The organism is Tepidimonas sediminis (assembly GCF_007556605.1).
In the GTDB taxonomy this organism is placed as follows: domain Bacteria; phylum Pseudomonadota; class Gammaproteobacteria; order Burkholderiales; family Burkholderiaceae_C; genus Tepidimonas; species Tepidimonas sediminis.
In genome coordinates this window covers 54,409-108,504 of sequence record NZ_VJND01000008.1, presented here as the reverse complement: position 1 = coordinate 108,504, position 54,096 = coordinate 54,409, and the positions used below count along the sequence as shown (strand labels likewise).

General features: G+C 72.6%; 53 protein-coding genes, 2 tRNA genes and 1 pseudogene (1 of these 56 only partly in view). 23 read left to right on the top strand and 33 right to left on the bottom strand.

Annotated features, from left to right (window positions below; translation table 11 throughout):
* Together trmD and rplS are read left to right on the top strand one after the other, a co-directional pair.
* Nucleotides 1-574, top strand: the 3' portion of a protein-coding gene (gene trmD / locus Tsedi_RS07770) for a tRNA (guanosine(37)-N1)-methyltransferase TrmD (protein ID WP_143895316.1). Its footprint begins 236 nt before the window's first position; only the last 574 of its 810 coding nucleotides appear in the window; the start codon falls outside the window, past its left edge; the stop codon is at nt 572-574.
* Between the two features lie 123 nt (nt 575-697).
* Complete coding sequence (gene rplS / locus Tsedi_RS07765) at nt 698-1,054, top strand: 50S ribosomal protein L19 (RefSeq protein ID WP_143895314.1); 357 nt, start codon at nt 698-700, stop codon at nt 1,052-1,054.
* Between the two features lie 118 nt (nt 1,055-1,172).
* Here rplS and Tsedi_RS07760 read toward each other — a convergent pair whose 3' ends face one another.
* Nucleotides 1,173-2,957 carry a SulP family inorganic anion transporter gene (locus Tsedi_RS07760; protein WP_143895311.1) on the bottom strand — a complete coding sequence of 595 codons (1,785 nt, stop codon included), beginning with the start codon at nt 2,955-2,957 and terminating at the stop codon, nt 1,173-1,175.
* Nucleotides 2,878-6,024, bottom strand: a complete 3,147-nt coding sequence (locus Tsedi_RS07755) for a sensor domain-containing protein (protein ID WP_246099227.1) — start codon at nt 6,022-6,024, stop codon at nt 2,878-2,880. Before Tsedi_RS07755 ends, Tsedi_RS07760 begins: the two co-directional genes overlap by 80 nt.
* Nucleotides 6,025-6,138: 114 nt before the next feature.
* Between Tsedi_RS07755 and Tsedi_RS07750 the strand changes: the two genes are divergently transcribed.
* Entirely contained in the window at nt 6,139-7,473 is a 1,335-nt protein-coding gene (locus tag Tsedi_RS07750) for a DUF3422 family protein (RefSeq protein ID WP_143895307.1), read from the top strand.
* A gap of 33 nt (nt 7,474-7,506) precedes the next feature.
* Here the strand turns inward: Tsedi_RS07750 and Tsedi_RS07745 are convergent, their stop codons facing one another.
* The 4 genes from Tsedi_RS07745 to ftsY form a co-directional block, all read right to left on the bottom strand.
* Nucleotides 7,507-8,133, bottom strand: a complete 627-nt coding sequence (locus tag Tsedi_RS07745; RefSeq protein WP_246099220.1) for a c-type cytochrome — start codon at nt 8,131-8,133, stop codon at nt 7,507-7,509.
* A gap of 143 nt (nt 8,134-8,276) precedes the next feature.
* Nucleotides 8,277-9,563, bottom strand: coding sequence for an NAD(P)/FAD-dependent oxidoreductase (locus Tsedi_RS07740; RefSeq protein WP_143895385.1), 1,287 nt, complete (start codon nt 9,561-9,563; stop codon nt 8,277-8,279).
* A 25-nt stretch (nt 9,564-9,588) separates the two neighbouring features.
* A complete protein-coding gene (locus tag Tsedi_RS07735; RefSeq protein WP_185970607.1) occupies nt 9,589-9,894 on the bottom strand; it encodes a c-type cytochrome in 306 nt (101 codons plus the stop codon).
* Nucleotides 9,895-10,001: 107 nt separating this feature from the next.
* On the bottom strand, nt 10,002-11,189 hold the full coding sequence (gene ftsY, locus Tsedi_RS07730; protein WP_143895305.1) for a signal recognition particle-docking protein FtsY: 1,188 nt from the start codon (nt 11,187-11,189) through the stop codon (nt 10,002-10,004).
* Between the two features lie 65 nt (nt 11,190-11,254).
* On the opposite strand from ftsY, the gene Tsedi_RS07725 reads away from it, so the two are divergent.
* The 5 genes from Tsedi_RS07725 to Tsedi_RS07710 are packed head-to-tail and all read left to right on the top strand — an operon-like array spanning nt 11,255 to nt 15,460.
* A complete protein-coding gene (locus Tsedi_RS07725) occupies nt 11,255-12,685 on the top strand; it encodes a M16 family metallopeptidase (protein WP_246099219.1) in 1,431 nt (476 codons plus the stop codon).
* On the top strand, nt 12,682-14,034 hold the full coding sequence (locus Tsedi_RS07720; protein WP_246099218.1) for a M16 family metallopeptidase: 1,353 nt from the start codon (nt 12,682-12,684) through the stop codon (nt 14,032-14,034). The genes Tsedi_RS07725 and Tsedi_RS07720 overlap by 4 nt, the downstream gene beginning before the upstream one ends.
* Nucleotides 13,974-14,636 (top strand): 16S rRNA (guanine(966)-N(2))-methyltransferase RsmD, encoded by a 663-nt coding sequence (gene rsmD / locus Tsedi_RS12380; protein ID WP_425472748.1) that lies wholly within the window; start codon nt 13,974-13,976, stop codon nt 14,634-14,636. The genes Tsedi_RS07720 and rsmD overlap by 61 nt, the downstream gene beginning before the upstream one ends.
* A complete protein-coding gene (gene coaD, locus Tsedi_RS07715) occupies nt 14,633-15,148 on the top strand; it encodes a pantetheine-phosphate adenylyltransferase (RefSeq protein WP_425472743.1) in 516 nt (171 codons plus the stop codon). The genes rsmD and coaD overlap by 4 nt, the downstream gene beginning before the upstream one ends.
* Before the next feature lie 18 nt (nt 15,149-15,166).
* On the top strand, nt 15,167-15,460 hold the full coding sequence (locus tag Tsedi_RS07710) for a YfhL family 4Fe-4S dicluster ferredoxin (RefSeq protein WP_143895301.1): 294 nt from the start codon (nt 15,167-15,169) through the stop codon (nt 15,458-15,460).
* Here the strand turns inward: Tsedi_RS07710 and pth are convergent.
* The 7 genes from pth to Tsedi_RS07675 all read right to left on the bottom strand — a co-directional run bounded on the left by pth (nt 15,442) and on the right by Tsedi_RS07675 (nt 20,988).
* On the bottom strand, nt 15,442-16,098 hold the full coding sequence (gene pth / locus Tsedi_RS07705) for an aminoacyl-tRNA hydrolase (RefSeq protein ID WP_143895299.1): 657 nt from the start codon (nt 16,096-16,098) through the stop codon (nt 15,442-15,444). The two genes, Tsedi_RS07710 and pth, sit on opposite strands and share 19 nt — an antisense overlap.
* 149 nt (nt 16,099-16,247) lie before the next feature.
* Nucleotides 16,248-16,874: a 50S ribosomal protein L25/general stress protein Ctc gene (locus Tsedi_RS07700; protein WP_143895296.1), complete on the bottom strand. Its 627-nt coding sequence runs from the start codon at nt 16,872-16,874 to the stop codon at nt 16,248-16,250.
* 94 nt (nt 16,875-16,968) lie between these two features.
* Nucleotides 16,969-17,964 (bottom strand): ribose-phosphate pyrophosphokinase, encoded by a 996-nt coding sequence (locus Tsedi_RS07695; RefSeq protein ID WP_143895294.1) that lies wholly within the window; start codon nt 17,962-17,964, stop codon nt 16,969-16,971.
* A 24-nt stretch (nt 17,965-17,988) separates the two neighbouring features.
* Nucleotides 17,989-18,065 (bottom strand) — tRNA-Gln (locus Tsedi_RS07690).
* Nucleotides 18,066-18,170: 105 nt separating this feature from the next.
* Complete coding sequence (locus Tsedi_RS07685) at nt 18,171-19,037, bottom strand: 4-(cytidine 5'-diphospho)-2-C-methyl-D-erythritol kinase (protein ID WP_143895292.1); 867 nt, start codon at nt 19,035-19,037, stop codon at nt 18,171-18,173.
* Between the two features lie 6 nt (nt 19,038-19,043).
* Nucleotides 19,044-19,568: an outer membrane lipoprotein LolB gene (locus tag Tsedi_RS07680; protein WP_143895290.1), complete on the bottom strand. Its 525-nt coding sequence runs from the start codon at nt 19,566-19,568 to the stop codon at nt 19,044-19,046.
* A 13-nt stretch (nt 19,569-19,581) separates the two neighbouring features.
* The gene (locus Tsedi_RS07675; RefSeq protein ID WP_143895288.1) at nt 19,582-20,988 is read right to left on the bottom strand and encodes a tetratricopeptide repeat protein; all 1,407 of its coding nucleotides are present in this window, start codon (nt 20,986-20,988) and stop codon (nt 19,582-19,584) included.
* Between the two features lie 42 nt (nt 20,989-21,030).
* On the opposite strand from Tsedi_RS07675, the gene mutM reads away from it, so the two are divergent.
* Together mutM and mutY are read left to right on the top strand one after the other, a co-directional pair.
* Nucleotides 21,031-21,840, top strand: coding sequence for a bifunctional DNA-formamidopyrimidine glycosylase/DNA-(apurinic or apyrimidinic site) lyase (mutM, locus tag Tsedi_RS07670; protein ID WP_143895286.1), 810 nt, complete (start codon nt 21,031-21,033; stop codon nt 21,838-21,840).
* Nucleotides 21,837-22,937 (top strand): A/G-specific adenine glycosylase, encoded by a 1,101-nt coding sequence (mutY, locus tag Tsedi_RS07665; RefSeq protein WP_143895284.1) that lies wholly within the window; start codon nt 21,837-21,839, stop codon nt 22,935-22,937. Before mutM ends, mutY begins: the two co-directional genes overlap by 4 nt.
* Here mutY and rapZ read toward each other — a convergent pair.
* The 3 genes from rapZ to Tsedi_RS07650 are packed head-to-tail and all read right to left on the bottom strand — an operon-like array spanning nt 22,904 to nt 26,398.
* The gene (gene rapZ, locus Tsedi_RS07660; protein ID WP_143895282.1) at nt 22,904-23,788 is read right to left on the bottom strand and encodes an RNase adapter RapZ; all 885 of its coding nucleotides are present in this window, start codon (nt 23,786-23,788) and stop codon (nt 22,904-22,906) included. The two genes, mutY and rapZ, sit on opposite strands and share 34 nt — an antisense overlap.
* Nucleotides 23,785-25,434, bottom strand: a complete 1,650-nt coding sequence (gene recN / locus Tsedi_RS07655; RefSeq protein WP_143895280.1) for a DNA repair protein RecN — start codon at nt 25,432-25,434, stop codon at nt 23,785-23,787. The genes rapZ and recN overlap by 4 nt, the downstream gene beginning before the upstream one ends.
* A gap of 28 nt (nt 25,435-25,462) precedes the next feature.
* On the bottom strand, nt 25,463-26,398 hold the full coding sequence (locus Tsedi_RS07650) for an NAD kinase (protein ID WP_143895277.1): 936 nt from the start codon (nt 26,396-26,398) through the stop codon (nt 25,463-25,465).
* 36 nt (nt 26,399-26,434) lie between these two features.
* On the opposite strand from Tsedi_RS07650, the gene hrcA reads away from it, so the two are divergent.
* On the top strand, nt 26,435-27,457 hold the full coding sequence (gene hrcA / locus Tsedi_RS07645) for a heat-inducible transcriptional repressor HrcA (protein WP_143895377.1): 1,023 nt from the start codon (nt 26,435-26,437) through the stop codon (nt 27,455-27,457).
* A gap of 108 nt (nt 27,458-27,565) precedes the next feature.
* Nucleotides 27,566-27,642: transfer RNA gene (locus Tsedi_RS07640), tRNA-Ile, on the top strand.
* Between the two features lie 130 nt (nt 27,643-27,772).
* Here the strand turns inward: Tsedi_RS07640 and Tsedi_RS07635 are convergent.
* From Tsedi_RS07635 to Tsedi_RS12440, 14 genes are all read right to left on the bottom strand, one after another.
* Entirely contained in the window at nt 27,773-28,309 is a 537-nt protein-coding gene (locus Tsedi_RS07635) for a DUF3782 domain-containing protein (RefSeq protein ID WP_143895275.1), read from the bottom strand.
* A gap of 205 nt (nt 28,310-28,514) precedes the next feature.
* Nucleotides 28,515-29,345 carry a cell envelope integrity protein TolA gene (tolA, locus tag Tsedi_RS07630; RefSeq protein WP_143895273.1) on the bottom strand — a complete coding sequence of 277 codons (831 nt, stop codon included), beginning with the start codon at nt 29,343-29,345 and terminating at the stop codon, nt 28,515-28,517.
* Between the two features lie 17 nt (nt 29,346-29,362).
* Nucleotides 29,363-29,809, bottom strand: coding sequence for an ExbD/TolR family protein (locus Tsedi_RS07625; protein ID WP_143895271.1), 447 nt, complete (start codon nt 29,807-29,809; stop codon nt 29,363-29,365).
* Nucleotides 29,810-29,839: 30 nt separating this feature from the next.
* Nucleotides 29,840-30,517, bottom strand: a complete 678-nt coding sequence (gene tolQ, locus Tsedi_RS07620) for a protein TolQ (RefSeq protein ID WP_143895269.1) — start codon at nt 30,515-30,517, stop codon at nt 29,840-29,842.
* Nucleotides 30,514-30,987, bottom strand: coding sequence for a tol-pal system-associated acyl-CoA thioesterase (gene ybgC, locus Tsedi_RS07615; RefSeq protein WP_281280123.1), 474 nt, complete (start codon nt 30,985-30,987; stop codon nt 30,514-30,516). Before ybgC ends, tolQ begins: the two co-directional genes overlap by 4 nt.
* The gene (nusB, locus tag Tsedi_RS07610) at nt 30,965-31,429 is read right to left on the bottom strand and encodes a transcription antitermination factor NusB (RefSeq protein WP_425472747.1); all 465 of its coding nucleotides are present in this window, start codon (nt 31,427-31,429) and stop codon (nt 30,965-30,967) included. The genes ybgC and nusB overlap by 23 nt, the downstream gene beginning before the upstream one ends.
* A gap of 51 nt (nt 31,430-31,480) precedes the next feature.
* A complete protein-coding gene (gene ribH, locus Tsedi_RS07605; protein ID WP_143895265.1) occupies nt 31,481-31,951 on the bottom strand; it encodes a 6,7-dimethyl-8-ribityllumazine synthase in 471 nt (156 codons plus the stop codon).
* The gene (gene ribBA, locus Tsedi_RS07600) at nt 31,948-33,111 is read right to left on the bottom strand and encodes a bifunctional 3,4-dihydroxy-2-butanone-4-phosphate synthase/GTP cyclohydrolase II (protein ID WP_143895263.1); all 1,164 of its coding nucleotides are present in this window, start codon (nt 33,109-33,111) and stop codon (nt 31,948-31,950) included. Before ribBA ends, ribH begins: the two co-directional genes overlap by 4 nt.
* Before the next feature lie 84 nt (nt 33,112-33,195).
* A complete protein-coding gene (locus Tsedi_RS07595) occupies nt 33,196-33,831 on the bottom strand; it encodes a riboflavin synthase (RefSeq protein ID WP_143895261.1) in 636 nt (211 codons plus the stop codon).
* A 12-nt stretch (nt 33,832-33,843) separates the two neighbouring features.
* Nucleotides 33,844-35,445, bottom strand: a complete 1,602-nt coding sequence (locus Tsedi_RS07590) for a type IV pilus modification PilV family protein (RefSeq protein WP_143895259.1) — start codon at nt 35,443-35,445, stop codon at nt 33,844-33,846.
* 21 nt (nt 35,446-35,466) lie between these two features.
* On the bottom strand, nt 35,467-36,747 hold the full coding sequence (locus Tsedi_RS07585) for a hypothetical protein (protein WP_143895257.1): 1,281 nt from the start codon (nt 36,745-36,747) through the stop codon (nt 35,467-35,469).
* 5 nt (nt 36,748-36,752) lie between these two features.
* Nucleotides 36,753-37,349: a PilW family protein gene (locus tag Tsedi_RS07580; protein ID WP_143895255.1), complete on the bottom strand. Its 597-nt coding sequence runs from the start codon at nt 37,347-37,349 to the stop codon at nt 36,753-36,755.
* Nucleotides 37,343-37,915: a pilus assembly FimT family protein gene (locus Tsedi_RS07575; protein WP_221934209.1), complete on the bottom strand. Its 573-nt coding sequence runs from the start codon at nt 37,913-37,915 to the stop codon at nt 37,343-37,345. The genes Tsedi_RS07580 and Tsedi_RS07575 overlap by 7 nt, the downstream gene beginning before the upstream one ends.
* Nucleotides 37,900-38,352, bottom strand: a complete 453-nt coding sequence (locus tag Tsedi_RS12440; RefSeq protein WP_281280122.1) for a type IV pilin protein — start codon at nt 38,350-38,352, stop codon at nt 37,900-37,902. The genes Tsedi_RS07575 and Tsedi_RS12440 overlap by 16 nt, the downstream gene beginning before the upstream one ends.
* Nucleotides 38,353-38,438: 86 nt before the next feature.
* Here Tsedi_RS12440 and Tsedi_RS07565 point away from each other — a divergent pair.
* The 3 genes and pseudogenes from Tsedi_RS07565 to Tsedi_RS07555 all read left to right on the top strand — a co-directional run.
* Nucleotides 38,439-38,648 (top strand): annotated as a pseudogene (locus Tsedi_RS07565) (P-loop NTPase); the annotation flags it as partial.
* A 15-nt stretch (nt 38,649-38,663) separates the two neighbouring features.
* Nucleotides 38,664-38,879: a hypothetical protein gene (locus Tsedi_RS12465; RefSeq protein WP_221934208.1), complete on the top strand. Its 216-nt coding sequence runs from the start codon at nt 38,664-38,666 to the stop codon at nt 38,877-38,879.
* Complete coding sequence (locus Tsedi_RS07555) at nt 38,834-38,995, top strand: hypothetical protein (protein ID WP_185970606.1); 162 nt, start codon at nt 38,834-38,836, stop codon at nt 38,993-38,995. Before Tsedi_RS12465 ends, Tsedi_RS07555 begins: the two co-directional genes overlap by 46 nt.
* Nucleotides 38,996-39,001: 6 nt before the next feature.
* Here Tsedi_RS07555 and Tsedi_RS07550 read toward each other — a convergent pair whose 3' ends face one another.
* On the bottom strand, nt 39,002-40,633 hold the full coding sequence (locus Tsedi_RS07550; RefSeq protein WP_143895253.1) for a benzoate-CoA ligase family protein: 1,632 nt from the start codon (nt 40,631-40,633) through the stop codon (nt 39,002-39,004).
* 270 nt (nt 40,634-40,903) lie between these two features.
* Between Tsedi_RS07550 and Tsedi_RS07545 the strand changes: the two genes are divergently transcribed.
* The 8 genes from Tsedi_RS07545 to Tsedi_RS07510 all read left to right on the top strand — a co-directional run bounded on the left by Tsedi_RS07545 (nt 40,904) and on the right by Tsedi_RS07510 (nt 50,593).
* Nucleotides 40,904-41,842, top strand: coding sequence for a helix-turn-helix transcriptional regulator (locus Tsedi_RS07545; RefSeq protein ID WP_425472746.1), 939 nt, complete (start codon nt 40,904-40,906; stop codon nt 41,840-41,842).
* A 159-nt stretch (nt 41,843-42,001) separates the two neighbouring features.
* Entirely contained in the window at nt 42,002-43,672 is a 1,671-nt protein-coding gene (gene boxC, locus Tsedi_RS07540) for a 2,3-epoxybenzoyl-CoA dihydrolase (RefSeq protein ID WP_143895249.1), read from the top strand.
* A gap of 81 nt (nt 43,673-43,753) precedes the next feature.
* Nucleotides 43,754-45,181, top strand: a complete 1,428-nt coding sequence (gene boxB, locus Tsedi_RS07535) for a benzoyl-CoA 2,3-epoxidase subunit BoxB (protein ID WP_143895247.1) — start codon at nt 43,754-43,756, stop codon at nt 45,179-45,181.
* A gap of 17 nt (nt 45,182-45,198) precedes the next feature.
* Complete coding sequence (gene boxA, locus Tsedi_RS07530; protein WP_143895245.1) at nt 45,199-46,488, top strand: benzoyl-CoA 2,3-epoxidase subunit BoxA; 1,290 nt, start codon at nt 45,199-45,201, stop codon at nt 46,486-46,488.
* 118 nt (nt 46,489-46,606) lie between these two features.
* Nucleotides 46,607-47,167, top strand: coding sequence for a DUF3305 domain-containing protein (locus tag Tsedi_RS07525; RefSeq protein ID WP_143895369.1), 561 nt, complete (start codon nt 46,607-46,609; stop codon nt 47,165-47,167).
* Complete coding sequence (locus Tsedi_RS07520; protein ID WP_143895243.1) at nt 47,164-47,853, top strand: DUF3306 domain-containing protein; 690 nt, start codon at nt 47,164-47,166, stop codon at nt 47,851-47,853. Before Tsedi_RS07525 ends, Tsedi_RS07520 begins: the two co-directional genes overlap by 4 nt.
* Nucleotides 47,850-49,961 (top strand): 4Fe-4S dicluster domain-containing protein, encoded by a 2,112-nt coding sequence (locus Tsedi_RS07515; RefSeq protein ID WP_143895241.1) that lies wholly within the window; start codon nt 47,850-47,852, stop codon nt 49,959-49,961. Before Tsedi_RS07520 ends, Tsedi_RS07515 begins: the two co-directional genes overlap by 4 nt.
* 8 nt (nt 49,962-49,969) lie before the next feature.
* On the top strand, nt 49,970-50,593 hold the full coding sequence (locus Tsedi_RS07510) for a TorD/DmsD family molecular chaperone (RefSeq protein ID WP_143895239.1): 624 nt from the start codon (nt 49,970-49,972) through the stop codon (nt 50,591-50,593).
* Between the two features lie 7 nt (nt 50,594-50,600).
* On the opposite strand, the gene Tsedi_RS07505 is transcribed toward Tsedi_RS07510, so the two are convergent.
* Entirely contained in the window at nt 50,601-52,622 is a 2,022-nt protein-coding gene (locus Tsedi_RS07505; protein ID WP_143895237.1) for a sensor histidine kinase, read from the bottom strand.
* Nucleotides 52,619-54,022, bottom strand: a complete 1,404-nt coding sequence (locus tag Tsedi_RS07500) for a sigma-54-dependent transcriptional regulator (RefSeq protein ID WP_143895367.1) — start codon at nt 54,020-54,022, stop codon at nt 52,619-52,621. The genes Tsedi_RS07505 and Tsedi_RS07500 overlap by 4 nt, the downstream gene beginning before the upstream one ends.
* Nucleotides 54,023-54,096: the final 74 nt, after the last annotated feature.

Below are 54,096 nucleotides of genomic sequence, written 5' to 3'. Positions count from 1 at the left end.
GCTGCCGGCGGTGCGCGCGCCGGCGGCGGCGCCGGAGGTGCCGACGGTGCTGTTCTCGCCAGCCGGGCGGCGGCTGGACCATGCGCTGGTGGCGCGCCACGCCGCACCCGACGGCCCGGGGGCGATCCTGCTGTGCGGCCGCTACGAGGGCATCGACCAGCGCTTCGTCGACGCCTGCGTCGACGAGGAGATCAGCCTCGGCGACTTCGTGCTGTCGGGCGGCGAGCTCGCTGCGCTGGCGCTGCTGGACGCGGTGGCGCGGCTGCAGCCCGGCGTGCTCGGCGACGAGAGCAGCGCCGTGCAGGACAGCTTCCATCCGGCGCTGGACGGGCTGCTCGACTGTCCCCACTACACGCGGCCGGAGGTCTGGCACGGGCCGGCCGGCCCGCAGGGCGTGCCGGAGGTGCTGCTGTCCGGCCACCATGCGCGCATCGAGGCGTGGCGGCGCCAGCAGCGTCTGCTGCGCACCGCACGGGCGCGTCCGGACCTGCTGGCCGCCGCCCGCGCCGCCGGCCGCCTGAGCGCGGAGGACTTGGCGTGGCTGCAGGGCCAAGGTTATAATCAAAAGCTTTGATCCTCTGGCTGGCTTCGGGGTGCCGGGCACCCTGGGCGTGCGGATGGCGGCGGGCCGGGCCCGTCCAGGCAGATCCATCCGTGTGTGCGATGTGCGGCGCAGCCACGATCACGGTGAAGCACCATGAACCTGATCCAGATCCTCGAGCAGGAAGAAATCGCCCGCCTCAACAAGCCCATCCCGGACTTCAACCCCGGCGACACGGTGGTCGTCAACGTCTACGTGATCGAGGGCAACAAGAAGCGCATCCAGGCCTACGAAGGCGTCGTCATCGCCAAGCGCAACCGCGGCTTCAACAGCAGCTTCATCGTGCGCAAGATCTCCAACGGCGAGGGCGTGGAGCGCACCTTCCCGCTGTACAGCCCGCTGATCGCCAGCATCGAGGTCAAGCGCCGCGGCGCCGTGCGCCGCGCCAAGCTCTACTACCTGCGCGGCCGCACCGGCAAGGCCGCCCGCATCAAGGAAAAGATCGGCGCGTAAGCGGCGATCTTTCATCAAAAGATCGGCGCGTAAGCGGCGATCTTTCGCCAAAAGATCGGCGCCTCGTCGCAGGGCCCCGCCAGCATGGCGGGGCCTTTGCGTTTGGCAGGCGGCGCCGTTACTCGCCCGTCCGCTCCGCCCCGCCGGAGACGTCCTGCGCGGGGCAGTCCGTCAGCGCCTGCACCGCCTGGTGGTGCGTCAGGTGGATGCGGCCGGCCAGGCGCTGCGGCAGCTCGCTGCGCTGCAGGCGGTCCATCACCGGACCCTTGACCTCCGACAGGTGCAGCGTCACGCCGGCGGCGGCCAGCCGCTCCTCGATCGTCAGCAGGCTCTCCAGCGCGCTGGCGTCGATGTCGTTGACCGCCGAGCACTGCAGCACCACGTGGCGCACCGCCGGTTGCGCGGCCACCGCGGCGGCGATCCAGTCCTCGAGGAAGCGCGCGTTGGCAAACGTCAGGCTCTCGTCGATGCGCAGCGACAGCACCTGCGGCCAGGTCTGCACGCGGTGGCGGCGCACGTTGCGGAAGTGCTCGGTGCCCGGCACGCGCCCCACCACCGCGATGTGCGGCCGGCTGTGGCGCCACAGCAGCAGGGCCACGCTGGTCAGCACCCCGCCGGCCAGCCCCGTCTCCACGCCGGCGGTCAGCGTCAGCAGCAGCGTCAGCACCATCGCGGTGAAGTCGCTGCGGCTGTAGCGCCAGACGCGGGCGAACGCCGGCGCGTCCACCAGCCCCAGCACCGCCACGACGATGGTGGCCGCCAGCGCCGCCTGCGGCAGCGGCGCCAGCAGCGGCGTCAGCTGCCACGCCGCCAGCGCCAGCGCCGCCGCCGTCCACAGGCCGGCCAGCGGCGTGCGCGCACCGGCCTCGTAGTTGACCACCGAGCGCGCGAAGCCGCCGGTGACCGGAAAGCCGCCGCTGCACGCGGCGGCGACGTTGGCCGCGCCGAGCGCGCGCAGCTCGGCGTCGGGGTCGAGGCGCTCGCGCCGCCGCGCCGCCAGCGACTGGCCCACCGAGACCGATTCGACGAAGCCCACCAGCGCCAGCAGCAGCGCGGGCAGCAGCAGCGGCTGCACCATCTCCCAGCGCCACGCCTCGGCCGGCGCCCACGTCCACGACGGCAGCGCCGCCGGCACCGTGCCGACCACGCGCACGCCGTGCGCGGCCGCGTCGCCCCAGGCGCTTGCCGCCGTGGCTGCCGCCAGCACCAGCACCGGCGCCACCTTGGCCGCCAGCGCCGCGCGCGCCGCCGGCCAGCCCGCGCGGCGCAGCAGCGCGGCGGCGTGGCGCCGCGCTAGCCACAGGGCCGCCAGCGTCGCCAGTCCGAAGGCCAGCGTCGGCGCGTGGGCGTCGGGCAGCGCGCGCACCAGCGCCGGCAGCAGGTCCGGCAGCACCGTGCCCGCGGCCTCCACCCCGAGCAGGTGGCGCAGCTGGCTGGCGGCGATCAGGATCGCCGAGGCGGCCACGAAGCCGTGCAGCACCGGGTGGCTGAGCCACTGCGCCAGCGCCCCCAGCCGCAGCACCCCCAGCAGCAGCGAGAACAGCCCGGCCAGCAGCGCCAGCCACCACACCGCCCAGGCGTAGCCGGGGCTGCCGCTGGCGTGCAGCGCGCCGGCGGCCGCCCCCGTCATCAGCGAGGTCACCGCCGCCGGTCCCACCGCCAGCGCGCTGCTGGTGCCCAGCAGCGCGTAGGCCACCAGCGGTGCGATGTTGGCGATCAGGCCGGCTTCGGGGGGCATGCCGGCCAGCAGCGCGTAGGCCAGGCTCTGCGGGATCAGCATCAGGGCCACCACCGCCGCGGCCACGGCGTCGGCGGTGGCGGTCTCACGCCGGTAGTGGCGGACCGTGGTCAGGATCGGCAGCCAGCGCACCAGGCGCGGTGCCGGCCGGGGCGGGGACGTCATGCGGCGATGGTAGCGCGAGGCTGGCCAGCAGCTCGCGCAGCGCCTCCAGCCAGGCGTGGTGGGCGGCTTCGATCGCCTGCAGTTGGCCGGCGTGCAGCGGCGCGGCCGTGCGCAGCGCCTCCGAGGTGGCGTGGAAGGCCTCGTGCGCCGCCTCCAGCCGGGCGTAGGCGGCCCCGCTGCGCACGCTGGCCGGCAGCGCCTCGCGCAGCGCGCGCTGCACCGGGCAGGCGTGTGGCGGACCCAGCGGCTCGCCCTCGCGCGCCCGCGCCAGCTGGGTGCGGTGGTGGATCTCGGCCTGTACCAGCAGCCGCGCCCAGGGCGAGCGCACCAGCGCCGCCCACTGCCGCCAGGCCGGCGGCGTCCGCCAGCCTGCCACCCAGTCCGGCCACTGCGCCGGGGGCATGGCGCGCGCGATGCCCCAGCCCTGCGCCACGTCGGCCCCCAGCCGCAGCAGCAGCGCCCCGTGCTCCACGGTCTCCACGCCTTCGCCGACCACCTCCAGGTCGAAGGCGTGCCCGAGCGCGACGATGCCCTCGATGATGCGCAGGTCGCTCGGGTCGTCGAAGATGTCGCGCACGAAGCTCTGGTCGATCTTGACCACCGTGGCCGGCAGGCGTTTCAGGTAGGCCAGCGACGAGTAGCCGGTGCCGAAATCGTCGATCGCCACCCCCACGCCGAGCGCCCGGCAGCGCGCCAGCAGCCGCTCCAGCGCCTCCACGCCCTCCAGCGCGCTGGACTCGACGATCTCCAGCTCCAGCGCCGCGGGTGGCGCCTCCGGGTGCTGCTGCAGCGCCTGCTCCAGACGGTCGGCGAAGGCGGGGTCGCGCAGCTGGCGGGCTGCCACGTTGATCGAGAGCTGCCAGGAGGGACGGCCCTCGCGCCGCCAGGCCGCCAGCAGCCGCAGCGCCTCGTGCAGCACCCACTCGCCCAGCTCGATCATGACGTCGTCCTGCTCGATGGCGGGCAGGAAGCTGCCGGGCAGGCGCAGGCCGTCGCGCGGGTGGCGCCAGCGCAGCAAGCCCTCCGCGCCCAGCACCGCGCCGTCGGACAGGCGCACGCGCGGCTGCAGGTGCAGCTCGAACTCGCCGGCGGCCAGTCCCCGGCGCACGTCGGCCACCAGCTCGGCGTGCGCGGCGGCCTCGCGGTCCTCGGCCGGGTCGAACAGCACCCAGCGGTTCTTGCCCTCGCGCTTGGCGCGGTACAGCGCCTGGTCGGCGTGGCGCAGCAGCACCTCGGCGTCGGCGCCGTCGTCGGGGTAGAGCGTCACGCCGATGCTGGTGGTCAGGTGGACGTCGGCGTCGAGCCCCGTGACCGGCTCGGCGCACACCGCCATCAGCCGCTCCACCACCGCCTGCCAGCGGTTGCCCTCGTCGAGATCGGCCAGCACGGCGACGAATTCGTCGCCGCCGACGCGCGCCAGCGTGTCGCCCTCGCGCAGCGCACGCTGCAGCCGCAGCGCGATCTCGCGCAGGACCGCATCGCCCAGCGGGTGGCCGTGGCGATCGTTGACGTCCTTGAAGCCGTCCAGGTCCAGGTAGGCCACCGCCACGCGGCGCTGGTGCCGGTGCGCGGTGGCGATCGCCAGCGCCAGGCGGTCGGCCAGCAGCGCGCGGTTCGGCAGGCCGGTCAGCGTGTCGTGGAACGCCTGATGCTCCAGCGCCTGCTGCTGCGCCTTCAGCGCCGAGATGTCCTGCGCCAGCGCCACGTAGCGGATGACGCGGCCGGCCTCGTCGCGCACCGCCGAGATGGTCTCGATGACCGGGATCAGGCGGCCGTCGCGGTGGCGCCACCACGCCTCGCCGCGCCAGCGGCCCTCGCGCAGCAGCAGCCGGCGCAGCCGCGGCCAGGCCGGCGTGCCGTGCCGCTGCACCGGTCGCCACGGCAGCCGCCCGCGGCCGATCAGCTCCTCGCGCGGGTAGCCGCTCAGCTGCACCATGGCCTCGTTGACCTCCAGCACGACGCCGCGCTCGTCGGTGACGACGATGGCCTCGCCGGCGTCCTGGAACACGCTCAGCGCGATGGCGCGCGACTGCTCCAGCGCCACCTCGTTGCCGACATCGCGGATGACGCCGGCCATGGTCAGCGCACGGCCGCTGGCCGGATCGCGCGCCGTCACGCGCCCCCAGGCCTGCACCCAGATCCAGTGCCCATCGGCGTGGCGCACGCGAAAGCGCAGGTCTGCGGCCTCGCTCAGCCCCTTCAGATGCCGCACCACCGCGTCACGGATGTCGCGACGGTCGTCCGGATGCAGCCGCTCGGCCAGCTGGGCGCTGGTCAGCGGCGGCAGGCTGGCGCGCTCGCCCAGCAGGCGCAGCAGCCGCGGGTGCAGCGTGATGCGGTCGTGCACCAGATCCCACTGGCCGTAGCCGAGCCGCGCCCCGTGCAGCACGTCCTCCAGCCGGCTGGCCAGCGCGCGCTCGCGCCGCAGCGCACGGCGCAGCTGCACCAGCACCAGCGAGACCGCCACCAGCGCGCCGGCCGCCACGGCCAGCGCACCGCCAAGGATGCGGTTGCGTGCCCGCTGCGCGCCCAGCACCTGCTCGGTGCGCTGCGCCACCAGGCTTTCCAGCCGCGTCTGGTAGCGCTGCAGCTCCTGCTGCAGCGTGACGCTGCGGCTCTCCGGCAACAGCAGCGACAGCAGCAGCTCGCGGCCGTCGACGCGAATCGGGCTGCTGTGCACCTCCACGGTGACGATGCGCCCGTCGGCCAGCCGGTGCGGAAACAGGTAGTAGCCGCGTCCTTCCTCGCGCGCCCGCGCCATCTCGGCCCGGATGTCGGCCTCCGAGAGCTGGTTGATCTGGGTGACGTTGAGCCGGCCGTAGGGCAGGTCGGGGTAGCCGTAGAACGCCACCGCCGCGGCGTTGGCGTCGTGGATGGTGCCGTCGGCGGGGTCGACGACCCACGCCGGCACACTGTGCTGCCGCAGCGCCTCGGGCAGCGGCCCGGCCAGCACCGGCAGCGCCAGCGCCCAACCCGCCAGCAGCGCCGCCACGGCCCGGCCACCGCGCGGCCGGCGCGGCGCGGGCTGGGGGGTGGGACGGACAGGTCCCGGCTGCTCCTCGGGCATGACGAACACGGGTGGTCGGTGGGATCAGCGCGGTGGGGATGGCCAACGACGTCCGCGTGATCGTAGCGCCACTTCGCCCGCATGCCCAGCCGGCGCGTGTGCTAAGGTTGACGCATGTCATCATCGTTGGACGCGATCGCCGGGGTGGCCCTGCCGCCGGATGACGGCCGCCGCCGCCTGCTGCACGACGAAATCCACGCCCGCCCGCCGGCGCGCATCCGTCTGCCGGCGCTGGTGGTGTACGTGGCCGTGCTCAGCGAGGGTGTCGCGCGCGAGCAGGAGCTGGAGCACCTGCGCCGCTTGCCGGGCCAGCAGGGCCTGGGGCCCGACGACCTGGCGCGCAACTTCCTGCGGCTGCGGCTGCCGGGCGGCTGCACCTTCAAGTGGGAGCGGCACACCGAGTTCACGCGCTACTCGCTGGTGCAGCCGCTGCCGGCCGGCACGGGGCTGGGGGCGCGCGATCCGGGGCTGCCCCCGCCGGCCTGCCTGCCGCCAGGGTGGCTGGCCGCCATCCCGGGGCGCACCATCGCGGCGCTGCAGCTGGCGATGGATCCGCAGCCGCTGGACGATCCGGCGGCGCTGCTGGAGCGCGCGCGCGCCTGGTTCGACGGCCAGCCGATCGTGGCCTCGCTGCTCGGCAACCCGTCGCATTCGCTGGTGGTGACCGATTTTCGGCTGCGGCCCGACGGCTTCGAGCGCCTGCTGGTGCTGGCGCCGTCCAGCACCAGCGAGACGCGAGCCGGCCGCATCGCGGCGCGGCTGCTGGAGCTGGAGACCTACCGCATGATGGCGTTGCTGGGCCTGCCGGTGGCCAAGGCGCTGGCGGCCCCGCTGGCCGCCGGCGAGGCGGAGCTGGCGCGCCTGACCGCCGAGATGGAGACCAAGGCCGCCTCGGACCAGGTGCTGCTGGATGCGCTGGTGGCCTTGGCCGCGCGCGTGGAGCGCAGCATCGCCGAGCACGGCTACCGTTTCTCGGCCACGCGCGCCTACGACCGCATCGTGCAGCAGCGCGCCGCCGAGCTGCGCGAGCGTCCGATTCCGGGCACGCAGACGATCAGCGAATTCATGCAGCGCCGCCTGGCGCCGGCGATGGCCACGGTGGCCTCGGTGGAGCAACGGCTGGCGGCGCTGTCGGAGCGCATCGCGCGCACCAGTGCGCTGCTGCGCACGCAGGTGGACATCGCGCGCGAGGAACAGAACCGGCAGCTGCTGGAAAAGCTCACGCGCGGGCAGGCGCTGCAGCTGCGCCTGCAGTCCACCGTCGAGGGGCTGTCGATCGCGGCGATCTCGTACTACGTGATCAGCCTGGTGCTGTATGGCGCCAAGGCGCTGAAGTCGGCCGGCGTGCCGCTGCATCCGGAACTGACCGCCGGCGCGCTGATGCCGCTGGTGCTGTGGGCGGTCTGGCGCATCAACCGCCGCATCCACGACCGGCTGCACGACGCCTGAGGCTGGGGGCACCGCCGTGCTGCCGCGGTGCGCTCACTTGCTGCTCAGGTACTCGGCCACCGCGGCCATCTCGAGTTCGGTCATCTTCTCGGCCACGGTGTGCATGACGACGTTGTCGTTGGTGCGCTGGCGCTTGTTGAACTGCTTGAGCTGGGTGAACAGGTAGCCGGCGAACTGGCCGCTCAGGCGCGGCAGGTTGGCGGCGCCATGGCCGTCGGCGCCGTGGCAGCTGGCGCAGGCTGGCACGCCGCTGAACCTGTTGCCGTTGTGGTAGAGGTACTTGCCCACCAGCGCCAGCTGCGGGTCCTTGGCCTCCTCGCGCACGGTGGGCATCTTCTCGTAGTAGCGACCCAGCGCCACCATCTCGTCGTCGGTGAGCTTGGCCACCATCTCGGCCATCGCGGTGCTCTTGCGCTCACCGCTCTTGAAGGCGCGCAGCTGCTTGGCCAGGTACTCGGCGTTCTGGCCGGCCAGGCGCGGAAAGATCTCACTGGTGGATTCGCCGTTTTCGCCATGGCACATGAAGCACACGCCGTTGGCGATCTTGCGCGCGCGGGCTTCGTCGGCCTGCGCCCGGGCGGGCAGGGTCGAGACGGCCGCGGCGAGCGCGCACAGCATGGGCAGCGCACGCCGCAGGAGGGGGGCTGCAGAAGCTTTCATCGCACGATGCATCGTAGAAGTCAGGGTCAAGGTAAGCAAATGCTGATGCACGAATATTGAAGGAGCGAAAAAACCCCTGCCGCGCCGCGGGAGGCTGCCACCCGGGTCAGCCCCCCGGGCGCAGGCCCGGGGTCTGCGGACCGTCACGCCAGCGTGTCGGCCCAGATGTTGCGCGCCCAGGCCAGCGCGTAGCGGCCTTCCAGCTCGCTGGCGCGCGCCGACACGCCGCCGGAGCCGGGCACGGTCAGCATGGTCTTCTTCTCGGGGTCGTAGCGGTGGACGCTGGCGACGTGCACGACGTCCTCGTCGGTGACGAAGCTGTAGCACGTGTTGGCGTACAGCGGCGTGGCCGGCGGCTCCTTGCCCAGCAGCAGGTTGACCACCGCCGCGGCGCAGGTCTTGCCGTGCTGGTTGGCCATGTGGCCGGACTTGGGCATGGCCGGCGCGATCTGGATCGCATCGCCCAGCACGTGCACGTTCTTGACCGCCTTGGACTCGAAGGTCAGGAAGTCGACCTCGCACCAGCGCTTGTTGGCGGTGGCCAGGCCCATCTGCACCGCGATGTCACCGGCGCGCATGTTGGGCACGACGTTGAGCACGGCGCCCTTGAAGTCCTCGTTGAACTCGAACTTCAGCGTGTTGGTGGCGGCGTCGACGTCGACCACGCGGTGCTTGGGCCGGTACTCGATGATGCCGCTGTAGTGCTCGTTCCACGCCTTGGTGAACAAGGCCTTCTTGGACTGGATGTCGTCGTTGGCGTCGAAGACGATGACCTTGCTCTTCGGCTTGGCCTTCTTGAAGTAGTGCGCCACCATGCAGGCGCGCTCGTACGGGCCGGGCGGGCAGCGGTACGGCGCCTGCGGGATCGACAGCGCGTAGACGCCGCCGTCGGGCATGGCCTCCAGCTGCTTGCGCAGCGCCACCGTCTGCGGGCCGGCCTTCCAGGCGTGCAGCACCTTGTCCTGCGCACCGGGCTTGGCCATGCCGGGCAGCGTCTCCCACATGAAGTCGATGCCGGGCGAGACGATCAGGCGGTCGTACTTCAGCTCGGCGCCGCCGGCCAGCTTGACGGTGCGCTTGTCGGGGTCGACCGCGGTGGCGCGATCACGCACGACCTTGACACCGTGGCGCTTGGCCAGGTTGTCGTACGGGATCGTGATGTCGCTCATCTGCTTGATGCCGCCGATCACCAGGTTGGAGATCGGGCACGAGACGAAGGCCTCGTTGGGCTCGACCAGCGTGACCTGCACCTTGCCCTCGGAGAACAGGCGGATGTACTTGGCCGCGGTGGCCCCGCCGTAGCCGCCACCGATGACGACGACGTGCGGGCCGCTGCCGCCGGCCACCGGCGTGGCGCAGCCGGACAGCAGACCCAGGGTGCCGAGGGCCGAGCCGGCCGCGACGGTGGAGACGAATTGGCGACGTTGCATCATGGCTGGGTTCTCCCTCGGATGGTCACTTCTTCTGGGCGGCGAAGTAGGCGGCGATGGCGCGCAGCTCGTCGTCGCTGTAGCCCTTGGCGAGCTGGTGCATGATGGTGGCCGGCTTGCGCCCGGCCTTGAAGTCCAGCAGCTTCTGCGTCAGGTCGTCCTTGTCCTTGCCGGCCAAGGCTTCCATGCCGGGCTGGGCGTGGCCGTTGGTGCCGTGGCAGTTGGCGCACGCGGCGGCCCAGACCTTGACCTGGTCGACCTGGGCGTGGGCGGACAGCGCAGCCGCGCCCAGCACGGCGGCGGTGAGGGCATGTCGCAGGGGGATCGTCATGGGGGAGGCTCCTCTGGGTTGGGAATCCGGTTCGCGTCGATCGGCGACCTGAGCGCGAGGTGTATCACGCATTGCTGATATATGGAATACGGGTTTGTGCTAGCGCATCAGGCCAACAGCGCCTGGGCGAATTCGCGCGCGTCGAACGGCTGCAGGTCCTCGAGCCGTTCGCCCACGCCGATGAAATACACCGGCAGCGTGCGGCGCTGCTCGCGCGCCCACTGGGCGATGGCGCACAGCACGCCGCCCTTGGCGGTGCCGTCCAGCTTGGTGACGATCAGGCCGGTCAGGCCCAGCGCGGCGTCGAACGCCTTGACCTGCGCCAGCGCGTTCTGGCCGGTGTTGCCGTCCAGCACCAGCAGGACCTCGTGCGGTGCGCCCGGCTCGGCCTTGGCCACCACGCGCTTGACCTTGCGCAGCTCCTCCATCAGGTGCAGCTGGGTCGGCAGCCGCCCGGCGGTGTCGACGATGACGACGTCCTTGCCGCGCGCGCGGCCGGCGCTGACGGCGTCGAACGCCACCGCGGCCGGGTCGCCGCCGGCCTGGGCGACGATGTCGACGCCGTTGCGTTCGGCCCACACGCCCAGCTGCTCGCGCGCGGCGGCGCGGAAGGTGTCGGCCGCCGCCAGCAGCACGGTGGCGCCGTGCTGCGCCAGGTGCCAGGTCAGCTTGCCGATGGTGGTGGTCTTGCCGGCGCCGTTGACGCCGGCCACCATCCAGACGGTGGGGCCGTCCGGCTGTGCTCCGACCTCCAGCGCCTTCTGCAGCGGCTGCAGCCAGTCGGCGATCACGGCGGCCAGCAGCGCGCGCACCTGCGCCGGCTCGCTGGCGCGGGCCTCGCGCACGCGCCGGCGCAAATCCTCCAGCAGCGCCTGCGTGGCCGGCGCACCGGCGTCGGCCAGCAGCAGCGCCGTCTCCAGCTCCTCGTACAGCGCCTCGTCGATGCGCGCGCCGACGAACACCGCCGACAGGCTCGCGCCGGTCTTCTTCAACCCCTCGCGCAGGCGGCCGAGCCAGCCCTGGCGCGTGGCGGCACTGGCCGCGCCGGGCGCCGTTGCGTCTTCCGGGCCGGGGGGCATTCCGGCGGACACGGCCGCCGCAGCCGCGTCGGTGCCGTCGGCGCCTGCCGATGCCGGGGCGGCCCCGGCCTGGATCGACGTCGCCTCGGCCGGCGGCGCGGACGTGGCCGTGCCGGCTTCGGGGGGGGGCGCCACCGGGGCCTCGAGGGGCCGCTCGGGGGCGTCGGCCGCCGGGCGCGCGCCGCCGAAGAACTTTTCCTTCAGGAATCGAAACATAGTGGGCACTGCCTAGAATGGAGCCGCATTCTATGAAAGCGTCGAACCGGTTACCGAATCCCCGCGTGGCGCGCCCCGGCGCGCCCGCACGCCGGGCGGCGTGGCTGGCGGCGCTGCTGCTGGCCGGGGCGGCGGCCGCCGCCCCAGGTGGGTCGGGGGCGGATCGGCCGGCGGGGCCGGCCGCCACGGCCGCGGCGGCCGACGCCGGGGCGCGCCCGTTCGTGACCACGCTGCCCAACGGCCTGACGGTGATCGTGCAGGTGGACCGCCGCGCCCCCACCGCGGTGCTGATGCTGTGGCTGCGCGTCGGCGCGGTGGACGAGACCGACCGCGAGGCCGGCGTGGCGCATGTGCTGGAGCACATGATGTTCAAGGGCACGCCGACGCTGGCCGAAGGCGAATACTCGCGCCGCATCGCCGCGCTGGGCGGGCGTGACAACGCCTTCACGTCGCGTGACGTCACGGCCTACCACGTGCAGGTGCCCGCCGGCGCGCTGCGCGAGGCGATGGCGCTGGAGGCCGAGCGCTTCGCGCGCAACGCCTGGACGGCCGAGACGCTGCAGCGCGAGCTGGCGGTGATCCGCGAGGAACGGCGCCAGCGCATCGAGGACGAGCCGCAGGCGCAGTTTTACGAGCAGTTCATGGCCACCGCGCTGGTGGCGCATCCCTACCGGCGACCGGTGATCGGCTGGATGGCCAACCTGGAGGCGCTGGACGCCGCCACCGTGCGTGCGTTCCACCAGCGCTGGTACGCGCCGAACAACGCCGCGCTGGTGGTGGTGGGCGACGTGGAGCCGGCCCAGGTGGTGCGCTGGGCCGAGGAGCTGTTCGGCGCGCTGCCGCCGCGCGTGCTGCCGGCGCGCGCGCCCGAAGCGGAGCCGGAGCAGCGCGGCGCGCGCCGGTTCGAATGGCACGGGCGCGTGCGTCAGCCGTCGCTGCTGATCGGCTGGCGTGTGCCGCGCCTGACGCATCCGGACGACGACGGCGAGGCCGCGCGCGACGCGCTGGCGCTGGCGCTGCTGGCCGGCGTGCTGGACGGGCACAGCGCGGCGCGCCTGGAGCGCGCGCTGGTGCGCCAGCCCGAGGAGCGGCGGCTGGCGGATGCGGTGGGCGTCGGCTACGGCCTGGGCGGGCGCGGGCCGGAGCTGTTTCTCGTCTCGGCCACGGTGCGGCCGGGGGTGGAGCCGGCGCGTGTGGAGCAGGCGCTGCGCGACGCGATCGCGCGCGTGGCGCGCGAGGGTGTCAGCGACGCCGAGCTGCGCCGCGTCAAGAACCAGTGGGCTGCGGCGGAGGTGTTCAAGCTGGATTCGCCGTTTGCGCAGGCGCGCGAGCTCGGCCAGCAGTGGGCGCTGGGCTGGCCGCCGGATGCGCAGGCGCGGCTGCTGGCGCGCGTGCAGGCGCTCACCGCCGCCGACGTGCAGCGGGTGGCGCAGCGCTGGTTCGGGCCGCAGCAGATGACGGTGGGCTGGCTGTTGCCGCAGGAGGACGCCCGATGAAGGGGTTGGCGGCGTGGTGGCGCGCGGCGGCGCTGATGGGGTTGGCATGGGGACTCGCGCTGCTGGCGCCGGCGGCCTGGGCGGGGCCGGCGATCGAGCACTGGGTGCGGCCGGATGGCGCGCGCGTGTATCTGGTGCGCAACGAGGCGCTGCCGATGCTGGACGTGCGGCTGGAGTTCGACGGTGGCAGCCGGCGCGACCCACCCGCGCAGGCGGGGCTTGCGGCGGCGGTGGCGCTGATGCTGGGCAAAGGTGCCGGCGCGCATGCGGACCAGCCCGCGCGCGACGAGGAGGCGCTGGCCGAAGCGTGGGCCGACCTGGGGGCGCAGTGGTCGGCCAGCGCGACGCTGGACCGCTTCAGCGTCGCGCTGCGCACGCTGACGCGCGCGGACGTGCTGGAGCCGGCGGTGGCGCTGCTGGCGCAGCAGCTGGCCGCGCCGGCGTTCGACGAGGCGGTGTGGGCGCGCGAGCGCGAGCGCCTCGTGGCGGCCTGGCGCCAGGCGCAGGCGCAGCCCGAGACGCGCGCGCAGCGGCTCTACGCCGAGGCGGTCTACCGCGGTCATCCGTACGGCCGCGAGGCCACGCCCGACACCTGGGCCGCGATCGACGCCGCGGCCATGCGCACGTTCTGGCAGCGCCACGCGCGCGCCTGCGAGGCGCGGCTGACCTTCGTCGGTGCGGTCGACCGTGCGCAGGCCGACGCGATCGCTGCTCGGCTGCTGGCGGGCTGGGCCGCGCACGGCTGCGCGCCGCTGCCGCCGCTGCCGGAGGTGGCGCCGTTGCCGGCGGCGCGCTCGATCGCCGAGCCGTTTGCCGGCGCGGCGCAGGCGCAGATCCTGATCGGCCAGCCGGGCGTGGCGCGGCGCGATCCGGACTTCCTCGCGCTGCAGGTGGCCAACCACATCGTCGGCGGCGGCGGCTTCACGTCGCGGCTGATGCGCGAGCTGCGCGAGCGCCGCGGTCTGACCTATGGCGTCTACAGTTACTTTTTGGCTGGGCGGCACGCCGGCGCCTGGACGGTGACGATGCAGACCCGGCCCGATCAGGCGCAACAGGCAGTGGCGCTGATCCACGAGGTGCTGCGCCGCTTCGCCGAGGAGGGGCCGACCCCGCAGGAGCTGGCCGAGGCGCAGCGCAGCCTGGTGCAGGGTCATGCCCTCAAGCTCGACAGCAACCGCAAGGTGGCCGACCAGGTGGCGGCGCTGGCGTGGGCCGAGCTGCCGCTGGACGAGCTCGACACTTGGCCGCAGCGCGTGCAGGCGCTGACGCGCGACGACCTGATGCGCGCCTGGCGGCGCGTCATCGACCCGCAGCGGCTGGTCACCGTCGTCGTCGGAGGCGCGCCGTGAGCGCGCCGGTGCGCCGCGGCGCGCCGCCGGGGGAGGTGCGCATCGTCGGCGGGCGCTGGCGGCGCAGCAAGCTGCTGGTGCCGCCGCTGCCGGGCCTGCGGCCCACGCCCGACCGCGTGCGCGAGACGCTGTTCAATTGGCTGGGTCAGCACCTGCACGGCTGGCGCTGCGTCGATGCGTTCGCCGGCACCGGGGCGCTGGGGCTGGAGGCGGCCTCGCGCGGCGCGGTGGAGGTGGTGCTGGTGGAGCGCCAGCCGCAGCTGCTGCGCGCGCTGCACGAGCACGTGCAGCGGCTGCAGGGAGCTTCCGACGTGGTGCGCGTGGTCGGCGGCGAGGCGCTGGGGGTGTTGGCGGGGCTGCCGGCGGCGCGCTGGCACCTGGTGCTGCTCGACCCGCCGTTCGACGGTGGCGCCGCGCTGTTCGAGGCCGCGCTGCGCCAGGCGCGCCGGCTCGTCGCCGCGGACGGCCTGGCCTACCTGGAGGCGCCGCAGCCGTGGGACGAGGCGCGGCTGGCGAGCCTGGGCTGGACGCTGCAGCGCCACCTGCGCGCCGGGCAGGTGCACGCGCACCTGCTGCGCCCGTTCGATAATCCGCAGCCATGACCGAGCCCGTCGCTTCTTCCCTGTCGCCGCGCGTGGCCGTCACCAGCGGCACGTTCGACCCGATCACCCTCGGGCACGAGGACGTCATCCGTCGCGCGGCGCTGCGCTTCGAGCGCCTGATCGTCGCCGTGGCGGCGGCGCACCACAAGACGACGCTGCTGTCGCTGGATGAGCGGCTGGCGCTGGTGCGCGAGGTGCTGGCCGACTGCCCCAACGTCGAGGCGCATCCGTTCGAGGGCCTGATCGTGGACTTCTGCCGCGCGCACGGGGCCGGCACCATCGTGCGCGGCCTGCGCCACGGCACCGACCTCGATTACGAGACGCCGATGGCCACGCTCAACGCCCGGCTTGCCCCTGGTGTGGAGACGGTGTTCCTGCTGCCGCAGCCGCAGCTGCAGTGCATTTCCAGTACCCTCGTGCGCGAGATCGCGCGTCTGGGCGGCGACGTGTCGGCGCTGGTCAGTCCGCCGGTGGCGCAGGCGCTGCGTGCGGCCTGCGCGGCGCGCGGCTGAAACGCGAGGAGTGCGGCGATGGCCCTGATGATCACCGACGAGTGCATCAACTGCGACGTCTGCGAGCCGGAGTGCCCCAACCAGGCCATCTCGATGGGCGAGGAGCACTACGTCATCGACCCGCAGCGCTGCACCGAGTGCGTGGGCCACTTCGACGAGCCGCAGTGCGTGCAGGTCTGCCCGGTCAGCTGCATCCCGCTCAACCCGCAGTTCGTCGAGGATCGTGACTCGCTGTGGGCCAAGTACCGCCGCCTGCAGGCCGCCAAGGCCGCGGCGGTGGCCCCACAGGCCGCTCAGTCCGACGGCGGCTGAGCGGTGGCGTCGTCCGCCGGCGCGGCGGGCGCTGCCGGCGGCCGGCGCGGCGGCTTGGGCCGCGGTGGCTGGGTGGTGTGGATCAGGCTCGTGGCCTTGGCGACGTCGCCGGCCAGCAGCAGCGGCAGCGCGCGTGCGGCGCGCTCGATCGCGGCCTCGATCGCCTGGCGCTGCTCCTGCGGCGGCCGGCGCAGCACCCAGTTGGCCACCTCCGCCTTGACGCCCGGATGGCCGATGCCCAGGCGCAGCCGCCAGTAATCGGCGCTGCCGAGCTGCGCGTGGATGTCGCGCAGGCCGTTGTGCCCGGCGTGGCCGCCGCCGCGCTTCAGGCGCGCGTCGCCCGGCGGCAGGTCCAGCTCGTCGTGCGCCACCAGGATCTCGTGCGGCGCGATCTTGTAGAAGCGCGCCAGCGCGGCCACCGCCTGTCCCGAGCGGTTCATGTACGTGGTGGGTTTCAGCAGCCACAGCGTGTGGCCCTGCACCTGCGCGCGCCCGGCCTGGCCGAAGAAGCCACGCTCGGGGTGCAGCGTGACCTTCAGGTCGGCGGCGATGCGATCCAGCCACCACCAGCCGGCGTTGTGGCGCGTGTCTTCGTACTCCGGCCCGGGATTGCCCAGGCCCACCAGCAGCTTCAACATCGGTGCAGGCCCTCGTGCGTGCGCGCTCGCGCGGCATCATCCCACGAAACAAGCGCGAGGCCCGCGCGCGGCGGGCCTCGGAACGCAGCGGCCGCCCTGCGGTGGCGGCCCGGCGGGCGCGCGGGAGCCCGGCCGGGCTCCCGCGGGCATCATTTCTTGCCCTTCTTGCCCTTCTTGTCGTCGGCCGCGGCGGCCTGCGGCGCGGCCACGACCTCCTCGACCGGCTCCACCACGGTGGCGATGGTCGGATTGGGCTTGCCGTGCGTGACGACCTTGACGCCCGGGGCGAGCTTGAGGTCGCTGACGTGCAGGCTCTGGCCCTTGTGCAGGTGACCCAGGTCGACCTCGATGAAGTCGGGCAGCTGGGTGGCCAGGCACTCGATCTCCAGCTCGGTGACGACGTGGTTGATCAGGCACTTGTCGGCCTTGACCGCCGGGCTGTTGTCGGCGTTGACGAAGTGCAGCGGCACCTTCTTGCGCAGGCGGGTGTTCTCGTCGACGCGCTGGAAGTCGACGTGCAGCACCTGCGGCTTGTAGGGGTGGTACTGCACGTCACGCAGCACGACCTTGGTGGTCTGGCCGCCCAGCTCCATCTCGAGGATGGAGGTGTGGAAGGCCTCCTTCTGCACGGCCTGCCACAGCGCGTTGTGGTCCAGCTCGATGGGCTGGGGCGCGGCGTTGCCGCCGTAGACGATGCCGGGCACCTTGCCGGCACGGCGCAGGCGGCGGCTCGCACCCGTGCCCTGCGCGGAACGCTCGAAAGCGGTGAATTTCATGGTCGAAGCTCCAGTGGTGAGACGGGGCGGCCGCGACCAGCGCGCCCCGGGGAAAGCCGCCCGCGCACCGACCGGCGCGCAGGCAGCGAAACCGTCAGCCTGCCGCGATGTCGGCCTCCATCTCGGCGAACAGGCTCATGACCGACTCGCCGCTGGCGATGCGGGCGATGGTCTCGGCGATCAGCGGCGCGACGGTCAGCTGGCGGATCTTGCCGCACGCGCGCGCCGCGTCGCTGAGCGGGATGGTGTTGGTGACGACCAGCTCGTCGAGCGCCTCGCCGCGCGCGACGCGCTCCACCGCCGGGCCGGACAGGATCGGGTGGGTGACGTAGGCAAACACCTTGGTGGCGCCGCGCTCCTTGAGCACCTCGGCGGCCTTGACCAGCGTGCCGGCGGTGTCGACCATGTCGTCCATGATCACGCAGTGGCGGCCCTCGATGTCGCCGATGACGTGCATGACCTCCGAGACGTTGGGCTTGGGGCGGCGCTTGTCGATGATGGCCATGTCGCAGTCGAGCTGCTTGGCCAGCGCGCGCGCGCGCACCACGCCGCCGACGTCCGGCGAGACCACCAGCAGGTTGGGGTAGCGCTTCTGGCGCAGGTCGCGCAGCAGCACCGGCGAGGCGTAGATGTTGTCGACCGGAATGTCGAAGAAGCCCTGCACCTGGTCGGCGTGCAGATCCATCGTCAGCACGCGCTCCACGCCCACCACCTGCAGCATGTTGGCCACGACCTTGGCGCTGATGGGCACGCGGCTGGAGCGCGGCCGGCGGTCCTGGCGCGCGTAGCCGAAGTAGGGGATGACCGCGGAGATGCGCGCCGCCGAGGCCCGCTTGAGCGCGTCGACCATGATGACGAGCTCCATCAGGTTCTCGTTGGTCGGCGGACAGGTCGACTGGATGATGAAGACGTCGCGCGCGCGCACGTTCTGGCCGATCTCGACCGTGACTTCGCCGTCGGAGAAGCGGCCGACGTGGGCCAGACCCAGCGGGGTGCCCAGATACTGGGCGATCTCGGCAGCCAGCGCGGGATTGGCATTGCCGGTGAAAAGCATGAAATCGGGCGTGTGCGCTGGCGTCGAGCGTTCCATGGTCAACCGGCGGGAAGAGGGGTTTGGCAGGGGAGGAAGGATTCGAACCCTCGCATGTCGGAATCAAAATCCGATGCCTTAACCAGCTTGGCGACTCCCCTACGCAGGTCCGCTGCTGACGCAGCGTACCTTGGTCGCTGTCGCTGCCGTGTTCAGCAGCGAGACCTGCATTGTAGCACGGTTTTCGGGGCGTCTTGGCGCCGTGTTCACCACGCCGCCAGCGGCAGCCGCGGCAGCAACCGGCAGCGCCGCACCCGCCAGCCCGGCGGCCACATTGCGGCGTCGGCCAACGCCGCCGGCGCCGTTGGCGGCAGCACCGCGAACACCGCGCTGCCCGAGCCGCTCATGCGCGGCTGCAGGCCCAGCGCCTGCAGCCGCCGCAGCGCCTCGGCCACGGGCGGGCACAGGCGTGCCGCCACCGCCTGCAGGTCGTTGCCGCCCCAGGCGAGCAGGGGGTCGGCGCACAGCTGCGCCAGGGCTTGGTCGGGGTCGGCGCGCGGGGTGGCGCGCGGCAGGTCCGGGGCGCCAAAGACCGCCGCGGTCGGCACGCCGGCCGGCGGCTTGACGACCAGCAGCTCGCGTGCCGGCAGCTCCACCGGACGCAGGCGCTCGCCGATGCCCTCCACCCAGGCCGGCCCCTGGCCGAGGAAGAAGGGCACGTCGGCGCCCAGCGTCGCGGCCAGCGCCGCCAAGCGCACGCGCGGCCAGCCCAGGCCCCAGAGCCGGTTGAGCCCCAGCAGCACGGTGGCCGCATCGCTGGAACCGCCGCCCAGGCCCGCCTGCTGCGGCAGGCGCTTGTCCAGCACGATGTGCACGCCCAGCGTCGTGCCGCTGGCCTGCTGCAGCGCGCGCGCGGCGCGCAGACACAGGTCCTCGGCCGGCAGGTCGCCGTCCGGGTGGACATCCTCGCGGCTGAGGCGGCCGTCGTCGCGCCGCTCGAGGTGGACCACGTCGTGCCAGTCCAGCGGGGCAAACAGCGACTGCAGCTCGTGGTAGCCGTCGGCGCGGCGGCCGACCACGTGCAGGAACAGGTTGACCTTGGCGGGGGCGGGCAGGTCGAGCAGGCGGCGCATCGTCGCTCAGGGTCGGCCTGGCTGCCAGGCCACGCGCAGGTCCACCAGCGGGGCCGGTGCATGGCGCCGCGCGTGCAGGCGGCCGGCGGCCGCGTCCAGATCCAGCAGCTTCCAGCCCGCGACCTCGGTGGGGCGGCCGTCGAGCCAGTCGAACAGCGCCGCCAGCGGCAGCGCCGCACCGGTGAGCGCCTCGGTCAACGCGGCCATGTCGGGGTGCCGTTCGGCCGTGCCGTCGGGGCGCTGCAGCCAGGCACCGGCCTCGTCCCAGCGCACCTGCGCCAGCGTCTGACCCAGCGGCCCGCTGAGCAGCAGCTCGCCGCGCTGCGGCCGGCCCCGCAGGTCGAAGGCGACGCTGGCGCGCTGCGGCGGCTCGGCCTGCACGAGCAGTGCCAGCCGCCCGCTCCAGGCCGGCTCGGCACCCTCGCCGGCCGGGGGTGGCGGCGTGGCGCAGCCGGCCAGCAGCGCCGCCAGCAGCGGCAAGGCCGCCGGCCAAGCCATCGTCGGGGTTCGCCGCGCCGGGTTGCTGGGCATCGTGTCCGAAGGGTCAGGGTTCGACGCCGAAGCGGCGCAGCGTCTCGCGCAGCGTGCGGTTGCGCGCATCCAGCTCGCGGCCCTGGCGCCAGACGCGCCGCGCCTCGTCCTGCTCGCCCAGCACCCACAGCACCTCGCCCAGGTGCGCCGCGATCTCGGCGTCGGGCCTGAGCTCCATCGCGCGCGCCAGCCAGCGGCGCGCCTCGGCGAGGTTGCCGAGCCGGTACTCCACCCAGCCGAGGCTGTCCATGATGTAGCCGTCGTCCGGAGCGCGGCGCAGTGCCTCCTGGATCAGCTGGCGGGCTTCTTCCAGCCGCTCGCCGCGGTCGGCCAGCGAGTAGCCCAGCGCGTTGTAGGCGTGCGGGTCGTCCGGACGGCGCGCGATCAGGTCGCGCAGCAGCCGCTCCATCTCGTCGTGGCGGCCCAGGCGCTCGGCGGCCAGCGCCAGCTCGTAGCCAAGGTCGGCATCGTCCGGCTCGGCGCGCAGCGCCTCGGCCAGCGTGTCGTAGGCGGCCTGGTCGCGACCGTCCTCGCGCAGCACGCGCGCCTGCACCAGGCGCACGCGGCGCCGCTCGGCCGCGTCGCGCGCCGGGCTTTCGGCCAGCAGCGCCAGCGCGGCCTCCGTCTCGCCACGGCGCGCCAGCGCCTGCGCCCAGGCGACGTGGACGTCGATGCCGCCGTCGCGGCGGACGCGCGCGGCCTGCAGGTGCCGCTGCAGCAGCGCCGTGGCGGCTGCCGGGTGGGCATCCAGCAGTTCCACCGCGAGCAGCGCGCCGGCGGGATGGGCGGCATCGGCCTGCACGGCTCGGGTGGCCGCCTGCAGCGCCTCGTCCTTGGCACCGGCCTGCAGCTGCACCGCGCCCAGCGCAGCCCAGGCCGCCGCGGCGGTGGCCGGCTCGTTGAGCCAGGGCTGCAGCGCGGTGCGCGCGGCGGCCACCGCCTGGGAGGCGTCACCCGCTCGGCGCAGGAGCGCGGGAACCGCCCCGATCAGCTCCAGCCGCCGCGCCGGCGTGGCCACGCGCAGCCAGTCGCGCAGCGCCGTCCCGAGCTCGCCGGGACGCTGCAGCCCGGCCAGCAGCTGCAGCTGCACGCGTCGCGCTTCCTCGTCGTCGGGATGGGCGCGCACCCACGCGGCGGCGGCATCCAGCGCCGCCTGGGGCGCGCGCCCGGCCAGCGCGATGTCGATCGCGCGGCGGTACAGCTGCGGATGACCGCTGCGCCGCGCCGCCTCCAGCGTCAGCGAATAGGCCGCCCCAGGGTTGTCGCGCCGGGTGAGCTCGGCCAGCAGCAGCTGATACAGCAGCTCGGCATCCATGCCCGGTGCTGCGCCAGCGGCCGTCCGCCCCTGCGCCGCGGCGCAACCGCCGGCGCCGAGCGCGGCCACCAGCACGGGCAGAAGCAGCAGGCGCAGCCAGGACATGCGGCCATCATAATCGAGCCCTTGCCAGTCTGCCCGCCGCCCATGCCCGAACTGCCCGAAGTCGAGGTCACCCGTCTGCGCATCGCCCCGGCGCTGGAGGGGGCGCGGCTGCTGGCCGTGCGGCTGGGCAAGCCGCTGCGCTGGCCGCTGGGCGTGGCGCCGCAGGCGCTGGCCGGCCGCGTGGTGCAGGCGGTGCGGCGGCGCGGCAAATACCTGCTGTTGCGGCTCGACCACGGGCTGCTGGTGGTGCACCTGGGCATGTCCGGCAGCCTGACGTGGCTGGCGCAGGCGCCGCCGCCGGGGCCGCACGACCACGCCGACCTCGTCACCGACCGCGGTACGCTGCGGCTGCACGATCCGCGCCGCTTCGGCGCCGTCCTGTATGCCGACGGCGAGGACGATGGGCGCGTGAAGAAGCTCCTGGACGGGCTCGGCGTTGAGCCGCTGACGCCGGACTTCACCCCGGAGGCGCTGGCGGCCGGCCTGCGGGGGCGGCGCGCACCGATCAAGGCGGTGCTGCTGGGCGGTGACGTGGTGGTGGGGGTGGGCAACATCTACGCCAGCGAGTCGCTGTTTCTGGCAGGCATCCGGCCGACCACGCCGGCGGCGCGGCTCGGGCGCGCGCGCATCGGGCGGTTGCACGCAGCGATCCGGCAGGTGCTGCAACAGGCCGTCGAGGCCGGTGGCAGCTCCCTGCGCGACTTCCGCGTCAACGGCCAGTCGGGGCATTTCCAGCAGGACCTGTGGGTCTACGGCCGCGCCGGCCAGCCCTGCCGCGCGTGCGGCACGCCGATCCGCCTGCTGCGCCAGGGCCAGCGCTCCAGCTTCTACTGCCCGCGCTGCCAGCGATGAGCGGGCGCGGCGATGACGTCTTCGCCCGCGTGGTGGCGTGGCAGCGCCGCCACGGCCGCCACGGTCTGCCGTGGCAGGGCACGCGCGATCCCTATCGCGTCTGGGTGTCGGAGATCATGCTGCAGCAGACGCAGGTCGCCACCGTGCTGCGCTACTACGAACGGTTCATCGCGCGTTTTCCCGACGTGCAGGCGCTGGCGCGCGCGGCGCAGGACGACGTGCTGGCGGCCTGGAGCGGGCTGGGCTACTACCGGCGGGCCCGGCTGCTGCACGCCGCGGCGCAGCACGTGGTCGAGCGTCTCGGCGGTCGCCTGCCGCAGGACTTCGACGGCTGGCGCGCGCTGCCCGGCGTGGGCGACTCGACCGCCGCGGCCATCGCGGCGTTCTGCCATGGACAGCGCGTCTCGATCCTGGATGGGAACGTGCGCCGGGTGCTGCAGCGCTGGTGGGCCGATGACGGCGAGGCGACGCGGCCGGCGGGGCAGCGCGCGCTGTGGCGGCGCGCGCAGGCGCTGCTGCCGCCCGACGCCAGCCCGCAGGAGATGGCCGCCTACACGCAAGGACTGATGGATCTGGGCGCCACGGTCTGCACCCGCCAGCGTCCGCGCTGCGACGCCTGTCCGCTGCGCGCCGACTGCGCCGCCCATGCGAGCGGCACGCCTGCCGCATGGCCGCGGCCGCCGGTGCGCGCGCCACGGCGCGTGCTGACCTGGTGGCTGCTGCTGCCGGTGCGGCCGGACGGCAGCTGCTGGCTGCAACGGCGCGCGCCGGGCGGCATCTGGGGCGGCCTGTGGACGCCGCCGGTGCTGGAGGGCGACGCCGACGGGCAGGCGCTTGCGGCGCGGGCGCAGGTCGCGGGTCTGGAAGTTCAGTGGCTCGAGCCGTTGGCGCATGCGCTGACGCACCGCGACCTGCGGCTGCAGCGCGCGGTGGTGCGGTGGCCGCACGAGGCTGCAGCCGCGCCAACGCTGCCCGGCGTGCAACCGCAGCAGGGGGCGTGGTGGGCGCCGGCGGCGGCGCTGGCGCTCGGTCTGCCGGCGCCGGTGCGCGCCTGGCTGCGGGATCAACCGCCCGCGCCGGCGTCGAGCTCGCGGTGACGGCGCAGCACCGGCCAGCCGTCGGCGAAGCGCGCGGCCAGGCGCTCGACCAGGTAGACCGAGCGGTGCTGCCCGCCGGTGCAGCCCACCGCCACGGTGACGTAGCTGCGGTGGTCGCGCTGCAGCGCCGGCAGCCAGCGGCGCAGCAGGCCGGTGATGTCGTCCAGCAGTTGGGCAACCTGCGGCTCGGCATCCAGGTAGGCCGCCACCGGCGCGTCACGGCCGGTCAGGGGACGCAGTTCCGGCTCGTAGTGGGGGTTGGGCAGCATGCGCGCGTCGAAGACGAAGTCGGCATCGACCGGCACGCCGCGCTTGAAGGCGAAGGACTCGAACACCAGCGTCAGCGTGGCCGGCGCCGGCGCCAGCAGCGCCTTGACCTCGGTGCGCAGCTGCGCGGCGCGCAGGTGGCTGGTGTCCAGCACCAGCGCACCCTCGCGCAGCTCGGCCAGCAGCTCGCGCTCCAGCCGCAGCGCCTCCAGCAGCGCGCGGCGCTGGTCGTGGCTGCCGCGCACCGAAAGCGGATGCAGCCGCCGCGTCTCCGAGAAGCGCCGCACCAGCACGTCGTCGCTGGCGTCGAGGAACAGCACCGTCAGCGTCAGCCCCTGCGCACGCAGCGCCCGCAGCCGCTGCGGCAGCTGCGGCAGCGAGCCGGCGCTGCGCACGTCGATGGCCAGCGCCACGCGCTGCGCGCCGTGGCGCTGCTCCACGGCCACGAACGCCTCCAGCAGCTCCGGCGGCAGGTTGTCGACGCAATAGAAGCCGGCGTCCTCCAGCGCGTGCAGCGCCACCGACTTGCCGGACCCCGACATGCCGGTGATCAGCACGAGCTGCAGCGGGGTGGGCGCGTTCATGCCTGCAGCAGCTCCCGCGCGTGGGCGACGGCGGCGGTGGAGTCGCCGCTGCCGCCCAGCATGCGCGCGATCTCGTGCACGCGTTCGTGCGCCTGCAGCGCGGCGACGTCGCTGACGGTGGCGCCGCCGCGCGCCACCTTGGTCACGCACAGGTGGTGGTGCGCGCGCGCGGCCACCTGCGGCAGATGGGTGACGGCCAGCACCTGGCGCTGCGCACCCAGCTCGCGCAGCAGGCGCCCCACCGTGTGCGCGACCGCCCCGCCGATGCCGCTGTCGATCTCGTCGAAGATGAGGGTGGGGGCCTCGCCGACGGCGCTGGTGGCCACCGCGATGGCCAGCGCCAGCCGCGACAGCTCGCCGCCCGAGGCGACCCGCGCCACCGGACGCGGGGTGGCGCCGGCATGCCCGGCCACCAGCAGCTCGACGCGTTCCAGCCCGTGCGCGGCCGGCTCGGCCAGCGGCTCCAGAAGCACCTCGAAGCGCCCGCCCTCCATGCCCAGCGTCGGCAGCAGCGCGCTGACCGCCGCGCCGAGCCGCTCGGCTGCCGACGCACGCGCGGCCGAGACGGCCCGCGCCACCTCCAGGTAACGCCGGCGCGCCTGCTCCGCCGCCGCCGCCAGCGCCTCGAGGTCGGCCGCCTGCTCCAGCGCCTGCAGCCGTTGCCGCCAGGCCTTCAGCCGGGCCGGCAGCTCCTGCGGCAGGCAGCGGTGGCGCCGGGCCAGCGCCACCCAGCGGCCCAGCCGCTCGTCCAGCGCCGCCAGCGTGTCGGGATCGAGCTCGGTGTGATGCAGCAGGTGCTGCAGGTCGCGGCAGGCGTCGTCGACCTGCGCCAGCGCGCCCTGCAGCACCTCGGCCAATTCGCCGTAGCGCGGCTCGATGTGCGCCTGCGCGCGCAGTGCCGCGATGGCCTGCGCCAGCAGCCGGTGGGCACTGAGCTCGCGGCTGTCCAGCGCCTCCAGCGCCTCGTGCGCGGCGTCCAGCAGTGCCTGCGCGTGCGCCAGCCGCGCGTGCTGGCGGTTGAGTTCGTCCCACTCGTCGTCGCCCGGTTCGAGGCGCGCCACCTCGTCGATCTGCCACTGCAGCCGCTCGCGCTCCTGCTGCAGCGTCTGCTGGCGCTGACGGGCCTGCTCCAGCCCGGCCTGCGCCGCGCGCCAGACGTCCCAGGCCGCGCGCAACGGGCCGGTGTCGATGCGGCCGTAGCCGTCCAGCAGCGCGCGCACCGCCTCCGGCCGCGTCAGCCCCTGCCAGGCGTGCTGACCATGGATTTCCACCAGCCATTGCGCCAGCGTGCGCAGCTGCGTCGCCGTGGCCGCCCCGCCGTTGATCCAGGCGCGGCTGCGCCCCTGCGCGTCGACCACCCGGCGCAGCAGCAGCGGCTCGCCGTCGCCGGGTTCGAAACCCTGCTCGGCCAGCCAGGCGCGCGCCGCCACCGGCACGTCGAACTCGCCGGCCACCTCGGCGCGCGCGGCACCCTCGCGCACGACGCCGGCATCCGCCCGCTCGCCCAGCAGCAGCTGCAGCGCGTCGATCAGGATCGACTTGCCCGCCCCAGTCTCGCCGGTCAGCGCCGTGAAGCCGCCCTCCAGTTCCAGCTCGAGCCGCTCGACGATGACGAAGTCGCGGATCGTCAGCCGCTGCCAAGCCATGGTCCGCCGTCTCCTCCTCGATGCCGGATCATGCCACCACGCCCTCGTTCCAGTGCAGTTTGCCGCGCAGCGTGTCGAAGTAATTCCAGCCCAGCGGATGCAGCAGCCGCAGCACGTGCTGCGAGCGCCGCACGACGATGCGGTCGCCCTCCAGCAGGCTGGTGAAGGTCTGCATGTCGAAGTGGGCGCTGGGCTCGCGCGCGGCCACCACCTCGATGGCGATGGTGCTGCCGGCCGGCAGCACCACCGGCCGGTTCGACAGCGTGTGCGGCGCGATCGGCACCATCACCCAGCCATCGATGGCCGGATGCAGCAAGGGCCCGCCGGCCGACAGCGCGTAGGCGGTGGAGCCGGTCGGCGACGCGATGATGAGGCCGTCGGCGCGCATGTTGGCCACGAAGTGGCCGTCCACCTCCACGCGCAGTTCCACCATGCTCGGCGCGCCGCCGCGGTTGACCACCACGTCGTTCATCGCGATGGTCTCGAACTCACAGACGCCGTCACGCCACACGCCGGCCTGCAGCAGCGCGCGGCGTTCCTCCAGGTAGGCGCCGCCCAGCATCGGGCGCAGCACCGCCTCGAAGCCGTCGAACGGAATGTCGGTGATGAAGCCGAGCCGCCCCTGGTTGATGCCGATCAGCGGCACGCCCCACGGCGCCAGCCGCCGCCCGATGCCCAGCATCGTGCCGTCGCCGCCGACCACCAGCGCGAGCTGGCAGTGCGCGCCGATGCCGGCCACGTCGGCCACGCGGTCGCCCAGCGCGCCGACGTGCTGCGCGGTGTCGTGCTCCAGTGTCACCTCGCAGCCCTGCGCATGCAGGAAGTCCACCACGCGCGCCAGCGTGGCGGCGCTGCCGCTGGCGTTGGGCTTGCCCACCAGCGCCACGCGCTCGAAACACAGCCGGCCGCTGCCGGCGGGCGTGTCCACGGCGAGGTCGCAGGGCTGCAGCGTGGCTCGATTCATGCTCAAATTACAACATGTTCTCCCGACCTTGCCATGATGCTGGATGAGCGCTCGAAACTGCTGCTGAAGGCGTTGGTGGAACGCTACATCGCCGAGGGTCAGCCGGTGGGTTCGCGCACGCTGTCCAAGGCCGCCGGGCTGGATCTGTCGCCGGCCACGATCCGCAACGTGATGAGCGACCTCGAGGAGCTGGGCCTGGTGACCAGTCCGCACACCTCGGCGGGGCGGGTGCCCACCGCGCGCGGTTACCGCTACTTCGTCGACACCATGCTGACGGTGCGCCGCGCCGAGCTGCCGCTGGAGGCGCTGCCGGGCGCGCAGGCGCTGGCGGCGGATCAGCCCAGTCAGGTGATCAGCCAGGCCGCGCAGCTGCTGTCGCAGCTGTCGCACTTCGTCGGCGTGGTGCGCGTGCCGCGGCGCCCGGTGGTGTTCCGGCACATCGAGTTCCTGCGCCTGTCGGAGCGGCGCGTGCTGGTCATCCTCGTCACGCCGGAGGGCGAGGTGCAGAACCGCATCCTGCACCCGGCCACCGAGTTCAGCCAGGAGCAGCTGCAGACCGCGGCCAACTACCTCAACGCGCACTGCGCCGGCTTGACGCTGGATGCGGTGCGCGAGCGCCTGCGCGGCGAGGTCGACGCCCTGCGCGGCGAGATCGCCGGCCTGATGGTCAAGGCGGTGGAGGCCAGCTCCGAGGCCGCACAGCAGGACGACGTCGTCATCGCCGGCGAGCGCAACCTGCTGGAGGTGGACGACTTCGCGCGTGACATGGATCACCTGCGCCGGCTGTTCGACCTGTTCGAGCAGAAGACGCAGGTCATGCGGCTGCTGGACATCTCCAGCCAGGCCGATGGCGTGCGCATCTTCATCGGCGGCGAAAGCCAGGCCGTGCCGTACGAGGAGCTGTCGGTGGTCAGCGCGCCGTTCGAGGTCGACGGCGAGGTGGTCGGCACGCTGGGCGTCATCGGCCCGCAGCGCATGCCCTACGAGCGCATGATCCAGATCGTCGACATCACCGCCAAGCTGGTGGGCAACGCGCTGAGCCAGACGCGCGGGGAGTGAGGCCGCCCCTGCGCATGGGTGGCGAACCGAGTGACCGGCTAGGCCGATACGGTGCCACCGCTGCCGCCCCAAGGCGTGGGGCGCGCGCCCTACAATCCGGAGTCGGCGGGGGCGTTAGCTCAGTCGGTCAGAGCAGGGGACTCATAATCCCTTGGTCGCAGGTTCGAGTCCTGCACGCCCTACCAAATCAATCAACGACTTGGCTTTCCGCCGAGCGGCCTTTTCGTTTCTCGACCCACTTTTTGCTGCATTTCTGCTGCACTCCGGCGGCCAAGGTGGGTTTCGGCGGAGTGAAATGCTCCCCCTGCCCACACCTTACCACCTGCGCGGTTTGAAGCCCTTGGGCGTGGTCAGCTCAAACATCTCGTCGCGGATGCGCGCGGTGTAGAGACCCGCGGCCTGCGCCTCTTCCTCCACCCCGGCGTCCCAGTCGATGCCGGCCAGAATCCCCACGCGCGCCTTGCCCTTGAGTTCCGGCAGGAAGTCGAACAGCGTCTCCAGCTGCTCGATCAGCTGGCCGATGGCCTCGCGCTTGACGCGGCTCTTGACCTCCACCACCACGACAGTGTTGACCTTGCCGTTGGCCCAGGCCAGCACGTCGTATTCGCGCTCGCGGCCATCCTTGCGGATGCGGCTGCGCGGATTGACGATTTCCATGTGAAAGCGCCGCCGCAGCAGCCGCTCCATCGTCGGCAGCGCCATGCCCTCGGCAAAATAGCCGAACTTGTCGCCCAGACCACCGATCTGGCGCTTGAGTTCGCGCAGCTGGCGGTCGGTCTCGCGGCTCTGCTCGGCCAGCGCGGCGATCATGGCCTTGAGGTCGTCCCACGAGAGGTCGGTGGTGGCAGCCATCGCGGTCGAAGCCGTATCAATCCTCGCAGTTTCAGTGTAACAGAGGCTGGGCTGGTCATCCTCGCCCCGGATGCTGCCGATCCGTGGCCTCGGCAACGCCTCGTTCCGCGCTACCGCCCCCGTGCTGGGACGCGCGCACCGTGCAACGGCGCAGCTTGGCCTCGAACAGGCGCGCCTTTCCCCTGGGCGGCCGCGCGCGTGCGGGTCATTCCTGCGGCCGAAAGCCCAGGATCAGCGTGGGCGGCACGCGGCCGTGCTCGTCGCGCGGCAGGCGGCCGGTGCGCTCGACGGCGCGCAGCACCGCTTCGTCCCAGGCGCGGTGGCCGCTGCTGCGCAGCAGGCGGCTGCTCAGGATCGTGCCGTCCGGCAGCGTGCGCACCTCCACTTCCGCGCGCGGGTTGCCCGGCACGCTGTCGGTGAAGACGATGTTGGGGCGGATCGCCGCCACCACCCGCCCGGCGTAGCTGGCCGAGGGGCCGGCCTGCAGGGTGTCGGTGCCGCGCGCCTGGGCACCGCCGGTGGCGCCAGCCTGGCCGAGGATGCGTTCGAGGTTGCGCTGGCGCTCGGCCTCCATCTGTGCCTGCAGCTCGCGTTCGCGCTGTTGGCGCTGCCGTTCGGCCTGCTGGCGCGCCTCGCGCTCGGCCTTCTCCCGCTCGGCGCGCTGCTGTGCCTGGCGGCGCGCCTCTTCCTCGCGGCGGCGCTGTTCATCGCGCTGGCGCTGCACGGCGATGTCGGCGGCTCGGGCCGGCGGGGCGGCTTCGGGTGCCGGGGCCGGCCGGGGAGGCGGCGGGGAGGGCGCCACCGCGGGCGCAGGCGGCGGGGTGACCTCCGGCTCCTGCGCGCGCGCAGCGGCGCTGCGCGGCACGCCGGCCCACAGCTCGGCGCTGACGGTGGCGGGGTTGTCGCGCTGCCAGCCGATACCCCAGGCCAGCGCGGCGATCAGCAGCCCATGCGCCAGCAGCGCCAGCAGCCACGCGCGCGCGTCCCAGCGTGGTGGCGGCGGGGCGAGGTCGAGTTCGTCGGTGGTGGCCTGCATCGCGGGGCCTGCGGGGGTCAGCGCCCGCCATCCTGCCGCACCGCCAGCCCGACGCGGGCGATGCCGGCGCGCTGCAGGGCGTCCATGGCCTGCATCACCTGCTCGTAGGTGACGCGGCGGTCGGCGCTGATGATGACCGGCGCGGGCTGGCCGTCGGCTGACGGCTCGCCCTGCAGCGCGCGCACGCGGGCGGGCAGCTCGCGCAGGCTGACCGGTTCGCCCTCGCCGCCCTGCGCGCCGTCGCGCACGCGCAGCGCGCCGTCGCGCGCCACGGTGACGAGCACGAAGCGATCGGGCTGGCGCGCGGCCTGGCCGACGCTGGGCAGCTCCACCTGCCCCGGCACGATCAGCGGCGCGGTGACCATGAAGATGATCAGCAGCACCAGCATCACGTCGATGAACGGCACCATGTTGATCTCGGTGATCGCGCGGCGTCCGTTTCCTCTGGGGGCGATGGCAGGCATCGGCGCGACTCCTTCGTCGGCGGGCGGGCCTCAGTGGCCGCCAGCGTGGCGATGCAGGATGTTGGAGAACTCCTCGATGAAGGTCTCCAGCCGGTTGGCCAGGCGGTCGATGTCGTGGGCGAAGCGGTTGTAGGCCACCACCGCCGGGATGGCGGCGAACAGCCCGATCGCGGTGGCCACCAGCGCCTCGGCGATGGCGGGCGCGACGGTGGCCAGCGTGACCTGGGTCATGCCGCCCAGCCCGGTGAAGGCGTGCATGATGCCCCACACGGTGCCGAACAGGCCGACGTAGGGCGACACCGAGCCCACCGAGCCGAGGAACGACAGGTTGACCTCCAGCGCGTCCAGCTCGCGCTGGTAGGCGGCGCGCATCGCGCGCCGGGCGCCATCCAGCAGCGCGTCGGGCTGGGTGATGCGGCGCTCGCGCAACTTGGCGAACTCGCGCATGCCGCTGGCGAAGATGCGCTCCATCGGGCTGCCGTCGCGCGCACGGTGCAGCGCGGCCTGGTACAGATCCTGCAGGTTGCCGCCGGACCAGAACTCGCGCTCGAACGCGTCGGTCAGCCGCCGCACGCGCTTGAGCGCGAAGACCTTGCGGAAGATGGCGGCCCAGCTCGTGACCGACACGCCGACCAGCAGCAGCACCACCGCCTGCACCACCCAGGAGGCGTTGAGCATCAGCTCGACGATGGAAAAGTCGTGCGTCATCGGCGTGGCGTCGTGGCGGGATCGGGTTGGGTCAGGGCCTGCAGCACCGCGGGCGGGATGCGCGCCGGGCGCAGGTCGGCACCCTGTACCCAGCCGATGCGCACACGGCCCTCGCAGATCGGCGTCAGCCCGTGCGGATCCATGCGCTGCGCGGTTTGTTCCAGCTCCAGCGTGGCGCGGCCCAGCGCGGCGATGCGCGTCTCGACGAGCAGCTGGTCGTCCAGCCGCGCCGGGTGCAGGTAGCGCACCTGCGCAGCCCCGACGACGAACATGCCGCCGGTGGCCTCGCGCAGCGCCTGCTGCTGCAGGCCGAGCCGGCGCAGCCACTCGGTGCGCGCGCGCTCGAAGAACTTCAGGTAGTTGGCGTAATAGACGATGCCGCCGGCGTCGGTGTCCTCCCAGTACACGCGCACCAGCCAGTGGTGCGGCGCGGCGGCCGCGGCGGGGTCAGGGGCGGCGGGCCGGGTCACGCAGCACCTCCTCGCCGCGCACCAGTGGCGCCAGGCGGTTGAGCACGCCGTTGACGAACTTGTGGCCGTCGGTGCCGCCGAAGGACTTGGCCAGCTCGACGCTTTCGTTGATGACGACGCGCCACGGCACGTCCGGGCAGTGCAGGAACTCGTAGGCGCCGATCCACAGCGCCGCGTGCTCCACCGGCGAAAGTTCCGCCACCGGGCGGTCCAGCAGCGGCGCCAGCCGCTCGTCCAGCTGCGGGCCTTCGGCGATGCAGCCGTGCAGCAGGGCGTCGTAATGGGCGCTGTCGGCCTTGTGAAAGCCGGTCAGGCCGCGCGTGAAGGCGTCGATGTCGGCGGGGTCGCCGCGGCCGACGAGATGCTGGTAAAGGCCCTGCAGCGCGAATTCGCGCGCGCGCGTGCGGGCCGATTTGTCCGATGATTTGGCCATGGCCCATATTGTCCCAGAGACGCCGGCCGTGCCGGTGGCCGTGGCGCGCCGGCGGCCGTTTCAGTCCAGCGGGTGGCGACGCAGCAGGTGCGCCATCTCCACCGCCACGCGCGCGGCGTCGCGCGCCTTCTCGTCCTGCCGCGCCACGGCCTGCGAGAGGTTTTCCACCGTCAGGATGGCGTTGGCGATCGGGATGTGGTGATCCAGCGCCACGCGCGTGATGCCGGCGGCCGACTCGTTGCACACCAGCTCGAAGTGGTACGTCTCGCCGCGGATCACGCAGCCCAGCGCGATCAGCGCATCGAAGCGCTCGGTGGCCGCCAGCGCCTGCAGCGCCAGCGGCACCTCCAGCGCGCCGGGCACCTGCTCCAGCACCACGTCGCCGTCGGCCACGCCGAGTGAGGCCAGCTCCGCGCGGCAGGCGGCGGCCAGCGCGTCGGTGATGCCCTGGTTGAAGCGCGCCTGCACGATACCGATGCGCAGCCCGCGGCCGTCCAGCGCCGCGCCTTCGCCCTTGTGGGCTCCCATCATGTCGGGGTTCCTTCCGTCGTCGGGGGTTGTTCGAAGCCGACCACCTCCAGCCCATAGCCGGCCATGCTGGGCATGCGCCGCGGCGCGCCCAGCAGCCGCATGCGCTGCACGCCGCAGTCGCGCAAGATCTGCGCGCCCACGCCGTAGGTGCGCAGATCCATGCGCCCGCGCTCCGGCGCCGCCGAGGCGCGCGCCGTACCCTGGAATTGCGCCAGCAGCTGCTCGGCGCTCTCGCCGGCGTTGAGCAGCACCGCCACGCCGCGGCCGGCCTGCTGCAGGTGGCGCAGGCTCGCCTCCAGGCTCCAGCTGTGCAGCCGACGGCCCACCTCCAGCGCGTCCAGCACCGACAGCGGCTCGTGCACGCGCACCGGGATCGGCTCCTCGGGGCGCCACGCGCCCACCACCAGCGCCAGGTGCACGCCACCGTCGACGCGGTCGCGGTAGGCGTGCGCGGTGAACGGGCCGAACGCCGTCAGCAGCGGGCGGCTGGCCACGCGCTGCACCAGGCTTTCGGTGCGGCTGCGGTGCTGGATCAGGTCGGCTATGGTGCCGATCTTGAGCCCGTGCCGCGCCGCGAAGCGCTGCAGATCCGGCAGGCGCGCCATCGTGCCGTCGTCGTTCATGATCTCGCAGATCACCGCTGCCGGCGTGCAGCCGGCCATCGCCGCCAGGTCGCAGCCGGCTTCGGTGTGACCAGCGCGCATCAGCACGCCGCCGTCCACCGCCTGCAGCGGGAACACGTGCCCGGGCTGCACCAGGTCTTCCGGCTTGGCATCGGGCGCCACCGCCACGCGGATGGTGTGCGCGCGGTCGGCGGCGGAAATACCGGTGGTCACGCCCTCCGCGGCCTCGATCGAGACCGTGAACGCCGTACCCATGCGCGTGCCGTTCTTCGGCACCATCGGCGGCAGCCGCAGCTGCTCGCAGCGCTGGCGCGTCAGCGTCAGGCAGATCAACCCGCGGCCGTGCTTGGCCATGAAGTTGATCGCCTCGGGCGTCACGTGGTCGGCCGCGAGCACGAGGTCGCCCTCGTTCTCGCGGTCTTCCTCATCGACGAGGATGACCATGCGGCCGGCGCGCAGCTCGGCGACGATCTCATCGACCGTGGCGATGGGGGCCGGCGGCGGTTCGGCGGCGGTGGTGGGGGTGGAGTCGGTCATCGGCAGACGGGGCGGACGGCGGCGCCGGCCCCCGCAGCGGCGGCCGCCCGGCGGGGCCACACCCCGCCGCCGACGGCCCGCCCCTCAGGCGGCGACCGGCACCGCACCGAGCGTCAACATGCGCTCGACGTAGCGCGCAATCATATCCACCTCGAGGTTGACGCGGTCGCCCGCGGCCAGCCGCCCCAGCGTCGTGTGCGCCACCGTGTGCGGGATCAGGTTGATCGTCACCGCGCAGCCGTCGTCGCCGTCCCCGACGCGGTTGACGGTGAGGCTGACGCCGTTGACGGTGATCGAGCCCTTGTACGCCAGGTAGCGCGCCAGCGCCGGCGGCGCCAGCACCTCCAGGCGCCACGACTCGCCCACCGGCTGCAGCGCCCGCACGGTGCCGACACCGTCCACGTGGCCACTGACCAAGTGACCGCCGAGCCGGTCGCTGGCGCGCAGCGCCTGCTCCAGGTTGACAGGGCCGGGCCGGTCCAGCCCCACGGTGCGCGCCAGCGACTCGGCCGACACGTCCACCGCGAAGCGCCCGCCGGCGGCGTCCAGCGTCGTCACCGTCATGCACGCGCCCTGGATCGCGATGCTGTCGCCGAGCTGCACGCCGGCGAGCCAATCCGGCGACGCGCGCACGGTCAGCCGCACGCCGTGCCCGGGGCCGGTGCCGAGCGGCTCCACGCGCTCGATGTGGCCGATGTGGGTGATGAGGCCGGTGAACATGACCCGACCATTCTATCGGCCGACTGTAAGGACGACCCCGAAGGCTGGTGCCGTGAATGTCGTGTCCGCAGGTGCCGTGATGCGCTCACCGCCGACGGAATCGATCGTCAGCGTGACCGACACGCCGTCACCGGCGGGACAGTCAAAAGTGACCTGCGGTGCCGTGGTCTGCTCTGCGTCCGGGACGTCGTCCAAGGCACACGGCGTTGCCAACGTGCCGCCGAAGGGCGCCGTACGGGAGGCGAACAGCTTGATGGCATCCCAGCGGAATTCGCTCCCCGCTTCGCGCTGCAGAACGCCGCTGACGGCGCGCAGTCCGACCACCTCGACCCAATAATCGTACGTTCTCACGCAGGTCGCTGCCTGGGTCGTCGAGCAGGCTCTGTCCTCAGCAAGCTGCTTCAGGCCGCCCAGTCCAACCCGGTTGAGGGTGATGGATGTGGCCGGGGTCGAGTGACTGCTGAAGCTGATGCCGGGCTGCAGGGAGCTGTTGCAGGTCGCTTTGTTGTCGTTCGTTTCCACCATCACGAAATGCAGACCCCGCAGAAGCCCTTCCTCTTCATGCCGGACAAGCAGACCACTCTGTCCCTGGATTTTATCCAGACTGGTCGGGGGAAGAGGCGGTGCGCTGAAGATGACCTTGTGCGATCGCAGGCCGCCGATCATGCCTGGCTCGTCGGGGTTGTCGGGGCACTGGATCACTTTGGATGGTACGTTCTCAAAGTCGAGGCCGACGTTGCCATACCACCCCTCCGGGACATAGCAGACGTAGGCCGCGGATCTCGTATTCGTGGGAAGCGCAGCAGCCTCGTAGGTGGTGGGATCATTGGCTTTCCCGTAACGGAGCGGAAATTGACAGTAGCCCACGCCCGAGGTGATGATCCTGAGCTTGTTCGTGTTGATCAGGTCCGATTCGAGCTGGAGCGGTTTGTTGAGCGTGCTGTGCAGGCCCACGATCCCGCTGATCCTGACCAATCGATTGGTGGACTGGATTTGCTCCTTGTAGAGCCCGTTGCTCAGCTGTGTGAACAGGCGATAGGGCCCGTCGCCATCCCGCCGGATGAAGACCTTGATGGCCGCGTCGGCGCTGGTGCCTTCGGCAGTTCCGGGCAACGTGGCGACCGGGTTTTCGTTGACGCGCCGGGCGACGGTCGGATTCGGGATCGAAAGGCCTGGTGCGCCGCTTCCGCTGGCGGGGCCGGTGTAACTGTTGTGGGGAGGGATGTTGAGCAGATACTTCCGTTCGTTGTAGAAGGCCGCCGTCTTGCAGATGCCCTGTGCCTGCGTCAAGCGGATGTCGTACAGGCAGCTGTCCGCTGCGCTCGCGGTCAGAGCGACCGAATACGTGGTGCCCGCAGGGGCCGTCGGCAGGGGGCATTGCGCCGCCGGGGCGGTGCTGTTGGGATCGCAGCACGAGCTTGCGTTTTTGACGGCGATTGATTCGACGATGGACTGCACGAGCGACGTGGTCTCGCTGACGGCCTTGGCGTTGCAATGCGAGTCCAATATGGCCGTTTGCATGCGAACAGCTCCCACGACGCCAGCTGACAGCACCAGCAGCGATATCAGGGCTTCCAGAAGGCTTGCACCATGTTGGGGAGATGGGGTTTTCATGGTCTGTCGCGATCCCAAGTTTCACCAGTCGCGCCACGTATCGGCTACCATCCGGAATCCGCCGGAGTACAGATTGCTCACGGCGTTCCAGAGAGTGGGCGTTCCGTGCCGGATGGTGAAGTTGCCTTTCCCTGGCGGACCCTGGAGCTGGTTGGCCACGATCGCGCCGTTGAGGGTGCCACCGCCCCTAAAGTCCGCACTTCCGGCCGCGTAAACCAGTCCATTGATCGTTGGGTTTCCGGTGAATTCGATATTGCCCTGGACGGCGAGAATGATTGGAACGTCAGCGGTGCCCAAGCTTTGCTTGATGTCGAGGTTGACGGTCTGTGCCGGATTGCTGCTGTAGACTGCGATGGCGATGGGACGAAGATCGTCGTTGGTCAAGGTTCCGGCAGCGCGCTTGGCGTTGATTTCGGCCTGCAGGGTGCTGATGGCGGTAAGGATGTCCGGAAGTTTGCTCGCGAACGATACCTTTGCCGTGTCGATTTCGATGGCGAGGCGGCGGAAGTTGTTGAAGGTGGTCCCGAGCGCGAGGATTTCGAGGGGCTCCTTGTTGTCGGACGCCGTCAGGGCCCGCAGGTTGTAGTCGTTGAACACGACGTCGGGCCCGATGTTGTATTTGGAGCCATCCTTCTCGGAGCTCGTGCTGTCGGGCCTGCCGTCGATGCTGATCTTGGTCTCGAATGAGCCGGTGATCTCTTCCAGCCGCTGTCCGGCCCAGATCGTGAGGTTCGAGTTGTTGTTGATGACGGTGGCGTTGCCGGCCAGTACGCCGGCGCCGCCCGCCAGCGTCAGGGGAGCAATGGCCGACGCGTTCCACCCGCCTCCCGTGGCGGCCACCTCCACGGCGACGTATCGATTGGCGGTCGTGTCGAGGAGGGCGTTGCCGCGGGCGACCAGCATGCCGGTGTTGGCGCCACTGGCCAGAACAAAGTCCGAAGCCCCCGCCTTGCAGCGCTCGAAGAGCACGCGAGTGCTGACATCGGTGCGGGTGGCGCAGGTCAGATACTCCGCCACGGTCCGACCATCGTTGGTGATGGTCTGCCTGCCGTTTGAGCTTGTCGCGAATGCATGCAGCGTGGCGGGCTTGTCGTGCCTCAGGCGCTGGAGGGCCGTCATCAGGGCGGTCTCGGCGTGCATCAGAGCCTCCTGCGCGAGATAGGAGGACATGATGGTGCGCTGCTCCGAGACAGCCGTCCTGGACAGGTACGCGACTCCCAAAGAAGCGATCAGCACCAGCATCACCGTGGTCAGCAGAGATGCGACGCCACGGATCGAGTGGGACGAGGCGATGGTGTTCATTGGGTTCAGGGGAGCCTGCAGCTCCCATTCCGGGAGTGAACCGTGGTGGTCAGGGACAGTTGCGGAGTGGCGTGATCCGGTTGCGAGAATTCGGCCGTGATCTGTACTCCGTTGGCGTCGGTGAGACAGCGAACCGCGAACGAGCGCACCCGCATGGTCTTGGGGTCGGTCAGCGGGGGGGGCAGCGGCGTCGTAGGCGGGTCGCACGACAGAGGCGTCGCGCTGTTGTACTGCGCTCGAATCAGCTGCGCAGCGTCGTCGTGGACAAAACGCCCCCAGAGCGTGACCGATGTCGGGGTGTCCCGGTAAGCATAGACGACGCAGGCCCCGCTCGTGCCCGGATAGATGGCCTCGGGCGTGGAGATTCCGTAGCCCGCACGCCGCAGTTCATTGGCGATGATGTCGAGCGCGGCCCGGGCGTCGGTGTTCATCTTGGTCGCTTGCGACGTCGACGCGGTTGTCTGGGTGACCGGCAGGATCATCATCGTCGCCCCCAGCACGATGAACAGGCCGACGGTGATGGCAACCAGCAGTTCCACCAGCGACAAGCCGCGCCACCGGATCGAGGGCGCGCTCTGGCAGGGGGGGCGGGCGGTCAGCATTTGGGATGACGTGCGGTTTCAGCGGTTGGCGAGCAGACGTAGAAGCTTCCGTTCGGGGTCGCCGCTATGCCGAGCTGATAGCCAGTGGGAACCGAGAACAGCAAGACGACCTGCGCCGCCGTAGGGTTGTCGATGGATTGAAAGCCCCCGTTGCGGTAGCGGACGGCGATCGCGGAGCTGCCCGGGCTTGTGAGGGTGACGTTCGGATACTGTTCCGAGCGCGCGGCGATGCCGCCCACGCTGCAGTTCGGATCGGCGGGCGACCGGTTCGTGCAGGGGAAGGCGGGGCTGACCCACACGTTCCACGCCGCACCGCTGTCGATGAGAATAAACACGTCGGACGACAGCCGTTGTGCGGCCTGTTTCGCGGAGCTGAAAACTTGATAAGCTGCTTCGGCGGCCGACTCGGCGCGCCGGCGTTGCAGCTCCTGCAGGAACGAGGGCCCGGCGACCACCGCGAGGATGGCGATGATCGCGATCACCACCATCAGCTCGACCAGCGTCAGACCGCCCGCAGGGCGTGTCGTGGGTGCAAGGCCGCGGTACCGCATCATCTCTTCCAGCATGCCGGCGGCTCGTAGGTCGCTGCGGCGCCGTTGACCGTGACCGACATGCTCAGACATCCCGTGTCGGCAGCTTGGCTGGTGCCCGACTTGGCGGTGGCGGTCACCACGTAGCCGGTTGCGGAGGCGCTGGGCAGCGAGATGTCGTAGTACCCGTCGGTGGATATCGAAGGGAGGCTGAGCTTGTCCAGATCGTCGGCGTACGTCGGATTGTTGGCCCGGTAACGCTCCTGCGCGAGCTGCACCCGCGTGATGGCGGCCACCGCGTCGGCGCGCCGCGCCTCGCGCACGTAGCGGGTGTACGACGGATACGCGATCGCCGCGAGGATGCCGATGATCGCGACGACGATCATCAGTTCGATCAGCGTGAAGCCGCGGGCCCGGGCGGGGCCGCCTGCCAAGGGAGGAACAGGAGAGCACTTGAGCATTTCTGCGACCATCGTACGACGCAGCTTACGGCCTGATTCCACCTGCCGCGGACCCGGCGGACGAGCGGTGAGGCCTAGGGGGCGAGCGGCATGGAGCCGGGACCGGCGACATCCAGCTGACGCTGGCGCAGCGCGCGCCGATCACCGGCGCGGTGATCGTGACAACGCCGCAGGACATCGCGCTTCTTGATGCGAGGAAGGGCGTGACGATGTTCCAGAAGGTCGGCGTGCCGATCCTGGGCATCGTGGAGAAGATGGCCGTGCACGTCTGCCCGAACTGCGGGCACGTCGAGCCCATCTTCGGCGCCTAAGCGGGGCAGCGCATGGCGGCGGAACTCGGCGTGGTGGGACTGTGCGCGCCGTGGGGCTTGCAGCAGGTGGTGCCGAAGGCCACTGCGGCGGACTTCTCGCCGGTGCTGCAGATCGCGCTGCGATCCGGCATCGCCGCCGTGCTGGTGGCGGCACTGATACGTCTGCGCGCCGAGCCGATGCCGTGGGCAGCGTCGGGCTGGGCGCGTGGCTGCTGGACGAGCCGCTGACACCGGGCTTCGTCACCGGCGCCGGGCTGGTGCTGGCCGGGGCGCTGCTGGTCAACGGCCACGCCCTGCTGCAGGGCTGGTGGCGCCGGCTGCGCGGCGCCTCCGCGGCGCCATGAACGGGGTCAGGCGGCCACCGCCGAGCGTGCCGCCTCCATCTCGCGCAGCCGGAAGCGCTGGATCTTGCCGGTGGCGGTCTTGGGCAGCTCCGGCACGAAGGCGATCTGGCGCGGGTACTTGAAGGGGGCCAGGAGCGCCTTGCAGTGGGCCTGGATTTCCTCGGCGCTGGCGTGGGCGCCGGGGCGCAGCACGACGAAGGCCTTGGTCTTGGTCAGGCCGTCGGCGTCGGTGATGCCGATCACGGCGGCTTCGAGCACCGCCGGGTGGCGCACCAGCGTGGCCTCGATCTCGAACGGCGAGACGTAGATGCCGCTGACCTTGAGCATGTCGTCGTTGCGGCCGGCGTAGACGTAGCGGCCCTGCGCGTCGCGGGTGTACTTGTCGCCGGTGCGGGTCCACGCGCCCTGGAAGGTCTGGCGCGAGCGCTCGCGGTCGTTCCAGTACAGCAGGGCGGCGCTGGGGCCGCGCACGTACAGGTCGCCGATGTCGATGGAGCCGTCGGGGTTGGGGGGCAGCGGGCGGCCGTCGTCGCCGCGGATCTCGAGCTCATAGCCGGGCACGGGTGTGCCGCTGGTGCCGTAGGCGACGTCGCCGGGGCGGTTGGAGCAGTAGATGTGCAGCATTTCGGTGGAGCCGATGCCGTCGATGATGTCGACGCCGAAGTGCGCCTTCCAGCGCTCGCCGAGGTCGCGCGGCAGGGCCTCGCCGGCGGAGGAGCACAGGCGCAGGGCGACCTGGTCGCGCTGCGGCAGGTCGGGGTGGGCCAGCATGCCGGCGTAGCCGGTGGGCGCACCATAGAAGACAGTCGGACGTCGTCCGGCGAGCATCGGCGTGGCGCCGGTCAGGCGTGCGAACACTGCCGGCGGCGTGGGGCGCTCGGCCATCAGCACCACGCTGGCGCCGACGCTGAGCGGGAAGGTCAGCGCGTTGCCCAGGCCGTAGGCGAAGAACAGCTTGGCGGCGGAGAAGACGAGGTCGTGCTCGGTGAGGCCGAGCACGCCGCGGCCGTAGAGCTCGGCGGTCCAGTAGGGGTTGGCGTGGGTGTGCACGGTGCCCTTGGGCCGGCCGGTGGAGCCGGAGGAGTAGAGCCAGAACGCGGGCTCGTCGGTGTGGGTGTCGGCCGCGGCCTCGGCCGGGGCGTGGGCGGCCAGCCAGTCGTCGAAGGCGTGCAGCGCCACGCCCGTGGGCAGCGCGGCGCCGGCCGCCGGCCCGCCTGCCACGACGACGTGGCGCAGTTCGTGCGGCTCGCCGTGGAGCGCCTGCGCCAGCGTGGGCAGCAGCGCCGCCGAGACCAGCGCGGCCTGCGCGCGCGCATGGCGCAGCTGGTAGGCGTAGTCATCCGCGGTCAGCAGCGTGTTGACGGCCACCGGCACCACGCCGGCGTACAGGCAGCCGAGGAAGCTCACCACCCAGTCGCAGCCGTCGTGCATCAGCAGGAGCACGCGCTCCTCGCGGTGCACGCCCAGCGCGCGCAGCGCGGCGGCGCAGCGGCGCACGCGCTCGCCCAGTGCGCCGTAGGTGAGGCTGCCGTGGTCGTCGGTCAGGGCCGGGCGCTGCGGGTACGCCGCGTGGCGCTGCAGCAGGTGGGCGGCGAAGTTGAAGCGTGCCGGCGGGGCGGGCGGCAGTTCCGGTTGCATCGGGTCGGTCTCCTCGGTGTCGGGGGCGGCCTGCCGCGGCAGGCTGGGCAGGCGTCGTCGTTGCGGGTATAAATGCAGCATCGTGCCTGTGGCACAACATGCACGATCCTGCATGTTTCGGCCGACCGTGCGTATCCGGGTTTACCCGGAATCAGGGCCGCGCCGTGCGGCGGGATCGCGAAAGGGCCGATCTTGAAAGCCGACTCCCTCGATGCCAGCCGCTCCGCCGTGCCGCCCGGCGCGGAGGGGCGCCCCGACCCGATCCTGCAGCTGACGCTGCCGGTGGTCACCGAGCCGCAGCCCGACGCGGGTGGCGGCGAGCCGCGCGTGCCGTTTCTGGTGGCGCTGGGCGAGCGCGTGCGCATGCTGCGCTCGCGCCGCGGCATGACGCGCAAGGCGGTGGCGCTGGCGGCCGATGTCTCCGAGCGCCACCTGGCCAACCTGGAGTACGGCGCGGGCAACGCCTCGATCCTGGTGCTGGTGCAGGTGGCGCGTGCGCTGCAGTGCCCGCTGGCGGAGCTGCTCGGCGACATGAGTACGTCCTCGCCGGAGTGGCTGCTGATCCGCGAGCTGCTGCAGGGGCGCGACGAGGCCGAGCTGCGGCGCGCGCGCCTGAAGCTGGCCGAGCTGTTCGGCGCCGGCGGCGGCGTCGACGCGGTGGGGCGGCACGGGCGTATCGCGCTGATCGGCCTGCGCGGGGCGGGCAAGTCGACGCTGGGGCGCCGGCTGGCCGAGGCGCTGGGCTATCCGTTCGTCGAGCTCAGTCGCCAGATCGAGCAGTTCGCCGGCTGCAGCATCAGCGAGATCCATGCGCTGTACGGCGCCACGGCCTACCGGCGCTACGAGCGGCGCGCGCTGGAGGAGGTGATCCAGATCTACCCCGAGGTGGTGATCGCCACGCCGGGCGGGCTGGTGTCGGATGCGACCAACTTCAACCTGCTGCTGCAGCACTGCACGACGGTGTGGCTGAAGGCCGAGCCGGCCGACCACATGCGCCGCGTCGCCGCCCAGGGCGACCTGCGGCCGATGGCCGCCAGCGCCGAGGCGATGGAGGATCTGAAGCGCATCCTCGCGGGGCGCTCGGCGTTCTATTCGAAGGCCGACCTGACGATCGACACCAGCGCCCAGCCGCTGGAGGAGACGTTCGCGTTGCTGCTGCGGGAGGTGCGGGCCTGGCTCGGCCGGGCGGCCGAGGCCTCGGCGGCCTGAGCCACCCTCGCCGGGGGCGGATAAGGGTTTTCACGGAGGGCGGGCGGGGTGCCGGGGGTTGCATGCACCCTGGTTCATGCAGTATGATGCGCGTCACGAATGCACGATCGTGCATGTCTGGGCGCCCGAGGCGCCCGCCCCCACGCTGCGAGGCCTGTCATGACCACCAACCCGAACACCGACCCGGTCGTCGATTACCAGACCGACCCCAGCCGCTACCGCCACGTGCGCCTGCAGGTCGACGGTCCGATCGCCACGCTGGCGCTGGACGTCGACGAGGACGGCGGCCTGCGCCCCGGCTACCGGCTCAAGCTCAACAGCTACGACCTGGGCGTCGACATCGAGCTGCACGACGCGCTCAACCGCATCCGCTTCGAGCACCCGCAGGTGCGCACGGTGGTGGTGACGAGCCTGAAGGAGCGGGTGTTCTGCTCCGGCGCCAACATCTTCATGCTGGGGCTGTCCAGCCACGCGTGGAAGGTCAATTTCTGCAAGTTCACCAACGAGACGCGCAACGGCATGGAGGATTCCAGCCGCCACGAGGGGCTGAAGTTCCTGGCCGCGCTCAACGGCGCGTGCGCCGGCGGCGGCTACGAGCTGGCGCTGGCGTGCGACGAGATCGTGCTGGTGGACGATCGCTCCAGCGCGGTGAGCCTGCCGGAGGTGCCGCTGCTGGGGGTGTTGCCCGGCACCGGCGGGCTGACGCGCCTGACCGACAAGCGCCGCGTGCGGCACGACCTGGCCGACGTGTTCTGCACCAGCATGGAAGGGGTGCGCGGCCAGCGCGCGGTGGATTGGCGGCTGGTGGATGCCGTGGCCAAGCCGGCGCAGTTCGAGCAGGTCGTGCGCGAGCGCGCCGAACGGCTGGCTGCCCGGAGCGACCGGCCGGCGCAGGCGCGCGGGGTGCCGCTGCCGCCGCTGCAGCGCGCCTTCGGCCCGGACGGCGTGACGTACCGCCACGTCGAGGTGTCCATCGACCGCGCGCGGCGTGTGGCCACGCTGACGGTGCGCGCGCCGTCCGGGTCCCAGCCCACGGACATCGCCGGCATCGAGGCCGCCGGTGCCGACTGGTGGCCGCTGGCGATGGGCCGCGAGCTGGACGATGCCATCCTGCACCTGCGCACCAACGAGCTGACGATCGGCACCTGGGTGTTGCGCACCGAGGGCGACGCCGCGGCGGTGCTGGCCTGTGACGACGCGCTGCAGGCGCACGCCGACCACTGGTTCGTGCGCGCCACCACCGGCCTGCTGCGCCGCGCGCTGGCGCGGCTGGACGTGACCTCGCGCAGTCTGGTGGCGCTCATCGAGCCGGGGTCGTGCTTCGCCGGCACGCTGGCCGAGCTGGCGCTGGCGGCCGACCGCAGCTACATGCTGGTGCTGCCCGACGAGCCGCAGCGCGCGCCGCGCCTGTGCCTGCACGAGGCCAACTTCGGCCGCTACCCGATGGTCAGCGACCAGACGCGCCTGCAGCGGCGCTTCCACGACGAGGCCGACCCGCTGCAGGCCGCGCGCGCCGCGCTGGGCCGTGCGCTGGATGGCGACGAGGCCGCGGCGCTGGGCCTGGTGACCGCCGCGCTGGACGACATCGACTGGGCCGACGAGGTGCGGCTGGTGCTGGAGGAGCGCGCCGCGATGTCGCCCGATGCGCTGACCGGGCTGGAGGCCAACCTGCGCTTCGGCGGGCACGAGACCATGCACACGCGCATCTTCGGCCGCCTGTCCGCATGGCAGAACTGGATCTTCCAGCGCCCCAACGCGGTGGGCGAGCGCGGCGCGCTGAAGGTCTACGGTACCGGCACCAAGGCCCATTTCGACTGGCAGCGCGTCTGAAAACCGATCCGCGCCGCGGCGGCGCCGCCGCGGTCCCTTCCACCCCCTTGCATTTCCGGCACCCCCGGCAGGAGACCCCCGATGAGCAGCATCAACTACGCCGACAAGATCCCCAACAACGTCAACCTGAGCGAGGACCGCACGCTGCAGCGCGCGCTGGAGCATTGGCAGCCCAACTACCTGCAGTGGTGGCGCGACATGGGGCCGGAGGGCTCGCACGACTACGAGGTCTACCTGCGCACCGCGGTCAGCGTCGACCCGCAGGGCTGGGCGCAGTTCGGCTATGTCCGTATGCCCGAGTACCGCTGGGGCATCTTCCTGAATCCGCCCGAGCCCGGCCGCAAGATCCACTTCGGCGACCATCTGGGCGAGGACGTCTGGCAGGAGGTGCCGGGCGAGCACCGCGCCAACCTGCGCCGCATCATCGTCACGCAGGGCGACACCGAGCCGGCCTCGGTGGAGCAGCAGCGCCACCTGGGGCTGACCTGCCCGAGCCAGTACGACCTGAGGAACCTGTTTCAGGTCAACGTCGAGGAGGGGCGCCACCTGTGGGCGATGGTGTACCTGCTGCACAAGTACTTCGGGCGCGACGGCCGCGAGGAGGCCGAGGCGCTGCTGGAGCGCCGCAGCGGCGACCGCGACAACCCGCGCATCCTGGGCGCCTTCAACGAGAAGACGCCGGACTGGCTCAGCTTCTACATGTTCACCTACTTCACCGACCGCGACGGCAAGTTCCAGCTGTGCGCGCTGGCCGAAAGCGGCTTCGATCCGCTGGCGCGCACCACGCGCTTCATGCTGACCGAGGAGGCGCACCACATGTTCGTCGGCGAGTCGGGGGTGGCGCGCGTCATCCAGCGCACCTGCGAGGTGATGAACCAGCTCAAGACCGACGAGCCCGACAAGGTGCGCGCCGCCGGGGTGATCGACCTGCCCACCATCCAGCGCTACCTCAACTTCCACTTCAGCGTCACGATCGACCTGTTCGGCGCCGACCAGTCGAGCAACGCCGCCACCTTCTACAGCTCGGGGCTGAAAGGCCGCTTCGAGGAGGGCAAGCGCAACGACGACCACCGGCTGCAGCACGACACCTACCGCATCCTCGACGTCGTCGACGGGCGGCTGGTGGAGAAGGAGGTGCCGATGCTCAACGCCCTCAACGAGGTGCTGCGCGACGACTACATCAAGGATTCGATCGGGGGCGTCGAGCGCTGGAACCGCATCATCGAGAAGGCGGGCATCCCGTTCCGGCTGCAGGTGCCGCACAAGGCGTTCAACCGCCGCATCGGCACGCTGGCCGGCGTCAAGGTCAGCCCCGACGGCCGCGTGGTCAGCGACGCCGAATGGAATGCGCACGTCGGCGAGTGGCTGCCCACCGAGGAGGACCGCGCCTTCGTGGCCAGCCTGATGGGGCGCGTGGTGGAGCCGGGCAAGTTCGCCAACTGGATCGCGCCGCCGGTGATGGGCATCAACCGCCAGCCGGTCAACTTCGAGTACGTGCGCTTCAACTGAGAGAGGGACGCCGCGCCATGGACGCGCCCGCCACCGTCGTGCAGCAGCACCTGATCGACCCCGAGATCTGCATCCGCTGCAACACCTGCGAGGCCACCTGCCCGGTCGGGGCGATCACGCACGACAGCCGCAACTACGTGGTCGACGCGGACAAGTGCAACGCCTGCATGGCGTGCGTGCCGCCGTGCCCGACGGGGGCGATCGACAACTGGCGTCTGGTGCCGCGCGCGCGGCCCTACACGCTGGCCGAGCAGCTGGGCTGGGACGAGCTGCCGCCGCCGCTGGACGAAGTGGCGCTGGCCGCGCTGGGGGCCGAGGCTGGCGCGGCGGCGGGCGGCTCGACGCAGGCCGTGCAGCCGTCGGCGGCTTCGGTGGCGCTGCAGCCGGAGCCGGCCGCGATGACGGCGGCGCGCTACGGCTCGACCGTGCCGCCGTGGTCGGCCGCGCATCCCTACGTCAACCTCTATGGGCCGCGGGCGGCGCGCAAGTCGGTGCGTGCCACCTGCGTCGGCAACCTGCGCGTCACCGAGGTGGGCTCCGACTACGACACGCACCACATCGTGCTGGACTTCGGCGAGCTGCCGTTTCCGGTGCTGGAGGGGCAGTCGATCGGCATCATCCCGCCCGGCACCGACGCGCAGGGCCGGCCGCATCACCCGCGCCAGTACTCGGTGGCCAGCCCCCGCAACGGCGAACGTCCCGGGCGCAACAACGTGTCGCTGACGGTCAAGCGCGTGCTGGCCGACCACCAGGGCAATCCGGTGCGCGGCGTCGCGTCCAACTACCTGTGCGACCTGCAGGTGGGCGACACGGTGGAGGTGATCGGCCCGTTCGGCAGCACCTTCCTGATGCCCAACCACCCGAAGAGCCACCTCGTGATGATCTGCACCGGCACCGGCAGCGCGCCGATGCGGGCGATGACCGAGTGGCGCCGCCGCCTGCGCGCCAGCGGCAAGTTCGAGGGGGGGCGTCTGCTGCTGTTCTTTGGTGCGCGCACGCCGCAGGAGCTGCCGTACTTCGGCCCGCTGCAGAAGCTGCCGCGTGACTTCATCGACGTCCACTTCGCGTTCAGCCGCGTGCCGGGGCAGCCCAGGCGCTACGTGCAGGACGCGATGCGCGAGGCGGCGGCGGAGCTGGCGCCGCTGCTGCAGGATCCGGACGCGTTTTTCTACGTCTGCGGCTTGCGCGCGATGGAGGAGGGCGTGCTGCTGGCGCTGCGCGACATCGCCACGGGCGCCGGGTTGGACTGGGAAACGCTGGCCGCCTCGATGCGCGAGCACGGCCGGCTGCACCTGGAGACCTATTGACCGCGACGGCGTCGGGGGCGGGATTTGCGCTACAGTGCGCGGCGTGGAGACGACCCCGACGACCGTCAGCGCCAGCGCATCGGCCGCCGAGCGGCCGCGCCTGATCACCGGCGTGGTGATGCGCCGCGAGCCGGTGCGCGGCCCGATGGCGCGCTGGCAGCCGTGGCGCTGGGTGCTGGCGGACGTGCAGGTGCTGGCTGCGCCGCCCGGGCTGGCCACGACCGCCTGGCCGGCGCCGGCCACCGAGGCGGGGCCGGTGCCGCTGGAGCCGGTGGCGGGTACGTCGGCCCCCGAGGGCTCGCAGCACTGGGGCTTCGGCGGTTTGCCGGTGACGCTGCACCCGGAGGACGCCGAGGGCTACCTGCTCAACGTCACCGCGCCGGCGCCGTGCTTCTGGGTGCTGTGGCGCGAGCCGGAGGCCGACGATGGCCTGCCGCAGCCGCTCATCGTGACGCTCAGCTACCACGACGCCGGCCGCTGGCTGGATGCGCAGGAGCGCGTCGACCAGGTGCCGGCCCCGCCGGACGTGGTGGCGTGGCTGGCCGACTACGCCCGGCGCCACCACCGGCCGGAGCCCAAGCGCCGCGCCCGGCCGGCGAGCTTTCAGCCGCTGACCGACCGCTTCGGTCAGCCGGCTCGCATCAGCACCGGCGCGATGCGCCGCGGAGGTCCGGCATGAGCACGACGGACGGCGAGGGTTTCCTGTCGCGCTGGTCGCGCCGCAAGGCGCTGGCGCGCGCCGGCGCGCCGCTGCCGCCGCAGGAACCGCCGGCGCCCGCGCCCGGCGGGCCCGCGGCGCCGGCCGGCCCGGCGGCCACCGCGCAGGATTTGCCCCCTTCGGCGCCCGCCGAGCCGACGCGCGTCGCCGCCGAGACGGCCGAGCCGCTGCCGACGCTGGAGGACGTGCAGCGCCTCACCCCTGATGCCGATTTCCGCCCGTTCGTGCGCCCGCAGGTGCCGCCCGAGGTGCGCAACGCGGCGCTGCGCAAGCTCTTTTCCGACCCGCACTTCAACCAGATGGACGGGCTGGACGTCTACATCGACGACTACTCCAAGCCCGACCCGCTGCCGGCGGAGCTGGCACGGCGCATGGTGGCGGCGCAGTTCATGCGCCTGTTCGACGAGCCGCGGCAGGACGAGGCCGGCGCTTGCGCACGGACCAGGGCGGATGCGACCGTGTCGGGGACGCCGCCCGCCGCGTCCGCACCCGCCCCGGCGCCGGCCGCGGCCGCTGCCGAGGCGGCGCCCTTGCCGCCGGCGGGCGCAGCGGACACCACCGCCCGTGATGCCGCGGCGTCGCCGCTTCCTGAGCCGTCCGTCACCGCCACGGCCGCCGTGGTCCTGCCGTCCGAGCCTGCCCGATGACGATCCTGGCCTGCACCTGCAACCGTACGCAACCGATCGACGAGGCCGCCCTGGCGCGCGCGCTGGGCGAGCCGGTGGCCCTGCACCACGCGCTGTGCCGGCGCGAGGCGGCGGCGTTCCAGCGCGCCGCACGCGACGAGGCGCCGCTGACGGTGGCCTGCACGCAGGAGCAGCGGCTGTTCGCCGAGCTGGCCGAGGCCACCGAGGGGGTGCCGCCGCCCGACGTGCGGCCGATCCGCTTCGTCAACCTGCGCGAGACCGGCGGCTGGTCGCGCGACGCGCGCGCGGCCACGCCCAAGATGGCGGCGCTGCTGGCCGCGGCGCGTCTGCCCGATCCGGAGCCGGTGCCCACCGTGCGCTACGACAGCAGCCGCGCGCGGCTGCTGGTGATCGGCCCGCTGGAGGCGGCGCAGGCGCTGGCCGAGCGGCTGGCCGATGTCTGGCAGGTGACGCTGCTGGGCACCGGCGGGGCGCTGGCGCAGGCGCACCGCTTCCCGGTGCTGGCCGGGCGCATCACGGGTCTGAGCGGGTGGCTGGGCGCCTTCACGCTGCGCTGGGTGGACGACAACCCGATCGCGCTGGACCTGTGCACGCGCTGCAACGCCTGCATCGCCGCCTGTCCGGAGGGCGCCATCGGGCTGGACTACCAGATCGACCTGCAGGCCTGCCGCGCGCACCGCGACTGCGTGCGCGTCTGCGAGGCGCCGGGGGCGATCGACTTCGCGCGCGAGGCCGAGCCGCAGCAGGCCGAGTTCGACGCCGTGCTGGACCTGCGGCCGGCGCCGGCCTTCACGCAGCACGCGCTGCCGCAGGGCTACGTGCACCTGCCGCCGGGGCTGGACGCCGAGGCGCGGCTCGCGCGCCTGTGGGCGCTGCGCGAGCTGGTCGGCACGTTCGAGAAGCCGCGCTTCTTCCGCTATCAGCAGCGGCTGTGCGCGCATGCGCGCAACGAGCAGGTCGGCTGCCAGGCGTGCGTGGAGGTGTGCTCGGCCAGCGCCATCCGCGGCGACGCCGAGCGCCAGCGCATCGTCGTCGAGCCGCACCTGTGCGTCGGCTGCGGCGCCTGCAGCACGGTGTGCCCGAGCGGCGCGCTGACGTTCGCCTACCCCGATGCGGCGCACCAGGGCCGGGCGCTGAAGACGCTGCTGGCCACCTGCCGCGCTGCCGGCGGGCGCGACACCGCGCTGCTGTTGCACAGCCAAGGCGCCGGCCAGCGGCTGCTGGAGGACTGGGGGCGTGCCGCGCGGCTGGATGCTGGCGTGCACGGCGTGCCGGCGCGCGTGATCCCGTGGGCGCTGTGGCACACCGCCAGCACGGGTCTGGAGCTGTGGCTGGCGGCGATCGCCTGGGGCGCGAGCCAGGTGTGGCTGCTGCTGACCGACGAGGAGGCGCCGCAGTACGCCGAGGCGCTGCGGGCGCAGATGGCGGTGGCGCAGGCCATCCTGCACGGGCTGGGCTATCGCGGCGAGCACCTGCGGCTGCTGCAGGCGCGCGATGCGCGCGACCTGGCGGCGCTCGACGCGGAGGTGCGGTCGCTGGCGCCGGCGCAGGGCGTGGCGCAGCCGGCGACGTTTGCGGCGCTGGCCGACAAGCGCGCCACGCTGGAGCTGGCGCTGGATCACCTGATCGCGCAGGCTCCGCAGCGCCCGGCCGATGACGTCGTGCCGCTGCCCGCGACCGGTGCGCCGCTGGGGGCGCTGCAGGTCAACCCCGATGCCTGCACGCTGTGCATGAGCTGCGTGGGCGCGTGCCCGGCCGGCGCGCTGCAGGACAACCCGGCCGCGCCGCAGTTGCGCTTCATCGAGAAGAACTGCGTGCAGTGCGGCCTGTGCGCGCGCACCTGTCCGGAGAAGGCCATCACGCTGCAGCCGCGCCTGTGGCTGGATGCGCGCCGGCGCGAGCCGCGCGTGCTGCACGAGCAGCCGCCGTTTCACTGCATCCGTTGCGGCAAGCCGTTCGGCACGCTCAAGGGCGTGGAGACGATGCTGGCGCGCTTGAGCGCCCACCCGATGTTCCAGGGCGCGGCGGCCGAGCGGCTCAGGATGTGCGGCGACTGCCGCGTCATCGACATCCACACCAGCCACGAAGTCAAGATCACCGACCTGTAAGCTGCGCCATGGCCGAATCCGCCCTGCCGTTTCCCACCCGCGCCGGCTTCGATGAGGAGACCGCGCGCGCCGAGCTCTACGGCCTCGTGGCCGCGCTGCTGGCCGCGCCGCCGGCGGAGGAGCTGCTGGCGCGCCTGCGCGTCGCCGTGACCGAGGCGCCGGCCCCCGGCGGGGTGCTGGAGGCGCCGTGGCAGGCGCTGGTGGCGCAGGCGCGGGCTCGGTCGGCCGAGCAGGTGCGCGACGAGTACGAGGCGCTGTTCGGCGGCGTCGGCAAGCCCGAGGTGTACCTGTACGCCTCGCACTATCTGAGCGGCTTCCTGAACGACAAGCCGCTGGCGGCGCTGCGCGAGGAGCTGGCCACGCTCGGCCTGGCGCGCGCCGACGGCGTCAGCGAGCCGGAGGACCACCTCGCCTTCCTGTGCGAGGTGATGCGCTTCCTGATCGCCGGCGACGACGCCGAGGTGTGCAACCTGGCGCGTCAGCACGCCTTCTTCGCGCGTCACCTGCACCCGTGGGTACCGGCGCTGTGCGATGCGCTGCAGGCGCACCCGGCGGCGCAGTTCTACGCCGCGCTGGCGGAGCTGCTGCGCGCCTTCGTGCAGGTGGAGGCGCAGGCCTTCGAGATGGCGTGAGGCCGGCTCAGGCGCTGGCCGCCTGCGGCTCACGCGGCTCGCTGTAGAGCCGCACGCGAAACACCGCCCCCGGTCCGTCGGGTCGGTTGTCGGCCTCCAGCCGGCCGCCGTAGCGCTCCAGCAGCCCCTGGCTGATCCACAGGCCCAGCCCGTTGCCGTCGGGCTTGGTGGTGAAGAACGGCGTGAACAGCCGCGCGCGCACCTCGGGCGCCAGGCCCGGGCCGTGATCGCGCACCTCCAGCCATGCGCCCACCACCACGCCGTCCTCGACCCAGTCCCCGCTGGCCACCTCGATGGAGGCGCCGTCGGCGCTGGCCTGCACGGCGTTGACCAGCAGGTTGATGATGACCTGCTGCAGCTCCTGGCGGTTGCAGGCCACCGGGGCGCTGGCGCGGTCGTCGCGCCGCAGCGTGATGGCGCGCTGCTGCAGCAGGCGCTGCACCAGCACCACGCAGTCGTCGACCACCGCCGCCAGCGCCAGCGGTTCGACGTAGCCGGCGAACTCGGTGGGGCGTGCGTGCTGCAGCAGCCGCGTGACGATCAGGCGCATCCGTTCGACCTGCGCGTCGATCAGCGCCAGCTCGGCCTGCACCGGCGCGGCGCCCGGCCCCAGCGTTTCGCGCACCAGATCCAGGTTGCCCTGGATGACGGCGATCGGGTTGTTGATCTCGTGCGCGATGCTGGCGGTCAGCTGCCCGATGGTGGCCAGCCGTTCGCTCTTGATCAGCTGCTGCTGGGCGCGGCGCAGCGCCGCGTGGCTGGCCTGCAGCTCGCGGGTGCGCTCGGCCACCCGGCGATCCAGCGTCTCGGCCCAGGCGCGCAGATGCGCGGTCTGTTCGGCGACGACGTCCAGCAGCCGGTCCAGATGACGCGCCAGCGCTCCCAGCTCGTCCGGCGCGGCCAGCGGGCCGACGCGCGCGCCACCGTCGCCGTCCTCCACGCGGCGCATCGTGGCGTGCATGCGCTCCACCGGCTCCACCAGCGTGCGCGCCCAGCGCAGCGACCAGGCGGCGGTGGCCGCCATCACCAAGCCGAACAGCACCACCGTCACGCCCAGCACCGCCCACTTCACCCAGCGCAAGGGTGCCTCGAGAAAGCCGACGTAGAGCATGCCGATGCGGCGGCCCGCGCTGTCGGTCAGCGGCTCGTAGGCGCTGACGTACCAGTCGTTGACGACGAAGGCGCGGTCGAACCACGTGCGGCCCTCGCCGAGCACGGCGTCGCGCACCGCCCGCGACACGCGCGTGCCGATGGCGCGCTCGTTGCCGAACAGGCGCACGTTGGTGCTGATGCGCACGTCGTCGAGGAACAGCGTGGCCGTGCCCTGGCTGCCGAACGGCAGCGCCTCCTCGGGGTAGACGATGCGGTTGATGTGGTCGATGAGATCCAGATTGCGGTTGAGCAGCAGCCCGCCGTGCAGCACCCAGCCCGGCAGCGGCGCGTCGTCGGGCAGCGGAGCGCTGGCCAGCATCAGCAGCGCGCGCTCCTCGGCCGTGCGGGCGGTCGGCGCGGCGTTGCGTGTCGGCACCAAGGGGATGCCCAGCCGTGGCAGCAGGTGGGGCGCCAGCGCGGCTACCTGGGCCGGCTCCCAGACCACCAGCCGCGCTGCGCTGCCGCGCGACTGCGCCGGCGGCGCCACGGGGTCGTGCGGCGGCCGCAGCACCAGCACGTCCAGCCCCAGGCGCTGGCGCTCCTGCTCCAGCCAGGCCGACGGCAGCTCAGGCGCGGCCGACGCCGCGGTGCGGCGCGTCCCGGTACGCTGCAGCTGGCGGTGCAGGGCGTACGACTCGGCCACGCCGCGCGTGCCGGCCCCCACCTCCAGCATGACCTGCTCGAAGTAGCCGTGTGCCACCGCCAGGTCCGCGCGCACCTTGGTGCGCAGCAGGCGGTCGTAGGCGATCTCGGTCCACGCCGACAGCGCCAGCAGCAGCACCGGCAGCGCCAGCAGCAGGGGCGCCAGCGCAATGGCCAGCACCCGGCTGCGCACCGAGCTGCCCCACCGCGCGCGCCAGCGGCGCCAGCCGTTCATCGCGTCGTGCCGTCCTGCGCCGCCCACTCCGCCACGCGCCGCTCCAGCGTGCGGCGCGACACGCCCAGCAGCTGCGCGGCGCGCGTCTTGTCGCCGCCCACCGAGTCCAGCACCGCCTGGATGTGGCGCCGCTGCAGGGTTTCCAGATCCAGCGGGGCCTCGGCGGCTTGCGGGCGCAGCGGCTCGCGCAGCGGCGGATAGAGCGCCGAGACGTTGACTTCGCCCAGGATCAGCGAGCGCTCGACCCAGTTGCGCAGCTCGCGCACGTTGCCGGGCCAGCGGTAGCGCTGCAGCAGCGCCATCGCCTCCTCGTCGACCGCGAGCGGCGCCACCCCCAGCGCCGGCGCCAGCGTCTCGACGAAATGGCGCACCAGCGCCGGGATGTCCTCGCGCCGCTCGCGCAGCGGCGGCAGCGTCAGGTCCACCACGCGCAGGCGAAAGTACAGATCCTCGCGGAAGCGCCCCGCGGCCACCTCGTCGGCCAGCGGCCGGTTGGTGGCCGCGATCACGCGCACGTCCACCGGCACGGTCTGCTGGCTGCCGACCGGGCGGATCTGCCGCTCCTCCAGCACGCGCAGCAGGCTGGCCTGCACCGGCGGCGGCAGGTCGGCCACCTCGTCGAGGAACAGCGTGCCGCCCTGGGCGTAGACGAACAGCCCGTCGTGCGCGCCGTGGCTGCCGCTGGCGCGCCCGAACAGCTCGTGCGCCAGCTGCTCGGCCGAAGGCGCGCCGCACTGCACGGCGACGAAGGGGGCGCCCGCGCGCGGGCTGCGCGCGTGCAGCGCGCGCGCCACCAGCTCCTTGCCGGTACCGGATTCGCCCTGGATCAGCACGGTGCTGGGCATCGGAGCGATGCGTTCGATGGCGGCGCGCACGCGCTGCGTGGCCGGCGAGTCGCCGATCAGCGGCGTATCCTGCGACGGCGAAGGCCGCACGTCGCGGCGCAGCACGAAGTTCTCGCGCCGCAGCCGCGCGCGTTCGTGACACTGACGGATGGCGTTGAGGATCTGCGGCACCCGAAACGGCTTGAGGATGAAGTCCGACGCCCCGGCGCGCAGCGCCTCGATCGCGGTATCGAGCGAGGCGAACGCCGTGATCAGGATCACTTCGCCGCCGTAGCCCTGCGCGCGCAGCGCCTGCAGCCACTGCACCCCGCTGATGCCCGGCAACGCCACGTCCAGGATCACGAGGTCGAAGCGCTGCGCGCGCATCCAGCGCTCGCCTTCCTCGGCGCTGGCGGCGGCGGCGACGAAGCGGCAGCGCGGCGCCAGCGTCTTGACCAGGAAGTTGCGCATGCCCGGCTCGTCGTCGACCACCAGGATGGCCCCCTCGGGCCAGCTGCCTTCACCGCTGGCGGGAGCGGCCGTGGCACGGCTTGCGGTCGTATCGATGGCTGTCATCACGGCAGGCATTGTAGGAAAGCCGAGCGTTTCGCTCGACTAATGTCGCCAACGTGACAAAGCGTCCGTGGACC

Bases quoted from the DNA above. Each gene is read 5' to 3' on its own strand.
- Tsedi_RS07575 (WP_221934209.1), bottom strand. From the start codon at position 37,915: ATGCTGGAAGAGATGATGCGGTACCGCGGCCTTGCACCCACGACACGC.
- Tsedi_RS07755 (WP_246099227.1), bottom strand. From the start codon at position 6,024: ATGCCCGAGGAGCAGCCGGGACCTGTCCGTCCCACCCCCCAGCCCGCG.
- Tsedi_RS07550 (WP_143895253.1), bottom strand. From the start codon at position 40,633: ATGCAACCGGAACTGCCGCCCGCCCCGCCGGCACGCTTCAACTTCGCC.
- Tsedi_RS07750 (WP_143895307.1), top strand. From the start codon at position 6,139: ATGTCATCATCGTTGGACGCGATCGCCGGGGTGGCCCTGCCGCCGGAT.
- Tsedi_RS12465 (WP_221934208.1), top strand. From the start codon at position 38,664: ATGGCGGCGGAACTCGGCGTGGTGGGACTGTGCGCGCCGTGGGGCTTG.
- Tsedi_RS07515 (WP_143895241.1), top strand. From the start codon at position 47,850: ATGACGATCCTGGCCTGCACCTGCAACCGTACGCAACCGATCGACGAG.
- Tsedi_RS07720 (WP_246099218.1), top strand. From the start codon at position 12,682: ATGAAGGGGTTGGCGGCGTGGTGGCGCGCGGCGGCGCTGATGGGGTTG.
- boxA (WP_143895245.1), top strand. From the start codon at position 45,199: ATGGACGCGCCCGCCACCGTCGTGCAGCAGCACCTGATCGACCCCGAG.
- Tsedi_RS07735 (WP_185970607.1), bottom strand. From the start codon at position 9,894: ATGACGATCCCCCTGCGACATGCCCTCACCGCCGCCGTGCTGGGCGCG.
- Tsedi_RS07500 (WP_143895367.1), bottom strand. From the start codon at position 54,022: ATGACAGCCATCGATACGACCGCAAGCCGTGCCACGGCCGCTCCCGCC.
- Tsedi_RS07505 (WP_143895237.1), bottom strand. From the start codon at position 52,622: ATGAACGGCTGGCGCCGCTGGCGCGCGCGGTGGGGCAGCTCGGTGCGC.
- ribBA (WP_143895263.1), bottom strand. From the start codon at position 33,111: ATGACCGACTCCACCCCCACCACCGCCGCCGAACCGCCGCCGGCCCCC.
- Tsedi_RS07700 (WP_143895296.1), bottom strand. From the start codon at position 16,874: ATGAAATTCACCGCTTTCGAGCGTTCCGCGCAGGGCACGGGTGCGAGC.
- Tsedi_RS07510 (WP_143895239.1), top strand. From the start codon at position 49,970: ATGGCCGAATCCGCCCTGCCGTTTCCCACCCGCGCCGGCTTCGATGAG.
- Tsedi_RS07680 (WP_143895290.1), bottom strand. From the start codon at position 19,568: ATGCCCAGCAACCCGGCGCGGCGAACCCCGACGATGGCTTGGCCGGCG.
- Tsedi_RS07675 (WP_143895288.1), bottom strand. From the start codon at position 20,988: ATGTCCTGGCTGCGCCTGCTGCTTCTGCCCGTGCTGGTGGCCGCGCTC.
- Tsedi_RS07650 (WP_143895277.1), bottom strand. From the start codon at position 26,398: ATGAATCGAGCCACGCTGCAGCCCTGCGACCTCGCCGTGGACACGCCC.
- Tsedi_RS07710 (WP_143895301.1), top strand. From the start codon at position 15,167: ATGGCCCTGATGATCACCGACGAGTGCATCAACTGCGACGTCTGCGAG.
- mutM (WP_143895286.1), top strand. From the start codon at position 21,031: ATGCCCGAACTGCCCGAAGTCGAGGTCACCCGTCTGCGCATCGCCCCG.
- hrcA (WP_143895377.1), top strand. From the start codon at position 26,435: ATGCTGGATGAGCGCTCGAAACTGCTGCTGAAGGCGTTGGTGGAACGC.
- Tsedi_RS07625 (WP_143895271.1), bottom strand. From the start codon at position 29,809: ATGCCTGCCATCGCCCCCAGAGGAAACGGACGCCGCGCGATCACCGAG.
- Tsedi_RS07580 (WP_143895255.1), bottom strand. From the start codon at position 37,349: ATGCTGACCGCCCGCCCCCCCTGCCAGAGCGCGCCCTCGATCCGGTGG.
- Tsedi_RS12440 (WP_281280122.1), bottom strand. From the start codon at position 38,352: ATGGTCGCAGAAATGCTCAAGTGCTCTCCTGTTCCTCCCTTGGCAGGC.
- rplS (WP_143895314.1), top strand. From the start codon at position 698: ATGAACCTGATCCAGATCCTCGAGCAGGAAGAAATCGCCCGCCTCAAC.
- tolQ (WP_143895269.1), bottom strand. From the start codon at position 30,517: ATGACGCACGACTTTTCCATCGTCGAGCTGATGCTCAACGCCTCCTGG.
- rapZ (WP_143895282.1), bottom strand. From the start codon at position 23,788: ATGAACGCGCCCACCCCGCTGCAGCTCGTGCTGATCACCGGCATGTCG.
- mutY (WP_143895284.1), top strand. From the start codon at position 21,837: ATGAGCGGGCGCGGCGATGACGTCTTCGCCCGCGTGGTGGCGTGGCAG.
- Tsedi_RS07525 (WP_143895369.1), top strand. From the start codon at position 46,607: ATGCGCCGCGAGCCGGTGCGCGGCCCGATGGCGCGCTGGCAGCCGTGG.
- coaD (WP_425472743.1), top strand. From the start codon at position 14,633: ATGACCGAGCCCGTCGCTTCTTCCCTGTCGCCGCGCGTGGCCGTCACC.
- Tsedi_RS07595 (WP_143895261.1), bottom strand. From the start codon at position 33,831: ATGTTCACCGGCCTCATCACCCACATCGGCCACATCGAGCGCGTGGAG.
- pth (WP_143895299.1), bottom strand. From the start codon at position 16,098: ATGTTGAAGCTGCTGGTGGGCCTGGGCAATCCCGGGCCGGAGTACGAA.
- Tsedi_RS07695 (WP_143895294.1), bottom strand. From the start codon at position 17,964: ATGGAACGCTCGACGCCAGCGCACACGCCCGATTTCATGCTTTTCACC.
- ribH (WP_143895265.1), bottom strand. From the start codon at position 31,951: ATGATGGGAGCCCACAAGGGCGAAGGCGCGGCGCTGGACGGCCGCGGG.
- Tsedi_RS07585 (WP_143895257.1), bottom strand. From the start codon at position 36,747: ATGAACACCATCGCCTCGTCCCACTCGATCCGTGGCGTCGCATCTCTG.
- tolA (WP_143895273.1), bottom strand. From the start codon at position 29,345: ATGCAGGCCACCACCGACGAACTCGACCTCGCCCCGCCGCCACCACGC.
- Tsedi_RS07685 (WP_143895292.1), bottom strand. From the start codon at position 19,037: ATGCGCCGCCTGCTCGACCTGCCCGCCCCCGCCAAGGTCAACCTGTTC.
- recN (WP_143895280.1), bottom strand. From the start codon at position 25,434: ATGGCTTGGCAGCGGCTGACGATCCGCGACTTCGTCATCGTCGAGCGG.
- ftsY (WP_143895305.1), bottom strand. From the start codon at position 11,189: ATGTTTCGATTCCTGAAGGAAAAGTTCTTCGGCGGCGCGCGCCCGGCG.
- Tsedi_RS07740 (WP_143895385.1), bottom strand. From the start codon at position 9,563: ATGCAACGTCGCCAATTCGTCTCCACCGTCGCGGCCGGCTCGGCCCTC.
- boxB (WP_143895247.1), top strand. From the start codon at position 43,754: ATGAGCAGCATCAACTACGCCGACAAGATCCCCAACAACGTCAACCTG.
- Tsedi_RS07760 (WP_143895311.1), bottom strand. From the start codon at position 2,957: ATGACGTCCCCGCCCCGGCCGGCACCGCGCCTGGTGCGCTGGCTGCCG.
- Tsedi_RS07590 (WP_143895259.1), bottom strand. From the start codon at position 35,445: ATGAAAACCCCATCTCCCCAACATGGTGCAAGCCTTCTGGAAGCCCTG.
- Tsedi_RS07745 (WP_246099220.1), bottom strand. From the start codon at position 8,133: ATGAAAGCTTCTGCAGCCCCCCTCCTGCGGCGTGCGCTGCCCATGCTG.
- boxC (WP_143895249.1), top strand. From the start codon at position 42,002: ATGACCACCAACCCGAACACCGACCCGGTCGTCGATTACCAGACCGAC.
- Tsedi_RS07520 (WP_143895243.1), top strand. From the start codon at position 47,164: ATGAGCACGACGGACGGCGAGGGTTTCCTGTCGCGCTGGTCGCGCCGC.
- Tsedi_RS07635 (WP_143895275.1), bottom strand. From the start codon at position 28,309: ATGGCTGCCACCACCGACCTCTCGTGGGACGACCTCAAGGCCATGATC.